Origin of the sequence: Mycobacterium sp. E802 (assembly GCF_001666875.1) — a bacterium.
In the GTDB taxonomy this organism is placed as follows: Bacteria; Actinomycetota; Actinomycetes; order Mycobacteriales; family Mycobacteriaceae; genus Mycobacterium.
This window is the reverse complement of the sequence record NZ_LZJD01000008.1, coordinates 1-56,830: the sequence shown is the minus strand read 5'-3', so window position 1 is coordinate 56,830 and position 56,830 is coordinate 1. Positions and strand designations below refer to the sequence as shown.

Sequence of the window (56,830 nt, the reverse complement as noted above, 5' to 3'; positions counted from 1 at the left end):
CTGCGCCGAGGCGAGCGGCGCCGAGTTGGCGAACACTACCCCCATCCCTGCGATCACGGCGGTACCGACCAGACCAATCAGCCGTTCAATCACGTTGGGTTCCTCTGCTAGTTCGGTGTCATCGGCTACTTGGGGAGCTTGTGTACCGACGCCAACGCCGCGGTGAGCGACTCGCTGGTCGGAAACGTTTGATCGTGGCCACAGACGGCCAACAATTGCGATACCGCGCGACCGGCCACCAGCGCCCACTGCACATTCCCCTCGGCGCAACGAGCGTTGATCGCGCGCAGAGCCGCCAGTCCGGCCGTGCCCATGAATTCCACCGTGGTCAGATCCAGAACCAGCCATTCACACCATGCCGCCTGGTGGAACTGATCGACGAGCTGATCGGCATTGGCGGCGTCGATGTCACCGATGACCCTGATCAGCGCCCCAGTCCGGCCCCACTGCTTCGTGAAATAGACGTGGCCGTGCTCGCGCCGCGCACCAGCGTTCTTGACGGCTTCCTCGGCCCGTCGCCGCTCAGCTGTGATCGGAAACGACATCGGCGACCCCCTCAGACGATGACTCGCGCTGCTGGGCTGCAGGGAACCGGCAGCCACGTCCCGACTTTCGTGGTGGCTGTGATCTCAACCTTGCAGACAAAAAGTACTCCGACCCGAAGGCCTGGGCAACCGCATCTCTGATGAGGAAAAGAAATGGTGAGCGCGCCGAGTGCGCAATATGAACAGCACGTGACACCAGCCGCCGGTGCCGGTGCAGACGCTTCAGCTCAACGGCCGGCGTAGCGAGGGCTCGCCTTCGGACCACCGTCCCATCATGTGATCGGCCAGCCGGTCCTCGACGAGGGCGTGGGCTCGAATCCCGAAAACCACATCTGCGTCGAGGTGAGGTTCGCGGGCCACCAGATCACCCACCACGTCGGTGCGCACCACCTGTTCGTGGACGGCGTCGGCTTCCACATGTTCGGCGTAGAACGCAACGCACTCCTGCGGAGCACCAAGGCGCTGCAGAGCCTCCACCAGCCGTCGCGAACCTGGCGAGGAGGTGATCTCGGTGGAGGCGAAGTGTCCGACCGCCGCGCCGCGCAGATTGCGATGTAAACCGAACAACGACATCAGGTTCACTGCGGCCAGCGATTCGGCCGGCACGTCGTCGATATAGCCGAGGTAGGTCGAGTCCAGCCCAGCGGCGTCCATCAGGTCGGCGAACAACTGCTGATGCAGCCGCGGCCCCCGGCCGCCGCCGAACTCATCGAATTCCACCGCGACGAAGGATGCTTTGGCCTGACCCGTCAGCCGCGGGATGGCCCAGGCGTGCGGATCGCCTTCCTTGAGGTGATACAGCGAGCGGTGCACGAAGTATTCGCACATCTGTTCCCAGGTTCCCTTGTCCCGCAGGTGATATGACAGACCTTCACCGTCGACCGGCTCGATCGAGATCTTCTCCATCTCGGCCACCGCCGTATCGTCGGGGTCGATCTCACCGACGGCGCCTCGCACTTCCGTCAGAAACTCCCGCTCCAACTTCCCCCGCAAGTGCAGCAGGCCGGCGTCCCACTCCCAACCGGCGTCTACCCCGACGAAACCGCGGTAGTGCAGCTCGTAGCAGACATAGAGGGCCAGGTGCAGGTCGAGACCGAACGGGTCGGAATCAGCCAGCGACGCCTCGACGCGGGACAGATGATTACAGGGCACCCGCTCGCTCAACAACCTGATGACGGCAGCTGACAACGGACCACGAGGATCAGGGAGGGTGGGTTCCACGAGAATCGGCGCAGATGTCACGACGGCACAGATACCCAGTTCAGCGGCGTATCAATCCCCGCCATGGCCGCTGCGCGACGGCACGCCGGCCAGAGGGGGTCTATCAGACGTCGGCGCCTGAGCCTTAACCGTTGAGGACGTGCTGCGGGACGAGGGCGAGCAATACGCCAACAAGCTCCGAGAGGCCGGGGTCGACGTCACCTCCGTGCGGGTGGCCGGGATGGTCCATGACTTCCTGCTTCTGGACAGCCTGCGTAATACCAAGGCCGCCAACGTCGCTCGTAGCCTGGCCATCGATGCGCTGCACAAGGCGCTGCACTAACAGAGGCCTCCAGCGGCCATGTCGACTCCGAGTTGACCACCGATGAATGGCACGGGCATGCGCCACCCTTGCGAATTGACGAGCACGGCGCCTCGAATCGGAAAATCCAACGACAACACGCAAGACAAGGCTGGAAATGACCAAGCGCATCCTGAACGTTGTCACCAACGTCCCCCACTATGACGACCCAAGCCACCCGACCGGACTCTGGCTGTCCGAACTCACCCACGCCTGGCACGTTTTCGACGAGCATGGCTTCGAACAAACTCTCGTCAGCCCCGCCGGCGGCAAAGTGCCGCTGGAGCCCAGAGCACTGAAGTTTCCCAATTACGACAAGACCGCCAAAGCCTGGCGCGCCGACCCGGCCAAGATGGCGCTGCTGGAAAACACGCTGAGCCCCAACGAGATCGACTCAACCGAGTACGACGCCATCTACTTCACCGGTGGCCACGCCGTCATGTACGACTTCCCCGACAGCGAGGGCTTGCAACGGATCACACGCGAGATCTACGAACGCGGCGGCATCGTTTCGTCGGTATGCCACGGCTACTGCGGACTCCTCAACACCAAGCTCTCCGACGGCTCGTATCTCATCGCCGGCAAGAAGATGACCGGGTTCGCTTGGCAAGAAGAAGTACTCGCCCGCGTCGACAAGCTCGTCCCCTACAACGCCGAGAAAAGGGCCAAAGAGCGCGGCGCGCTCTACGAAAAAGGTCTGATTCCTTTCACTTTCTACGCTGTAGTCGACGGAAATCTCGTCACGGGACAAAATCCGGGATCAGCCAAGGAGACAGCGAAGAAGGTCGCTTCGCTTCTGGGCTAGTCTGCCGATCACAGTCCGACCATCGCCATGCCGGCGTCGTTGTAACGGTTGCCCCGCACGCCGACGCGCGCGGCAAGTGCGTTGAGGTCGGCGATGTCGTCTGCGGACAGTGCAATCTGGGTGGAGCCCGAGTTCTCGTCGATGCGATTGCGGTGGCGGGTTCCAGGGATCGGCACGATCCACGGCTGCTGAGCGAGCAACCAGGCCAACGCGATCTGTCCCGGGGTGGCACCTCTGGTTTCGGCCAGGCGTCGCACGTGCGCCACCAAAGCTTCATTGGCCGTGATGTTCTCGGTGTTGAACCGCGGGATCGTGGCGCGGATGTCGCCGGCGGCGAACTCAGTCGAAGCCGCAACGGTGCCGGTCAGAAAGCCCTTGCCGAGCGGGCTGAACGGCACGAACCCGATGCCCAGTTCAGCGCAGGTCGGCAGCACCTCCGGTTCCGGGTCGCGGGTCCACAACGAGTACTCGCTCTGTACCGCCGTGACGGGGTGCACGGCGTGGGCGCGGCGGATCGTCGACGCACCCGCCTCTGACAGCCCGAAGTGACGTACCTTGCCGGCGGCCACCAGCTCGGCCACGGTGCCCGCGACGTCTTCGATCGGTACCCCGGGATCCACACGGTGTTGGTAGAAGAGGTCGATGACGTCGGTCCGCAGCCGGCGCAGCGAGGCGTCGGCGACCCTCTTGATCTGGTCGGGTCGCGAATCGGTGCCGGCCATTTTGCCGTCCACGATGTTCCAACCGAACTTGGTGGCGATGGTCACCTGGTCACGAAGCGGCGCCAGGGCCTCGCCGACGAGTTCCTCGTTGACGTAGGGCCCGTAGACCTCGGCGGTGTCGATGAACGTGACGCCCGCTTGCTCGACGGCGTAGCGGAGCACACCGATCATGTCGTCGCGGTCGCCAGGGTTGGGGCCATAGCCCTGCGACATTCCCATGGCGCCGAGACCAATGGCCGAGACTTCCAGTCCCTGCCCGAGTGTGCGTGTGTGCATGAATCCTCCTCAGTTCGCCGGGATTTCGATTCCGTATTTCTCGCTGGTGATGCCTCAGGTGCCGGTTCGCCACGAACCCCGGTGTCCAGCTATGTGGCTCGGATGGGGTCCAGTCAACGCCGGTATTCGCGTGTAAGGGAGTCCCAGCTGTTCGGGGGACTGCCAGTACCTCCCACCTCGGTGCGGAGCGCCCTACCGTGGAGACATGACCACGATGGACTTGCGCAGCGAGATCCGCGAGTTCTTGAGCTCACGGCGGGCACGGATCAGCCCGGATCAGGCCGGGTTACCCGCCTACGGCGGGAACCGACGAGTCAAGGGACTGCGCCGCGAAGAGGTGGCACTGCTGGCCGGGGTGTCGGTGGACTACTACGTGCGCATGGAGCGAGGCAGCCTCGCCGGTGCCTCCGAAACCGTGCTCGATGCGCTGGCCTCGGCTCTACACCTCGACGAAGCCGAGCGTGACCACCTCTTCGCCTTGGCCCGCGAATCCGGAACCCACAGCACCCGTCGGCGGCGCAAAACTCCGGCAACGGTGCGCCCGGTGCTTCAGCAGGTGCTCGACGCCATCACCGACGCACCCGCCTGGATCCGCAACGGCCGCCACGACATCCTTGCCATGAACCAACTCGCCCGCGCGCTGTATTCCCCCGTCCTCGCCGACCCACGACGACCAGCCAACACCACACGCTTCGTCTACCTCAACGCCGAAGCCGCCCGGGAGTTCTTCGTCGACTACGACAAGGTGGTCCGTGACGCCGCCGCGATGCTACGGCTAGAAGCCGGACGCAACCCCCACGATGAAGAACTCGTGGCATTGATCGGCGAACTGTCAACCCGCAGCGAGCTTTTCCGGCAACGCTGGGCCTCCCAGGACGTGCGGTTCCACCGGTCCGGCCGTAAACGGTTGCGCCACCCCGTCGTAGGTCAACTCGACCTCGACTTCGAAGCCATGGAACTTCCATCGGAACCTGGTCTGGCCCTGAACATCTACACCGCGGCCGCAGGCACCCCGAGCGCCGACGGCCTCAAACTGCTCGCATCCTGGGCCGCCAGCCAGAACCTCATGACGGAAACCGCTCCCCCCCAACCGCTGAGGCGCTCGGCACCGTCGAGGCGACAACCAGAATGACGACCAGTGACACGGCGTGAACGAGAGTAGGGAATTCCATGGCAGACACGGATTTCGACCAGATCTTCCCACTCGGGGAGCCCAACGACGCCTACGCGCAGTACTTCACCGGGCAGAGCTACCTGGCCCCGCTCGCCTCCGGGAGCGTCCCGGTAAGCAATGTGTCCTTCGAGCCGGGCTGCCGCAACAACTGGCACATCCATCACGGCGCCGCCGGCGGTGGTGACCAGATTCTGTTGTGCACGGCGGGCAGCGGCTGGTACCAGGCTGAGGGTCAGGAGGCCGTCAGCATGATGCCGGGCACCGTGATCCGCGTCCCGGCCGGCACGAAGCACTGGCACGGCGCGAAGGCCGACTCGTGGTTCTCCCACATCGCCTTCATCACCCCCGGCGAAAACGTCAGCAATGAATGGCTCGAACCCGTCACCGACGAGGTGTACGGCCGGCTTCCGAAGGACGGAGAAAACGCATGAGCATCCTGACCGAGACCTACACCCTCTCTAACGGCGTCGAGATCCCCAAGTTGGGACTGGGGACTTGGCTGATCGACGACGCCTTGGTGGCCGACGCGGTGCGAGCGGCCGTAGAGATCGGTTACCGCAACATCGACACCGCCCAGGCCTACGGCAACGAGCGCGGCGTCGGTGAGGGCGTACGCACCTCCGGCGTGGATCGCGACGAGCTGTTCGTCTCGACCAAGCTGGCCGCCGAGATCAAGGACTACGACGACGCGGTGGCTGCGATCGAGGGATCACTGGACAAGCTCGGACTCGAGTACATCGACCTGATGCTCATCCACAGCCCGCAGCCCTGGAACGACTTCCGCGGCGGAGACTACGCCGAGGGCAATCGTGAGGCGTGGCGAGCGCTCGAGAATGCCTACAAGGCCGGCAAGCTGAGGTCGATCGGTGTATCGAACTTCGAGGAGACTGACCTCGACAACATTCTCGGCGCATGCACGGTCGCACCGCACGTGAACCAGATTCTCGTGCACGCGGGCAATACCCCGGGCGACCTCATCGCCTACTGCGGGAGCAAGGACATCCTCGTGGAGGCCTACTCGCCGATCGCGCACGGCGAGATCCTGAAGAACCAGGACGTCGCCGCGATCGCGGAGAAATACCGAGTGTCGGTACCGCAGCTGTGCATCCGCTACACGCTGCAGCTCGGAACCGTGTCACTGCCGAAAACCGCCAATCCAGAGCACATGCGCTCCAACGCGCAACTCGATTTCGTCATCTCCGACGACGATATGGACGTCTTACGCAACCTGGACGAACGGGACTACGGCGACGCCAGCGTCTTCCCTGTCTACAGCGGCAAATAACGCCCTGCACCAACGACATCAGGGGATCCGGCTTTCGGCGGCAGCTCGGTGAGGGCTGGTCACGCCGACGAATGAATGGCCGCTTCCCAGTACGAACGTTCCGGCCGACCCGGCATTAGCGCGTCTAATGCAGGCTAAAATTCATTAGCTGTACTTGACTAGCGCATACCCATAGCGTCGAGCACATGGCTTCACCTGTCCTCGTCGGATTCCTCACCACCATGGCGTTGATCGCCGCGATCGGCGCACAGAACGCGTTCGTGTTGCGTCAGGGCATTCGTGGCGAGCACATCGTCGCGGTGATCGCGTTGTGCACTGTCTCGGATCTGATCCTGATCGCGGCCGGCATCGCCGGTGTCGGTGCGGTGATCACCGCGCACCCCGATGCCGTCACGATGGTGAAGGTCGGTGGCGCGGCATTTCTCATCGGCTATGGCGTGCTGGCCGCGCGGCGCGCCTTCCGGCCGTCGACCCTCACCCCCTCGGAGCGCACCCCAGCCCGGCTGGCCGAGGTGCTGGTCACCTGCCTGGCGCTGACCTGGCTCAACCCGCACGTCTACCTCGACACCGTGGTGCTCCTCGGTTCCCTGGCCAACGAACACCACGAGCAGCGGTGGCTCTTCGGTGCCGGCGCGGTACTGGCCAGCGCGGTGTGGTTCACCGGCCTGGGCCTGGGGGCACGGCGGTTGGCGGGGCTTTTCGCCACGCCGATGACCTGGCGCCTCCTCGACGGCGCGATCGCGGTGACGATGATCGCGCTGGGGCTGGGCCTCGTGCTCTCCTGACGGGCGTGACGATTCACCAACCCAGGTCGTGGCGCCCGGGTGCCGATGCGACAGACTGACCAGGTGAATCGCATGTTCCGGCGTGGACAACCGACGGCCGCGCACCCGTTGGCGGACGCTCCCGCGTGGTTCACCACTGCGCTGGAGGAGACGCCGCAGCACTCGACGATCGACGTCGACGGCTGCCCGATCCACGTGCGCGCCTGGGGCGACCCGGACAAGCCGCCCCTGGTGTTCGTCCACGGCGGTGGCGCCCACTCCGGATGGTGGGATCACATCGCGCCGTTCTTCACCTCCACGCACCGCGTCGTCGCGCCGGACCTCAGCGGGCACGGGGACAGCGGCAAGCGCACCGAATACGCCCTGTCGATCTGGGCGAAAGAAGTGCTGGCCGCAGCGGAAGCATCCAGGGCCTCGGGCTCCTCGGCCCGGCCCACCATCGTCGGCCACAGCATGGGCGGCTGGGTGGGCGCCTCGGCCGCCACCCATTACGGTGCCCGGATCGACAGCATCCTGGTTATCGACTCACCGCTGCGCGATCGCGCCCCCGAGGAAGTCCGGTTGCGCAAGCGCCGCCGCGACGCCGCCGGTTATCCGACGGAGGACGAGATTCTTGCCCGGTTCCGGGCGGTACCGAAACAGGACGTGACACTGCCTTTTATCGGTCACCACATCGCCGTGGAATCCATCCGCAAGGTCGATGACGGATGGGTCTGGAAGTTCGATCCCGACATCTTCGGCGGCCTTCTGATGGACGAAACGCCGGACGACGAGGAACTTCTGGAAAACGCGTTCGCCCGAATCCCTTGCCGGATCGGCTATTTGCGTTGTGAAAACGGTGTCGTGCCGCCCCGGATGGCCGACCAGATCCGTTCGATCCTCCAACTCCGCGGCCCCTTCGTCGAACTCGCCGAAGCCGGGCACCATCCGATGCTGGACCAGCCGCTGCCGCTGGTGGCCACGATCCGCACGCTGCTGGAATTCTGGTCGATCACCTAACACGCCAAGGCCCGATCACGCCGAATGTTCGCGCGACGAGGATTTGACCCACCGTTTTGTTAGTTAGCCTACCTATGCGGTAAGGTTTCGACCCTCTTCGGCGCAGGCCGAGGTCGCGTGAGCACGCGTACTGGTATCGAAGGAGGTCGCTGCGGTGTCCCAGCAGTTGGTCGAACGTCCGGCCACCCCGAAAGGCGGAGGCGCCTTGGTCGCAGTGCTCGCGGCCGCTGGCGTCAGCGTCTCGCTGATGCAGACACTCGTGGTGCCACTGGTTCCGCAACTGCCCGAGATACTGAACACGAGCCCGGCCAATGCATCCTGGGCGGTCACCGCGACACTTCTCACCGGCGCCGTGGCGACGCCGATGTTCGGCCGGCTCGGAGATATGTTCGGCCCCAAGCGGATTCTCGTCGCCTGCGCAGTGCTCCTCACCGCCGGCTCAGTGATCGCCGCGCTCACCAGCTCCCTGGCGCCGCTGGTGGTCGGACGTGCACTGCAGGGCTTCGGCGCTCCGGTCATCCCGCTGGGCATCAGCGTGCTGCGCGCTGCCCTGCCCGCCGACCGCGTCGGCGGCGCGATGGGCATGGTCAGCGCCTCACTAGGGGTGGGTGGCGCATTGGGCCTGCCGCTGTCCGCAGTGATCGCCGAACATTCCAGCTGGCACGTATTGTTCTGGTTCGCAGCGGGTCTGGGCCTGCTCTCGGGAATCCTGTTCGCGACAATGGTCCCCGACATCGTGCCCTCGACGTCCACGGGCCGATTCGACGCGCTGGGGGCGGTCGGACTGGCCACCGCACTGCTGTTGTTACTGCTCCCCATCTCCAAAGGCGCGTCGTGGGGCTGGGGCAGCCCCCTCACGCTCGGCTTGCTGATCGGATCGATCGTGGCATTCGTGGTGTTCGGCTGGTGGCAGTACCGCGCGCCGACACCGCTCGTCGACATGCGCACCACGCTCAAACGCCCAGTCCTGCTGACCAACATCTCCTCGGTGGCGATCGGATTCGGGATGTTCGGCACCAGCCTGATCGGTCCCCAAATTCTGCAGATGCCGGCGGCAACCGGGTACGGCTTGGGTCAATCCATGGTGATGGCCGGCCTGTGGATGGCCCCGGGAGGCCTCGCGATGATGGCCGCGTCCCCGGTCGCGGCCAAGGTGATCGCCGGCCGCGGCCCGCGGTTCACCCTGGTCCTGGGCGCCATCGTCATCGCGGTGGGATACCTGGGCGGGACCCAGCTCCTCGGTTCGCCCGCGGGTGTTCTGACATTCGGTGTGGTGTGCAGCGTCGGCGTCGGTTTCGCGTTCGCCGCGCTGCCCACCCTGATCAACTCGGCCGTGCCGGTGTCAGAAACCGCTGCGGCCAACGGAATCAACTCACTTGCCCGCTCGCTGGGCACCTCGACGTCCAGCGCGGTCACCGGCGCGGTGCTGGCCCAGATGACCATCGTCTACGCCGGCCACACGTTTCCGACGCTGGCGGCCTTCCAGACCGCCATGCTGATTGCCGGAGGCGCAGCCGTGGTGGGAGCCCTGCTGGCGGTGACGATCCCGACCTCAGTCCCGACGCCGGCATTGGCGGACGTGGAACAGGTCGTTGTGCCCGTCCCGGTGCGACGCCGGGCCCAACGACTCGAGAACGTGCTGACCGCGCTCGGCCGCCAGGCCGCCGTGGCGTTGCAGATTCCCTCGACGCCATACCGACTCGACCGCGGCGACTACGTCATCGCCTCCTATCTCGGCGGCGGCGACCCCCTCACCCTGCAAGAACTCGCACGCGCGGTCGACAGCCCGGCCGAGACCGTCGACGAGCGGTTGTCCACCTTGATTCGCGACGGCATGGTCGGCCGCTCTCCCACCACCGATCAAGCCGCGCCGCCACGTTTCCTGCTTACGTCGCACGGCCGCAACACCTTTGAGCGCCAACGAGCGCTGAACATCTCCCGGCTGGAATCCATCCTGTCGCGTTGGGATGACGGCGACGTGGCCGCACTCATCGGCTACCTCGGCCGGCTGTCCGACGGCATCGACGACGAAGTGCAACGGCAGAACATGGCGGTAACCATCCCGGCGGCCGGACCGCCGGCGCCGACCCCACCGCCGTCGCCGAACGCCCCCACCGCACCGCTGCACACGCCACGATCATCTCGGGCACACCGGCGACCACAACCGGTCGCACCGCAAACGTCACGAGCGCGGTGGAGCACTCCGCCTCGATAAGTAGATCCGCACGTGGCGCTATAGCCAACGGGAGGACGAGGATTCGTGGTCCGCGCTAGTGGAGCGCGGCGGCGAGGTAGGGGGCGGACACGCTGTCAGGGTGGGTCGACGCCATGGCCGGCGTGCCGGTGGCCACGATGCGGCCGCCGTCTCCGCCGGCACCGGGACCGAGGTCGATGACGTGGTCGGATTGGGCGACGACGCGCATGTCAAGTTCGACGACGACGACCGTGTTACCCCCGTCGACCAGCTTCTGCAGATGCCGCAGCAGACGGTCGGTGTCGGCGGGGTGCAATCCCGCCGACGGTTCGTCGAGCAGATAGAGCGCGTCGCCGCGGTGCGCCCGCTGTAGCTCGGTGGCCAGCTTGACGCGCTGGGCCTCGCCGCCGGACAGTTCGGTCGCCGGCTGCCCCAACCGCAGGTAGCCCAGCCCGACGTCGCGCAACACCGTCAACGAGCGCAGTACGTCGGTATCGCCGTCGAAGAACTCCGACGCCTGCTCCACACTCATCTCCAGAATCTCGGCGATGTTGCGATCCCGCCACGTGATCTCCAATGTGCTTGCCTTGTAGCGGGTTCCGTGGCAGTCCGGGCACGGGGCATAGACGCTGGGCAAGAACAGCAGCTCCACCATCACCCACCCCTCCCCCTCGCAGGTCGGGCATCGGCCCGACGCGACGTTGAACGAGAACCGTCCGGCCTTGTAGCCCCGGCGTCGCGCTTCCGGTGTCGCGGCGAAACGGCGACGGATGTGATCGAACATGCCGGTGTAGGTGGCAACGTTCGAACGGGGCGTGCGGCCGATGGGTTTCTGGTCGATGCACACCACACGACGCAATCCCCCGATGCCGCCGACGATCCGGCCGTCCACCGGTGCCGCGCCCCCGACCAGCAGGAGGTCATCGTCCGACACCTCGTCAGTCGATCCGCTCACCGGTGCGCCCAGGTGCTCACCGACCAACGTCGGCAGCGCCTGACTGACCAGACTCGATTTCCCCGAGCCAGAGACTCCGGTGACCGCGGTCAGACATTTCAGCGGGAATGCCACCGACACGTCGTGAAGGTTGTTGCGGCTCACGTGTTCCAACCGCAGCCAGTCGGCGGGCTCGCGGGGCGTGCGGGCCACCGGCGGCACCAGGCCGAACAGATAACGGCGCGTGACTGATTCGGCCACCTCGGTGAGACCCTTCGGCGGACCGCTGTAGAGAATCTCCCCGCCGCTATCACCGGCTCCGGGGCCGATGTCGACCAACCAATCGGCCGCGCCGATGATGTCGAGCGAGTGCTCGACGACGAAGACACTGTTACCACGTCGCTTCAAACCATCCAGAACGCCCAGTAACGCGTCCCGATCGCGAGGGTGCAGGCCGGCCGACGGCTCATCGAGCACGTACACCACCCCGAACAGCTGCGACGACAGCTGCGTCGCCAGCCGCAGCCGCTGCAACTCTCCCGAAGACAACGTGGGGGTGCTGCGGTCCAAGGAAAGGTACCCCAGGCCCAGATCCATGATCGGCTTCAGCCGCTCGAGCAGTTCGTCCGCCAAACGCGCTGCGGCGGCCCGCTTCTCGACAGACATGTTGGGGGTGTGTCGGATGTCAGGAGCCGCCTTGTGCGCCGAGCCACCGGCAGATACCCGGTCTCGGACCGCCGCGCGGCGTGCTGACTCGTCGAGAACGTCGCTGGAACCCACCTCGGTCGGCGCCCAGCTGTCGCCGGCCACGGGCTCCAGAACCTGTGCGAGCGCAGTCAGCGAGAGTCCGGACAGGGCGGCGATGTCGAATCCCTCGAAGGTGACCGACAGCGCCTCGGGCTTGAGCAACTTGCCGTCACATGTGGGACAGACTGCGCTGCTGACGAACTGGGACACCCGCTTCTTCACCGAGGCGCTCTTGGTGTTGGCGAACGTGTCCAGGACGTATCGGCGCGCGCCGGTGAACGTGCCTTGGTAACTGGGCTCCAAACCCTGTTTCACAGCGCGACGGGTCTGCGCCGGAGTGAACCCGGCGTACACCGGCACCGTCGGATGTTCCTCGGTGTACAAGATCCAGTCGCGATCCTTCTTCGGAAGGTCTTTCCACGGCTTGTCGACGTCGTAACCCAACGACACCAGGATGTCGCGCAGGTTCTGCCCGTACCACGCCGGCGGCCACGACGCGATGGCCCGGTCCCGGATGGTCAGCGATCGATCCGGCACCATGAGCGCCTCGGGCACCTCATACACCCGGCCGATGCCGTGGCACGTCGGGCACGCCCCTTGCACGGTGTTGGGTGAGAAATCCTCCGCGAACAGCATGGGCTGCTCAGCCGGGTAGTTCCCGGCGCGCGAATACAGCATCCGCACCAGGCTCGACAGTGTCGTCACACTCCCGACCGATGACCGTGCGCTGCCCACGCCACGCGACTGCTGCAACGCCACCGCGGGCGGCATCCCCTCAATCGAGTCGACATCGGGAACACCCACCTGGTCGATCAGCCGGCGCGCGTACGGGGCCACCGACTCCAGGTACCGGCGCTGCGACTCGGCGAACAACGTTCCGAATGCCAGCGACGACTTGCCTGATCCCGACACACCGGTGAACACCACCAGCGCATCCCGCGGAACGTCGACGTCGATGTTCTTGAGGTTGTGTTCCCGGGCACCGCGCACCTGGACATCGGCCGGGATGTCCACCGGCCGCTCATCCCGCGGCGGTTCAGATGGCCTCATCACCACAATCCGACGGCATAGGTGATCAGTTCTTCGGCGAATAGCCCGGTTTGGCGAGCAGATCCCGAAGGCCCGCATCGATGAATGCGGTATCGACCGGGTTCGCGCCGCCGCCCGCGAAATGCCCCCAGATACCGGGAATCACCCGCACCTCACCCTGGACGATGTACTCACTTGCCCACTTTTCGTCCTCCGGCGGAAAGTAGAGGTCCTTTTCGGCCGGCATGGCCAGGAGCGGACACCGGATGGCACCGAGCGCCTTTTTGGTGTCGCCGTCGAATCCCGGTGTGTTGCCCACGTTTCCGCTGTGCCATGTCCGCAGCATCGTGATCAGGTTGTTGGGATCGCGTCCGTCGCGGAAGAAGTTCTCCCAAAACCCGTAGAGGAAGTCATCGAGCGAGGTGAAACCGAGCTCACGCCAGGTCTCTTCCCAATAGAACGCCTGCGAGTAGCCCCAGCCCGAATAGACCCGCGCAAATGCGCGCAATCCCTTGACCGGCAGGGCATTCGATGAGTAATCGCCATCCGCCCACGCGGCGTCGGCCGTGAGTGCCGCGATCAGCGACTCAAGGAAGACTTTGTTGTGCGGTGCGGTGATGCTCGACCCGCAGAACGGTGCGGCGCGCTGCACCATCTCCGGGTGACTCACCGCCCACTGATACGTCTGGCCGGCACCCATGGACCATCCGGTGACAAGCGCGATGGTCGAGATGCCGAACTTCTCGGTGACGAGTTTGTACTGCGCCTCGACCTGGTCATAGAACGTCACTGCGGGGAAGCGGGCCCTGTCGTAGGGCGCGGGGGTGTTCGATGGCGACGACGAGAGCCCGTTGCCGAGCATGTTCGGGACGATGATGAACCAGTGGTCGGGATTGAGCGCCTTGTCCGTTCCGATCAACCACTCGTTGTCCGTATGCCACCCCGAATACCAAGTGGGGTAGACGATGACGTTGCTCTTGTCGGCGTTGAGCGTGCCGTACGTCTTGTAGGCCAGGGTGGCGCCTCGGAGCGTGGAACCACCCTGGAGGGTGAAGTCGCCAAGGTCGAAGTACTCGGCATCGCTGGGTGCGGGCAAGGTGGGCTCCTCTTTTCTGTTGTTGATTACTCTAAGTGCGACGGACAGCTAAGTACCACGGACAACCAATTCCACTGGCAGACGGACGGATTCGACATGGCGCTGGGCGATGACGTCCAGCAGACATCGGAACGCGGTGGCACCGATCTGTCGGGCCGGTGAGCGCACGGTGGTCAACGGCACCGGCAGCTGCGCAGCCACCGGGATGTCGTTGTAGCCCACAAGGCCCAGCTGGTCGGGAATGCTCAACCCGACGTCGCGGGCCACGCCGACCACACCGATCGCGATCGAGTCGCTGACCGCGAAAATGGCCTGCGGCCGATCGGGGCCGGTCAGCAACTCGGTGCCGGCGCTACGGCCGCCGGCGACGTCGAACGTCGAGCGCTTGACCCGGAGCGGCGGCAGCTCGACCCCGGCGTCGGCCAGCGCGTCGCGGAACCCGGCCAGGCGGTCGTTGGCGGTGGTGGCATGTGCCGGGCCGGCGATGACGGCGAGATCGCTCAGGCCGCGCTCCAGCAGATGCCGCCCGGCCAGGTAACCGCCGCGACGGTCGTCGCCGCCGACGAACGGGACGCCGGCCTCGGCGTGCCGGGTCATCAGCAGCACCGGCACCCGGCCGAGGTTCAGCGACTCCAGGAAGCGGTCGCCGGGGATGTGCAGGCTCGATAGCAGCAGGCCGTCCACCTGCCGGCTGACCAGGAATTCGATGGCGCGCCGCTGCGCGTCGAGGTCGTCGGGCGGGCTGGAGAGCAGCACGGAGTACCCCGCGGCGGTCGCGGCTTCTTCGATGCCCTCGAAGTACGTCGCCACCACGCCGTCGGTCAACCGCGGCATCACCACCCCGACCGTGGTGGTACGGCGGGTCCGCAGGCTGGCGGCCTGCAGATTGCGTTGATACCCCAGTTCGGTGGCCACCGCCCGCACCCGCAACGCCGCCTCCGACCAGCCGTCGATCGGCTCGGGCTGCCGCAGCACGCGCGACGCCGTGGAGATGTGGACCCCGGCGCGCTCGGCGATCTCTTTGAGCGTCGGCGCCCGACCCGTCACAGCCGACCTCCTGATCCGGCGGATTGACCGCATCCGCGATGCGCCCCTACTGTAGGTGATGCAATCGTTCTCGCAAACGTTCTGCCAACCGATTGCACACGTCTGCGGCTCCAGGAGGAAAAATGTCCAAGGCCACCACGCTGTCCCAGCTGTTCGCGCTCGACGCCCTCCTCGATGAGGACGAAATCGCCATGCGGGATACGGTCCGCAAGTTCTGCGATCAGCGCATCCGACCGCACATCGCGGAGTGGTTCGAGGCCGGCGCCCTGCCCGCCCGCGAGCTGGCCAAGGAACTCGGCGGACTCGGCGTCCTCGGCATGCACCTCGACGGCTACGGCTGTGCGGGCACCAGCGCGACGGCCTACGGCCTGGCCTGTCTGGAACTGGAAGCCGTCGATTCCGGCCTTCGCAGCCTGGTCTCGGTGCAGGGCTCGCTCGCCATGTTCAGCGTTCACCACTGGGGCAGCGAGGAGCAGAAGCAGCAGTGGCTGCCGAGGATGGCCACCGGCGAGGCGATCGGCTGCTTCGGGCTGACCGAACCCGACTTCGGTTCCAACCCGTCGGGCATGCGTACCCGCGCCAAGCGCGATGGTGACGACTGGGTGCTCAACGGCACCAAGATGTGGATCACCAACGGCTCCATCGCCGATGTCGCGGTGGTGTGGGCGCAGACCGACGACGGCATCCGCGGTTTCGTCGTCCCCACCGACGCGCCCGGGTTCTCCGCCCCGGAGATCCACGCCAAACTCTCGCTGCGCGCATCGGTCACCTCCGAACTCGTGCTCGATGGCGTGCGCCTGCCCGCCGATGCGGTGCTTCCCAAGGCTCAGGGCCTGCGCGGCCCGCTGTCGGCGCTGAACGAGGCCCGGTTCGGCATCGTCTTCGGTGCCGCCGGCGCCGCGCGCGACTGCCTCGAGACCGCCATCGACTACGCGCAGACCCGCGAGGTGTTCGACAAGCCGCTGGCGGCGTACCAATTGACGCAGGCCAAGATCGCCGACATGGCGCTCGAGGTCGGCAAATGTCACCTGTTGGCCTACCACCTCGGTCGGATCAAGGATCGCGGGGAGATCGCCCCCGAGCAGGTCAGCCTCGGCAAGCTGAACAACGTGCGCGAGGCCATCGCGGTCGCCCGTGAATGCCGAACCATCTTGGGCGCCAACGGAATCACCCTGGAGTACCCGGTGCTGCGGCACGCCAACAACCTCGAATCGGTGCTGACCTACGAGGGCACCTCCGAGGTGCACCAGTTGACCATCGGCAGGGCGCTCACCGGCGCCTCGGCGTTCCGGTGAGCGCCGCGGATTCCGCCGGAGCTCTCGACGGCCTGCTCATCGCCGACTTCGGCCGGGTGCTGGCCGGCCCGTACGCCACCATGCTGCTGGCCGACCTGGGCGCCACCGTCGTCAAGATCGAGCGCCCGGGCACCGGCGACGACACCCGAAGCTGGGGGCCGCCCTGGGTCGACGGCGAGGCGTCGTACTTCCTGTCGGTCAACCGCAACAAACAGTCCGTCGCCGTGGATCTGCGCGATCCCGCCGGACTGGCGCAGGCGCGGGCGCTGGCCGCGCGGGCCGACGTGGTCGTGGAGAACTTCCTGCCCGGCACCATGGACCGGCTCGGGCTGGGTTACGACGACGTTCGCCGGACCAACCCCGGCGTGGTGTACTGCTCGATCACGGGATTCGGCCGGGAGCAACAACTTCCGGGCTACGACCTGCTGATCCAGGCGGTCGGCGGGCTGATGAGCATCACCGGACCCGATCCGGCCACCCCCACCAAAGTCGGTGTCGCCGTGGTCGACGTGATCACGGGACTGCATGCCGCCGTGGGCATCCTGGCGGCGCTACGCCATCGCGACCGCACCGGGGCCGGTCAGCGGGTCGAGGTGAACCTGCTCTCGTCGCTGCTGTCGGCACTGGTGAACCAGGCCTCGGGGTACGTCACCGCCGGGGTGGTGCCCCAGGCCATGGGCAACCGCCACCCCAGCATCGCTCCGTATGAGGTGCTGTCGACCGCGGACCGGCCACTGGTGCTCGCGGTCGGCAACGACCGCCAATTCCGGGCGCTGACAAAGGTTCTCGGGGCGGCTGAACTCGCCGAAGATCCCCGCTACGCCACCAACGCCGAGCGGGTACGCCATCGTGTACCACTCATCGAGGAGCTGACCCAAGCGTTGGCCGCCGATACGGCCGATGCGTGGTACCAGGCGCTGACCGAAGCGGGGGTACCGTGTGGCCCGCTCAACGACCTCGCCGACGCCTTCGCCCTCGCCCAGCGCCTCGGCCTCAGCCCGGTCACCACGATCGCCGATCCGCGCCGGGACAAGCCGGTGGCCACCGTGTCCAATCCGATCCGGCTGAGCGCCACCCCGCCGCGCTACCGCACGGCACCGCCACGGCTCGGCGGTTTGACGCTCGACCAAAATGGCTACCGTCAAACCATGTCTGAACCCAACGCTGACAGCCGCATCGACGACGTCGCCCCCGGTGACATCATCACCCTCGGCAGCGGTGAACCCGTCTGCAAGGTGGTTCACAAAGAGCCCACCGATTCGGGCTTCCTGGTCACCTTCGAAACCGACGACGGTGCGACGTCTCAGCGGGAACTGGCCGCCGGGACACCGGTTACGCGGTCCCTGGAATCCAAGTGGGAGTCCACCCAGAGCCCGACCGCGCATTCGGACTGAGACCCGTCACCGCACCAGGGTGGCTCCACCGTCCAACCGGATCTGCTGCCCGGTCATGAACCGGGACTCGTCGGCGAGCAGGAACAGGGCCGCATAGCCGGTCTCCCAGGCGCTGGCCCGACCCATCTTCAGCTTCACCACTTCCCGGTACGCCTCGTCGACCTCCTCGGGTTCGAAACCGAACAGCGACTGGGAATCGGTGTTGCCCAGCGTGGAGTCGATCGGGCCGAGCATCAACGTATTGGCACGGACGCCCGCGTCGGCGTATTGGGCGGCGGTGAGTTCGGTGATGTAGTTCAGCCCGCACTTACCGAGGGCGTAGGGCATGATCCCGATGTTGAGACCGACCTCGTTCTTGATGCTCGCGATGGACGAGAAGTTGATGATGCTGCCGGTCGAACCACCCTCGTTCTTCTCCATGCATTGGGCGGCAAAGAGATTGCAGTAGTAGCACCCCAGCATGTTCACGTTGATGCCGTGGTTGAAGTCCTCGACGGTCATCGTGTTGTTCACCCGGTCGAACGGCGGGTTGATCGCCACGCTGTAGACCATCCCGTCGACGCGACCGCTTTGCTGCATCGCGGTGTCGAAAATGCGTTGACAGTCATCCTTTTCGGCCACATCGGCCTGCACGGCGTAGGCCTTGCCGTTCTCCGCGGTGATCATGTCCACCGTCTCCTGCGCGGCGTCGAGGTTGCGATCGACGACCACCACCTCCGCACCGTGGCGGGCCGCGACGATGGCCGTGGCCCGGCCGTTGCCGATCTTGGGTCCGGGCATCTGCCCGCCGCCCACGACGACCACCACCTTGCCGGACAGGTCGAAGGCGGTACGCTCGCGATGCTCGAAATCCGTTGCCATTTTTGCTCTTTTCTGTGACTGATCCGCTAGATGCGGATGGCTTGTTCCGGGCAGCTGTCGACCGCTTCGGCGACCGCGCGCTCGAGTTCTGGCGGGATGTCGGCGGTGAGGGCCTCTGCGTAGCCGCCGTCGGTGAGCGTGAACACCTGCGGGCACAGCGCTGCGCATACTCCGTGTCCGCGGCAGAGATCATCGTCGACGACGGCCCTCATCGAGGCCCCTCCCCCACGTCGGCGGCAGGAGTCAGGGTCAGATGCAGATCGGTCAGACCGCGCAGGATGTACGTCGGCACATAGTCGTAGCGCCGGGCGTCGGCAGCTCCGTGCCTGGATTCGTCGATCTCGATGGCGCTGGTGGTCGCCAGCAGTCGCTGGATGACGACTTTCGCCTCGGCGCGGGCCAGCGGTGCACCGATGCAGCTGTGCACACCACGGCCGAAAGCGATGTGCCGCCGGGCATTGTGCCGATCCAGGTCGAAGACGTCGGGATTGTCGAACTGGCGCGGATCACGGTTGGCCGCACCGTAATGCACCATCACCACAGTGCCCGCGGGAATCTCGACGTCGCCGACGGTCGTGGTGTCACGGGCCAGCCGGAAATCTCCTCGAATCGGGCTTTCGAAACGCAGGGCCTCCTCGACGAAGTTGGGCACCCGATCGGGAGCGTCCCGGAGCTGCTGTTGAAGCTCCGGGTTTTCGGCCAAGATCTTCAAGGCCGAGGACAGGAGTCGGACCGTGGTCTCCTGGCCGGCCGAGAAGAGATTGGCCGCCACCCGCACCACGTCGATGACCTCCGGCGTCGATCCATCCGGGAAGGTGGCCTGCGCCATCTCGGTCATGACATCGCGGCGGGGATTGCGGCGCCGCTCGGCGATGTAGTCGCTGAACCGGGCGTAGAGGAACTCCAACGGAGCATGCGTCATCACGGCATCATCGGTACTGCCCAGCGAGTTGTCGCCGATCAGATGTTCGGTGAGTTCAGGGCGGTCCGATTCGGGGACGCCCAGCAGATCTGCAATGACCAGCAGCGCAAAAGGATTGGCGACCGTACCGAGAAACTCGCCGCCACCATCAGCCACGTAAGGCTGCAGCACCTGATCGGCCAGGCGCCACATGAACTCTTCGTTTTCTTTCAGGCGCTTGGGCGTGATCAGGCGGCTGAGTAATGAGCGGTGTCCCGTGTGTTTTGGCGGGTCAAACGATGGAAGTTGGTCGCTGAACGGCAACTCGTCGCGGTGCGCCTCGATCAATTTGCGCACTTCCGATGCGTCGAGACCGTCGAGCGGCACCGGGAATCCCGGAGTCGGCCCGGTGACCGTGTTGCACGACGAGAACGAGTCGTGGTCGCTGACCACCGCCAACGCCTCGTCGTAGCCCGTGACGATGACGACGTTCTTCGACGGCTCACGCAGGACCGGATTCGCGGTACGCATGCGCGCCAGCACCGGGTACGGATCCGCGACCAGTGCCGGATCGTGGAAAAAGTCGATGCCGTCGAGCGGGAACGGGTCGGCGGAAAAGTCCTGATGAGACGCGGTATCCAATGTCATCGGCTCTCCTGAGCTGAGCGGTGCCAGCTGACCAAACGTATAGCTGCTTACTGACCAAACGTACAGGAATACACTGTACGAATGGTCAGTCTAGGCGAAAATGTTAGGCACGCTACATTTCGGTCGCCATCGTGAAGGGTGCGGCTTCGGGCGCCGGTGGCACGACCCGGCAGAAGTTGATCGACGTCGCCATCGAGTTGTTCCGGCGCCACAGCGTCGCCGGCACCTCGCTGCAGATGATCTCCGACGAGCTGGGGCTGACGAAATCGGCTATCTACCACCACTTCCGCACCCGCGATGAGCTGCTGAACGCCATCATGGAACCCGTGATCGACGAGCTGGCCGAGCGCGTCGAGAACGCCGAAGCCCAGCGGGGTAACCGCGCCCAGGCCGAATCCATGCTCACCGGCTACGTGTCCCTGGCCGTGGCGCATCGGGACCTGTTCCCCATATTCACCGGCGACCCCGGCGTCGCGGAACTTCTACGCCAACAACCCCGATCAGCCGCCCTGGTCAAACGGCAAGCCGATCTGCTCGCCAGTGCCGAGCCCGGGGTCGGCGGCCAGGTCCGCGCCGCCGTCGTCATGGCCGGCATCTCGGCGGCCGTCGGCGTGGACTTCGCCGGCATCGACGATCGAGAGCTCTACGACCACCTGATCACGGCGGCCCGGCGCACGCTCGGCCTGCGCGCACCGCGCGAGGCAAATCTGAGTTCGCCCTCCTGAGTGCGGCGCGACCGCTTCGGCGGTGGCCACCGACGTGCGGTGCGGAATTCGATCGCCACGAAGTAGCACAAGCGCTATGTTCGCCGTATGGACAGCCTGGGGCTACGCGAGCTCAAACAACACGCCTCCGACCTCGTCCGCCGAGTCGAGGAAGGTGAGGAGTTCACCATCACCGTCGCTGGCCGACCCAGCGCCCGACTCGTGCCCGCTGCGCCCAGGACGTGGAGGAAGTGGACTGACATCACCGAACTGTTCCGCGGCCCGAACGACCCGGCCTGGAAACCGGACCGCGACACGATCTCCCATGAACCGCGCGACCGAGGGGAACTGCGTGAGGGCGTTCCTCGACACCAGCGTGGTCGTCGCCACTGACATCGGGCCCCTCGACGGAGAATTGGGTATCAGCGCAATCACCGTCGCCGAAATGCATTTCGGAGTTCTCGTGGCGAAAGATCAGGGAGTGCGCGCCGAACGGCTACGACGCCTACTAGCGCTACAACGCACCTTTGATGCGCTGCCCATCGACGAGGCGGTGGCAGTCAGTTACGGCCAGATAGCGGCCGCCGTCGTCAACGCCGGTCGCCAGCCGCGGGCACGGTCCATGGACCTACTCATAGCGGCCACCGCCCACGCACACCATGCCAGGCTCTATACCCGCAACCCGGACGACTTCACCGGCCTCGACCACCTCATCAAGATCGTTAACGTCTAAACGTCGCCGAAGGTGAGGGGCGCGTACCGCCCCACCCACGGCATGGCTTGCTCAAGCTGAGCCGCCAGCTTGAGCAGAAGCGATTCACCGGCAAGCGGTGCGACGAACTGGACACCGAGCGGCAATCCTTCTGTCGTCCAGTGCAGCGGCAGCGAGATCGCCGGGCGGCCAGTGATATTCGCCAGTTGCGTGTAGGGCACCCAGCCGAGATTCTTGTCCACCATGTCGTCGACGATCTTGGTGTAGCGCAACAGGCTTGCGGTGCGCGTCTTGATCAGCACGTCCGCGCCACGCTGCAGCGGGACCGGTAGATCGAACTCGCCGATTCGCGGTGGCAGGGTGGCCAGAGTGGGCGTCAGAAGCAGGTCGTACGACTCGAAGTACGTGCTCAGCCGCCGTGTGTGTTCGTGGCGCCGCTGCACCGCATCGAGATAGTCGACGCTGCTCGTGCCGCGCCCGATCGCCGCCATGATGAGCGTGTCCCGCTCGAAGGCGTCGTCACCCGCGCCGGTCAGCCGCTTGGCCTCGGCGAGTTCCCATGCGCTATAGACGAACCAGGTCAACAGGAAGTCCCGGGCCAGCGCGGCGTCGTCAAAGGGTGCTTGCGGCAGTTCCTCGACATGGTGGCCCAACTCGGTCAGCGCGGCAGCCGTCGCCTCGACAGCCGCGAACGCTTCGCGGTGGGGTGTCGGGTTGATCGCCGTCGGCACCCGCAGCCCGATCCGCAACTTCCCGGGATCCGCCCCCACGCACGACGCAAAAGACTCATCGGGCACGCGCGGCACGTAGGGTCCGAAGGGCTCGCCGCCGCTGAGCACATCGAGCATCCCGGCCGTGTCGCGCACTGTCCGGGAGACGACGCCTTGAACCGCCGCGCCGTGCATGGATTCTCCGACGACCGGGCCTGAGGGGGTGAGCCCGCGGCCCGGTTTCAGCCCGACAAGGCCACAGCTGCCCGCCGGGATACGGATCGATCCGCCACCGTCGTTGGCGCCGGCGCAGGGCACGATGCCGGCGGCGACGGCGGCCGCCGACCCGCCCGAGCTTCCGCCCGGTGACCTCGCCAGATCCCAGGGATTGCGGGTCGGTCCCCAGGCGTCGGGCTCGGTGATGCCCTTCGCTCCGAACTCGGGAGTGTTGGTCTTCCCGAAGATGACCAGGCCCGCGTCGAGCCAGCGCTGTACGACGGTGGCGTGCTCGGCGGCGTTCAGCGACATCAGCGCGAGGGAGCCGGCCGAGGTGGGCAAGCCCGCATAGTCCTGCGCGAGATCTTTGATCAGGAACGGGACGCCGGCGAACGGGCCGGTCAGATCATCCGACGGGGACGCTGGGACGTCCCGCACGATGGCGTTGATCTTCGGATTCACCGCCGCGGCCCGCTCCCGGGCGGTGGCGAGCAGCTCAGCCGCCGAAACCTGCTTGTCAGCAACCAGTTTCGCCAAGGAGGTGGCGTCGTGGGTCCGGTACTCGTCGAAGTCCATCCCACGACGGTAGACCGAGGTGACGCTGCGCGGTGGGCCACACCTGGGCCCACCTGCCTACAGTGAGGAATGCTGCTGATCACCGGACCGTCGGGCAACGTCGGATACGAGCTGGTGGAACAGCTCAACCGTCGGCCGGACCTGTCCTGGCGCGTGGCCAGCAGGCACCCCGATGAGCTGAAGGCGAGATTGAGCGGTGGGTCGGCAGAGGTCGTCGCCCTGGACTTCTTCGACCGCTCCACCTGGGACCGCGCACTGGCCGGTGTCGACTGTCTGTTCCTGTTGTTCCCGCTTCCCGGCAACCGAGCCGCACGGGACGCGATCATCCCGTTCATCGCCGCGGCCGAGAAGGCCGGATGCCGGCACGTCGTGTACGTGTCGGTGTTCGGCGCTGACCGCGCCCGGTTCATCCCGCACTACAAAGTCGAGAAGGCCTTGCGGGAAAGCACACTCACGTGGACGGTGCTGCGGTGCAGTTTCTTCATGCAGAACCTGCACCGGCAGATCTCCACCCACGGCGAGGACATCGTCGCGCACGGCGAACTGTTGATTCCCGCCGGCCGGGGGCGCACCACCTTCATCGATGCCCGGGACGCCGCCGAGGTCGCAGCGAAAGTCCTCGCCGACCCGCAGAAGCACGTCGATACCGTCTATCACCTCACCGGCCCCGCGGCGTTGACCATGGACGACGTGGCTGCGACGCTGACCGCCGAGTTGGGCTTCAAGGTCACCTACACCCGACCGGGGCTGATTCGTTTCGTCCACCGCCTGCGCAGGCGTGGAGTCGGTTGGGACACAATGGGTTTCATGTGTGCGGTGTACACCCTGACGCGGTTGGGTGCGAACCAGCCGTTGACTGACGACGTCCGTCGGTTGCTGGGCAGGGCGCCACGCACCTTGACCGAGTTCGTCCGCGACAACGCCTGGCGCTGGCGGGAGCGAGCCTGGACTTAGCGCTAAGTGTCGCTCTTACAACCGGATAGCGACACTTAGGTGATTAAGTGTCGCCATTATGGACCCATGGCGACACTTGCGCCGCTCAGCTACGAGACGCTGCACTGGGCTCCGAGCCTGGAAAGCAGCTACTCCAGGTCCTCTCACCGGGGCGGGCATTGTCGTCGAGTTCACCGACCGCGCACGTGATCGTGCCTGGCGCGCACCTGAAATCCTGGATGCGCTCGACGCTTTCGCCGAACGCGCCGGACGACGCGGGTGAACACAGGGCACGGACACGCGGCCGCCTCGACCTACTGCCGGTCAGCTCTGCTCCGACCACTTCCGGTTGAGGAACTCCACTTGGTCGATGTGGTCCTCAGCCCAAGCCCGGATCTGCGCCAACGGCACCGCCGCGCTTCGGCCGAGTTCGGACAGGGTGTACTCGACGCGCGGAGGCACCTCGGCATAGACGGTGCGCTCCACCAGCGAGGCCGCCTCCAGTCGGCGCAGCGTCTGGGTCAGCATTTTCGCGCCCACCCCGGGCAGCACGGCCTGCAACTCCGAGAATCGCACGAGGCCTCGCTCATCGAGCATCCCGATGACCAGAGCCGACCATTTGTTGGAGATCAGGTCCAACAGCGCCCGGCACGGACAGTTCTCGGCATAAACGTTGTGCTCGTCGTGACGCCCGGTCGGGCACGGTCTGGCCACATCGGCTCCTTCTGCTCAGATGGATGAAACCACCTCCGACCGGCAATGCTTCCCGCAAGGACAGTAGGCGGCCTTGCGGGAAACCGGCACCGCACTCCTACCATCACCGCGAACACACCGACAGGGAGAGCCGATGCAGATCGACAACCGAGACACCGCCGTGCTGTTCATCGACCCGCAGATCGATGTGCTGAGCCCACTTGGACGCAACTGGGCGGTGCTGGGTGACAGCGTCACCGAGAACGGGACGGTGGCGCACATGATCGAGATCTTCGAGGCCGCCCGGAAGCGCGACGTCACCGTGGTGATCTCGCCGCACTACTTCTATCCCGCCGATCACAGCTGGAAGTTCAACGGCCCGTTGGAATCCGCGGAGTTTGCGTCGGGTACCTTCGCCCGCACCGGCCCTCTGACACTCGACGGCTTTGCCGGTTCCGGCGCCGACTGGCTGCCCGAATTCCGGGACTTCATCGAGGATGGGAGGACGGTGGTCTGCAGTCCGCACAAGGTGTTCGGATCGCAGACCAATGACGTGGCCCTACAGATGCGCAAGCGCGGCATCAGCAGGGTGATCCTGGGCGGAATGCTGGCCAACATGTGCGTCGAATCGCATCTGCGCGACCTGCTCGAGCAGGGCTTCGAGGTCGCCGTCGTCGCCGACGCTACGGCGGGGCCGCGTCATCCCGAATGGGGCGATGGATACGCCGCGGCGATGATCAACTACCGCTACCTCGCCCATGCGGTGCTCAGCACCGCCGACGTCGTGGCAGCGATGGCATGAGCCGGCCGCTCCGGGTGGGCCATATCGCGCTGTCGTTTCACGACGCCGCCGCGGAGCAGGTCGAGCTGCTACTGCGTTCGCACGGCCACGACATCGAGCGTCACAGTGCTCCGCACGAGGAGATGTTCACCGCGCTGGGTCGAGGTGAGGTCGACATTCTGGTAGCTGCGTGGCTGCCATTCAGCCACGGGCGGTATGCGGCTGCCCTGGGTCCTGACGTACGCCCGGTGACCGTGCTTTATGAGCCCTATCCGATCTGGGGCGTACCGGACTACGTGCCGGCCACGGTGGCTTCCATCGCCGACCTGCTGGCACCGCCAGCGCTGCAGCACATGGAGCGGTTGATCCAGGGCATGGCACCGGGCGCCGGAATCAGCGAGATGTCGCCGCGGGCCGTGCGTGAGTACGGATTAGACAGTGCTGGTTACCATTTCGAGCACGGTACCGAAGATGCCTGCATTCGCCGTTTCGTAGATGCGCTCGACCAACAGCGCTGGGTGGTAATGCCGTTCTGGCATCCGCAGGGACTGCATCTGCACCACCGGATCCGGCGGTTGCAGGACCCGTTGATGATTCTTGGTGCCACCGACAATGCCACCGTGCTGGTGCGCCGGGACGCCGAGGAGTTGATCGGTGCCGCGGCCCTGGCCGACCTCGCCCAGTTGTACCTGGGCAACGCCTTGGTCGCCAACCTCGACGACAAGGTGCGCCGCCGCACCTCGACCCCTTATACCGACTTCAGCCGCTGACCTGACTTGGAGAACCGATGCCCACTATGAGCGCTGTCGGCTCGTTCGCCGGACTACCGATCGATGACCCGGACGCCTTGTGCGACATCGAGATCGCGAGACCCGAATTGCGACCACACGATGTGCTGGTGCGGGTGCACGCAGTATCGGTCAACCCGGTAGACATCAAACGCCGCCAAAGCCTGCAACCCTCGGCCGCACCGACCATCCTCGGTTTCGATGCCGCCGGCACGGTCGCGGCGGTCGGCGCCGAGGTGGACGTCCTCAGCGTCGGTGACGAGGTCTGGTACGCCGGCGACGTCACGCGGCCGGGTACCAACGCCGAATACCACGCGGTCGACGAGCGCCTGGTGGGGCGCAAGCCCACGACGCTCTCTTTCACCGAGGCTGCGGCGATGCCGCTGACCACCATCACGGCATGGGAGACGTTGTTCGAGCGCTTCGGGCTCGGCGCCGACTCCACCGGGGATCTGCTGATCCTGGGTGCGGCCGGTGGCGTCGGCTCGGCCATGATCCAACTCGCCAAGGCACGCACCAAGGCTCGGGTGATCGCCACCGCCAGCCGAGACGAGTCGCGGGAGTGGTGCCGGGCACTCGGCGCCGATGTGGTGGTCGATCATCACCAGTTGCGCGATCAGGTGCTGAAGGTGGCACCCGACGGTATCGACTACCTGTTCTCCCCGCACTCGCAGGGCAATGTGCAGACCTACGCCGACATTGTGCGTCCATTCGGCCACATCACCGCCATCGATGAACCCGAGGGCCTCGATCTGTTGCCACTGAAGGCGAAAAGCATTGCTTGGCACTGGGAATTGATGTTCACCCGATCGATGTTCGACCACGACATGATCGCCCAGCAACGGCTGCTCACCGACGCCGCGGCCATGGCGGACGCCGGGTTGCTGCGTAGCACCCTGACGACTGCGATCGACCACTTCGACGCCGCCGGATTCCGGCAGGCCCACCGGCTCGTAGAGTCCGGTTCCATGGTGGGCAAGATCGTCGTCCACCGTTCCTGATCCAGATGCGGAGAGCACGTGAGCACTGAGCTGGATGTCGACCTCGCGGTCATCGGTTTCGGCAAAGGCGGTAAGACGTTGGCCGCGACGCTGGCGAAGCTGGGCCGTCGGGTCGTACTGATCGAACAGTCTGCGGCGATGTACGGCGGCACCTGCATCAACATCGGTTGCGTACCAACTAAGTCCATGGTGTACCGCGCAGAGATGTTGTCCGGCGTTGACCCACACCCGAGCGAGTACGCCGCGGCCGTGGCCGCCACCGCCGATATCACCGCCGAACTGCGGGCCATCAACTACGCCATGCTAGAGAATCTCGATACCGCCACGGTGCTCACCGGGCACGCCCGGTTTCTCGATCCGCATCGACTGGCCGTGAAACTAACCGACGGCAGCACGGTCACCGTGACCGCACGCTGGATCGTCATCGGTACCGGCTCACAGCCGGTACTGCCCGACATCCCGGGGCTGGTGGACTCGCCGATCGTGTACACCAGCACTGATCTACTTGCTCGCCGGCAGCTTCCGGAACACCTGGTGGTGCTCGGCGGCGGGTATGTGGGCCTGGAGTTCGCCGGCATGTACGCCGCCTACGGATCGGCGGTGACGGTACTGGAACGCAGCACGCGATTGTTGACCCGAGAAGACGCCGATGTCGCTGACTGCACCGCCGAAATCCTCTCCTCCGGTGGCGTTTCCGTTATCACCGACGCCCAGGTCAGCTCGGTGACCGATGACGGCGTCGAATACCGGGGCGCCGGTGCAACTCATCGCGTGGCGGCCGACGCGGTGCTAGTGGCATTAGGCCGTGAGGCGGTGACCAATGGCCTCGACCTAGATGCGGCCGGGGTGGTGACCACCGACCGCGGCGCGGTGGCCGTAGACGAGCACCTCCGTACCAGCCAGCCGCATATTTTCGCCGTCGGCGATGTCAATGGCGGACCGCAGTTCACCTACATCTCGCTCGACGACTGCCGCGTGGTGCTATCCCAATTGACCGGCAGCGGATCCCGTAGCACCGCAACACGATCCGCGGTGCCCTACGCGTTGTTCACCACGCCACCGCTGGCCCGGGTGGGGATGACGGCTACCGCGGCAGAGGCCGCCGGACACCAGATCAAGGTGGCATCGCTGCGGGTGCAGGACATGGCTACTATGCCGCGGGCCCGCATCGTGTCGCAGACCGCCGGGATGATGAAGGTAGTGGTCGACGCCAACACTGACCGTATTCTGGGTGCGGCGTTGCTCTGCCACGACGCGCACGAGGTGATCAACACTGTCGCTCTGGCTATCCGATACGGCATCACCGCGACCGAACTCCGTGACTCGATCTTTACCCATCCGTCCATGACCGAGGGCTTCAACCAGTTGCTCGGCGCCCTGTAGACCGCAGCCAGATAGTCGGCCGCCGTCGCGCCGCCGCTGTAGGTTGCATAACTCCGTGTCATATCGCGATGCCCTGACCTGCATCTTCCTCCGACTGCATCGGGTTTGGCGAACGGGTTTTTGCAATCTGGATGGCGAATCCGAGAACGCGTCGTCGGTGCACGCATCCGACTCCGCAGCAGGCCTTCCGGGTACTTGCCGTAACTGCCGGAGCACCGCGATCCCAGGGGCTCGCCCACGCGCCATCACACCGGCCACACTCGGTGCGACCCAGCTGTCGTCCGCATGACAGTCCAAAGTCAAGCTCGATGACATATCCCCAACCCACGCACGCGGATTGGGAAGGCCTTTGACGTCTGATTCGCGGTGCCCTGCAATCAGACACCGAAACAGAACCCCATTGGGTCCTGCAATATTCTCCAGGAGTGCCTGACAACACCGCCCCGAACGAGTCTGAATCTGCGGCCGAGGGCAAGGACCACGAATGGACGAAGGCCGCCACGGTGCTCATCTCCACAATTGCCTTGTGTGCCACAATCTCGTCCGCCGTGGCGGCATGGCAATCGTGGAGGACCGCGCGAGCGTCAGAGTCGGTCGCGCGCGACAGCGTCCGGATCGCAGACCAGGCCTTATCCGTTTCGGGCGCACTACCTAGAGTCGAGAACAGCCTATCGCTGACTGGCGGCTGCGAACCAACCTCTGCTCTCACCGCAAAGGTGACGGTGCATAATTCGGGCCACCTCGCAACCGAAATAGATCGGATTGAACTCAGCGTGGACTACACATCGCACATCATCGTCGGGCAGGGCCTAGGCGGCGGAGGTGGTCCTTGGGAGCCGGCAACAATTGCCCACTTGACCGACGTCAATATGACACTGCCGCCGCTGAATTCAGTCACCGTCCCATTACCTATCAACTGCGACGAGCTTAGCCACGTCGTGCGCAGGTTGGATGCGGCTACTGACCTGGTGGACCTCATCAGCGGCAAGAACGTCACCATCGGCGATCCCAACCGCTTTCTGCAGAGCGTGCGGGGCACGGTCTATCTCAACGTCGATTTTGGCACCGGCGCCGGATCACGGCAACAGATCACCAGCGCGGCAATCGGATAAATTCACAGGGCACCGCGCCCGTACATACACCCCGCCGCTTGTTGATCGGGTGCTACAAAAGCGGCCAGGAAAGGTCTGAGTTCAGGAGCGCTCCTTGTTCTACACGCCGCCACAAATATTTACGCAAACATCAGAGATGTCGGACCCCGACGGTAGAATTTGCATTCGAAGGTGATAGCGGATGGGCGCACGCTGCAGCCCGGCATAAACCCAATTCCGCATACAGCCCACGCGGTGTCGGCTCGCACATCGACGGGGTGTTCCCGACCTGGCGCATCTCATGGTCGCTCACGTCGCTAAGAGCCTTCGGTGTTCCGAATTCAACAACCTTGCAGGAGCATGATGGAGACACTCGATACCGAGTTCGCCCAAGCGGTACGCAATGTCAGCATCCATGGGGACAAGCGCGACCGCGCTATCGCCGCCCACACCGAGGTGCGTGAACTACTCGAGGCCGACGCCGAGCTGAAAGGGTGGGGCATCGACACCCGGCTCATCGGCTCCTACGCTCGCTTGACCGCACGGTATCCGGGCAAGGACGTCGATGTCTTCCTGCGCTTCACCGGACTATCAGTGCGCCACAGCCCCGAGAAGATCTACAACGCCGTCGAGCGCGTTCTCGTCGACGAATACGGCGTGAAGGGCGAAGATCTGGGCGGGCGTATCACGCGTCAGGCACGGTCGCTCAAGATCGACTTCCCTGAGCCCGAAGGCCATTTCAGCGACGACGCGTTCGCCATCGACGCGGTGCCAGCCGTGCCCTGGGGTGAGCACTGGGCCATCCCCAACCGCGATCGCGACCAGTGGAACAACGACGAGGGCCGCTGGATCAAGACCAATCCCGTGCAGTTCGCTACGGATACAGATGCACTGGCCACGGCCTCGTCGAGTCCGACGATCGGGGGGGAAAACGCCTACCGGCACATCGTGCGGTTGCTGCGCCAGGTCCGTCACTTCCATCTCGGTGGCCAGCGCCCCGGAGGCCTGTTTGTCGAGATTGCCGCGTACTACGTCTGGAAGGAGCAGCTTGTCAGCGGAACCACTCACGCCGAGCTTCTGACCTCCACGATGCAACATGTCGGTGCCAGGTTGATCGACTGTGCCGACGACGGTCTGCCCGACCCTGTGCTCGGCACACCACTCAAGCCAGACCTGGATCCGTGGCAGTGGAGGTCGGCCGGGCAGACGTTCGAGCGTCTGGCCGGCGAGGCCCGCACAGCGCTCGATTCGGAACGGTGCCGCGCGGCCAAGCTGTGGCGCGACATCTTGGGCACCAACGACCGCGGGCAAGTCCTTCCGCTGCCCGACGGGTGTGACGCGGCAGGATTTCCGATCGGGGCCGTCACTGCGGTGGGGGCACTGGGTAGCAATCAGCCGCGTGGCTTCGCCACACCCGACTCGTGGCTCGAGGCTCGCCGCTGAGCTGACTGGTGCACACCTACGACGACGCCGCATTTGATCGATTCTGCTCGGACCTGGTCAACGCGGGGTTCTCGGCCAACGGCGACCAGGATCAGCCGTGCTGGGCGGGACCAATTCGACCGAGTCTGCGCGGCCACACCGACGCCACCCGTATGCGGATCCAGTTCTATTCCGGGTGGCCGCTGCGCTACGCCCACGTGGTTGTTCCCGGCCTGCGCACCGGCCACGCCTCCCAAGGCACCATCTGCCTGTGGGCCGAAGACGACCCGGCCCAGATCGATGGCATTACACTACAAGGACTTTGGGACCGCCTTGACCAGTGGGCCGCTGCAGCCCGGGACGGCTTTAACCCCGAGGACCGCGCGCTCGACGCGCACTATCTCTACGACGAGCGCAGCGACTACCGAGCCGAACTGCCCCTGCAGGACCTGATCGCTGGTGGCACCCCCGGGTACACCGCCGAGGTATTCGGCACCCTGCAGGGGACATCGCTGCTCATCGGCGCCGGCAACCCACCCGACCCTCGCAACATCGGCAAACCGGTACTGACTGGCGCCTTTTATCTGCGCGACCATCTAGCCGATCCTCCGCGCACACTCGACGACGTGCGGGCAGCACTGAGTCGACGCCAGCGCAGGAACCTCGACCGTGGACTGACCGCGCGATCCGACACGGCGTTCCCGGAGCCAAGCGGTGGCCACGATTTCATCGTTTTGGCTTGGCCCCGCCATGATGCTGACCACGACGCCATCGTGGTCAGCCTGTCCGGCCTCGGCGACACCCTGTGCACGAGGGCACTGGCGGCTACCCCCAACGACGTACCGGCGCTGCGCCGGCGCGCAGGCGCCGATGCCGATCTGCTCGCCAACAAGACGGTCCTGATCGCCGGCGCGGGATCGGTCGGCGGGCATGTCGCGGTCGCCGTTGCCGCTAGCGGCGTCGGCACCCTCTACGTGTACGACAGTGACTTTCTCACCAGCACCAACGTTGTTCGCCACGTGGGCACACGCCACTTCGTGGGTTACCCCAAAACCGTCGCTGTCAGGGCCGTCGTCGAGCAGCATGCCCCGTGGACCTCGGTGACCGGCCATGATGACTTGCCCTACGACCCCGTCCGGTTGCGCGCCACCATCAGTGGAGTCGATGTGGTCATCGATTGCACCGGGGTCTTGCCGCTGACCGCTGCGCTCGCTGACGTATGTGGGCGCCGCGGCGTCCCGCTCATCGTGGGAGCCCTTTTCCACCACGGCGCGCTGGCGCGGGTGCAGCGGCAATCCGAGGGCGACACCCCGATCGCGGCCCGGGTCGACGACCCACGCTACGTCGCACTTCCACCCGATACCGAGGCTGTCTGTCCGGCTCACCCGGGTTTCCTGGAACTTGGATGCACTGCGCCAGTGAACAATGCCCCGCCCATCGCGGTGCTCACCGCTGCGGCCGATACCGCTGCCGCCGCCATTGATCAGCTCACCGCTCGGCGGCAACGACCGGACGAACGCATCACGGTGCTCAGCCCGATGAACCCACCATTTGACCGCGCCGGCATCGTCGATCCCGACGACACACCAGCGCCGGAGTACAAGTGAACACCAGCACGCGACTGTGGATCACGGAGTCTGCCCGCGCCGCCATGGCAACCGCTGCCGCACAGGCACACCCGGACGAAACGGGCGGCATCCTGATCGGTGTCTACCTTGACGGGCACCCGTGGGTGATCACTGCCATCGAAATCCCCACCACCGACCGCGGCCGATCCCACTACCGCATCCCCGGCGGCGCCGACCACCCCGCCGTGCTCAGGGCACGCATGGCTGATCACCGGCTCGGATACCTCGGCGACTGGCACAGCCACCCCGACGACGTCGGCCCCAGTCGCACCGACCTCGCGTCGCTGGCCCGGATCTCGATGACCAAGCCCCGGCACCCCAACCCCACCCAAATCGTGCTCCGCAGAACCCAACACGGATACACCCTCGATGCCCGACGCATCGTCTCCCTGATCCCCCGCGCCTGCACCGTCACACTGACGGGCGGACTTCCCGGGCCGACACCTCACACCACCCACCGCGATCCAGGAACAAACGCCCCCACCACGGACCCCCCAGGAGACCCTGCATGACCGGCAACGAAATGCCCAGCGCCACCGGCGTCCGCATCACCGGCGACGAATACCAGTGGCTGCACGTCTGGCGGGCGTGCATGGAAGCGCTGCACCACCACCTGACCAAGAACACCACCAATCCCACGATCGCCATTGGTGTCGAAGAACCAGGCGTCGGCAACGGCGACGACGTCGTGCGCTACCGGGTACGGCCTCCGCACGTGTACACACAGGTCAAATACGCCACCGACAACCGCACATCAGTTGGGCTGACCTACCTGGACGACAAAGGCATCATCAAAAAGCTGGCAGCCACACACAAAATTCTTACCGCCAACGGTGATCCGGTCGAATTGCGGTTGGCCACCAACCGCCCGCACGACCCCAACGATGTGCTGCTCAAGGATCGCGACGGACGTGACAGCCGATTGGTACCCCGCGCCGCCCAAGATGGGCCGAAGTCAGCGCGCGGAAAAGCGCGGACAGCGTGGGCAACAGCCGCGGGCACCAACGAAGCCGCGCTGATGGCCCTGCTCGACGACCTTCACTTCGATATCGCCTATGAACTCAAGCGCCTGCACGACGACGTCGCCCTGCTGATGGCCGCCAACGGCCTGCGGTCGGACGACAATGCTGTCGACCAGAGCACGAAGTGGGTCTCCCAGCAGGTCGTCGCCGGGCACCGCCGACTCACCCTGGCAGACATCAACGACGCCGTTGCCACGCTAGATCTGCACGCCGGCTCGCCATGGACCACCGTGTCAATCGCGACCATCAAACACGACGACCTCGCCGACCAAGCTACCGTCAGCATCGATTGGGTCAACCGCATCGCCGGAGAAAAACCCTCGCACCGCGTGACCCCCGCCGCACCGCATACATGGACTGAACTCGCAGCTGAGATCGCCACCGTGCCAGCACAACTCGGAAGTTCTGGCCGCATTCTGGTGACCGGGCACATGCGCCAAGCAACCGGTTTCCTGCTCGGCGTTGAACTACCGCGCGTCCTGCGCTACGAGGTCGGAATCCGCCAAGGCGACCAGCTGTGGACCAGTGATGTTGCCACCGAGCCTTTCGATCTCGATGTGACCGAACAGCCCGTCGGGCGCGGCAATGACACCGCACTCATCGTCAACGTGTCCACCAACGGGGCCAGCCAGGCGACCGAGTGGATACTCCAAAACGCGTTGCCCGTCAACACGATCCTGACCGCCACCCCAGCGACTGGAACCTGTCCCAGTGCCGTGACCACACCCGCGGCAGCCAACAGCCTCGCCGTCGCCATCCGAGATCTCGCGCGCAACCACGCCAGCTCCGAGAGACTGCATCTGTTCCTTATCGGCCCGCTCGGTCTGGCCGTACTGATGGGACACCATTGGAATCGTGTCCCGACGACACTCGTGTACGAACACCTCGGCCCGCAAGGGTACGAGCATGCCTTCACTGTGGACACGTAGCACGGTCCCTGAGGCATGCCACCGAAACAGTGTCAGGCGGTACTCGAGCAGGAAGCTAAGGTGATGCGCCGCGCGGTTGGCTATCTGTCGCGGTATGCCAACCCATAATGATGTACCCGCTGGTCCTCGACCTTGCCGATGACGGTGTGGCCGTCACGGTGACCTGCCGGGTCCTGGGATTCTTCACCCAGGCGTTCTACAAGTGGCGCAAAGCGCCCCTGTCGCAGCGTGAATGGGACGACGCGCACCTGATCAATGCAGCCCGCGACATCCACGCCGATAACCCCGCATTCGGGTACCGATTCATCGCCGACGAACTTCCTGGGCGCGGGATCATCGCTGGCGAAAATCGGGTTGCACGGGCTGTGTTCCCAGGAACGGATCTGATCGATCTTCGCCAAGCAAGCGCGGACTGAACCGCCGATCCGGGCCGCCCATCCATGACGACCTCGTGCAACGTCAGTTCAGCGCCCAAGCTCCCAATCAGGTCTGGCTGGCCGACATCACCGAGCACCGCACCGACGAAGGCAAGCTCTACCTCTGCGCCATCGACGACGTCTACTCCAACCGGATTGTCGGCTACTCGATCGACTGCCGAATGAAGTCTTCGTTGGCTGTGGCGGCGCTGGACCACCCTGTGGCGCTGCGCTCACCGGTCGAGACGATCGTCCACTCCGACAGAGGTAGTCAGTTTCGAACGCGAAAGTTCGTCCACGCACTGTCGCACAACGGATTACACGGGTCTATGGGACGCGTCGGCGCCTGCGGAGACAAAGCGGCCATGGAGTCGTTCTTAGCGCTTCTGCAGCGCAGCGTCCTGGACCGACGGCGCTGGACAACCCGAGCCGAACTCCGGCTGGCGATCGTGTTCTGGATCGAGCGGACCTACCACCGACGCCGGCGCCAACGCGCACTCGGCAGACTCACCCCGATAGAGTTCGAACTGCTCCACACACCGGTCGCAACCGCGGCCTGAAATCCATAACCCGCGAGTCAACTGAACCCGGGGCAGTCCCTTTCGGTGCGGCGGACCACTCGCGACCGGGATGATACGCACACTGTAGGCATCAGTGGCCCCGCCGAAGACTCACTGGACCAGCTGGAAGCGTGATGCGCCGGCTGCATCAACGATCGCTGGAGCGGTTAGTTCTCCGATGCGGTCTGTCGAATCGAGGTGATATGGGCCGGGCACAGAATGCCGATGGCATAGGACACAACATAATTGGCTGCCTGCTCATCATTCGGGAGGACCTCGGATTTCACCGCAGCCATAACGCCTCTGTACGTCAACCCGCGCGCCACTTGGTCGCAGAGACGGTATCCACACCCGATCGCGTCATTGCCGGGAAAAGTGAAGTGTCGCCTGACAATAACGTTGTAGGTGTATTCGACTTCTGGCGCTGGGACCGCGTCAGCCAGTGGGGCCGCAACCATGCTGACTCAACCCAATGCCAGAAGAGTAGTCATGGCGGCGGTCACTCCTGACCGGCCGCGCCTTATTGAGGCGTCGGCGCTGCACCTGCGTACTTTAGAAATCCTCATCGCGACGGAACCGGTCCAGCCGCCTTGATCGGCGCGGTTTGCGCCTCAGATCGGCTATGGGATGGCACGGCGTCCAGATCGTCGAGGATCGCGGCCTGCGCAGCGGGCGGCAGGGTGTGCAGGATCTCGCGCACACGAGCCTGACGACGGGCCACGGCCTTGCGCTCGGGCATACCGGGAGTGGCCATCAGCTGCGGCGGCACACCCTCGATCTCCTCGACACCGCCGTCGTGCTGGCCGGCCTCGATCATGGCCTGCTCAGCGGCCGCGGTCGCCTCGTCCTTCTCCTCCGACATACCGATCGGCCCGATACGGCGACCGTTGAGGAACTGCTTGACCACCGGCTCCTCGCTGGTCAGCAGCACCTCGCGAGGGCCGAACATGACCAACTGCTTGCGGAACAGCATGCCGATGTTGTCGGGCACGGTCCGGGCGATGTTGATGTTGTGCGTCACGATCAGCACCGTGGCGTCGATCTGGGCGTTGATGTCGATCAGCAGCTGGGACAGGTAAGCGGTACGGACCGGGTCCAGACCCGAGTCCGGCTCGTCGCACAAGATGATCTTCGGGTCGAGCACGAGGGCGCGGGCCAGGCCGGCGCGCTTGCGCATACCGCCGGAGATCTCACCGGGGAACTTGTGTCCGTCATTGGGCATACCGACCAGGTCGAGCTTCTCCATGACGATGCTGCGGATTTCGCTCTCGCTCTTCTTGGTGTGCTCGCGCAGCGGGAAGGCGGTGTTGTCATAGATGTTCATCGAGCCGAACAGCGCGCCGTCCTGGAACAGCACACCGAACAGGGTGCGGATCTCGTAGAGCTCTTTGGCCGAGCATTCAAGGATGTTGGTGCCGTCGATGACGATCGAGCCGCGCTCGGGGCGCAGCAGGCCGATCAGGGACTTCAGGAACACCGATTTACCGGTACCCGACGGGCCCAGCAACACGCTGACCTCGCCCTCGGGAACCGTCAATGTGACGTCTTCCCAAATCTTCGACGATCCAAAAGATTTCGTCAGGTTAGTAACGTCGATTTGGACGCCCATGATTTGAAACCTTATCTGTGAGTGTCGCGGTGGCGATGGTGATTTATACGCAGCCGGCAGCGCATGGATCGGGCGGTGGCATGTTCTCGGGCGGGGGTGCGGCCCGGTCAGCGGGGGGTTGGTTCTGCGTGAGGTCCACGTTGTGTTCCAGCTCTGGCAGCATCGGCACGAAACGGCAGAACAGGCTGAACGCGAGTTGGCACGGGTCTGTAATTGGGTCGGCGGCCGCTGGCACGGCCCCGACGTACGGAGCAGCGGCCAGCATTGTCGCCCCGGCGAGCAGGGAGAATGGGCGTCGTACGTACCGCCGCTTCGCGTTCATTGCGGTGATCCAAGGGCTGCTGCGAGGTCCCCGGACAGGGCACCCAGCTGCTGTGCCCAGTTGCTCCAGTCGTGTTGGCCGCCGGCTGGAAAGTCGAAATGTCCGTTGTGACCGCCGAGGGAGCGGTAGTGCGAATAGAAGGTGCGGTTGCTGCCCTGGGCCTGGGCACAGTCGTTGATCATCGCCACCGGATCACTGCACGTGGTGGTCTGCGGACTGAAGATCCACAGCCGGGTGTTGTTGTCCACCAATAGCTGGGCGTGCACATCGGGGTCGTGCCACTTCCACCGGCCGAACTGCGCCGGACCCCACATATTGGGCGTGTCCACTCCGCCATACTGCGCCATCCCGGCGGTGATCGCGCCGTTCTCGAAGGTGCGCGACGGGGTCAGAAACCCGGACAGTGAACCCGCATAACGGAACCGGTCGGGGTGAAAGGTGGCCAGCGTCAGCGCGCCCGTGCCACCCTGGGCAGCGCCCACGACACCATGCCCGCTGGGCTGCAGGCCCTTGTTCGCGGCCAGCCAGTTCGGCAGCTCAGTGGCCAGGAAAGATTCCCACTGCTTACTGCCGTCCTGCTCCCAGTTGGTGTACAGGCTCCAGGCACCGCCTGCCGGTGCGGCCACCGAAATGCCCTTTCCTGCCAGCGTTTTCATCGCGTCTCCTGCGGTCACCCAATTACTGACGTCGGGGGCGGCGTTGAATGCATCGAGCAGGAACACCGCGTGCGGGCCGTTGCCCTGGAATGCGACCGGGATGTCACGGCCCATGGCTGCCGACGGGACCATCAGGTACTCGACGTTATCGGCCCTGGCTTTCACCGCGTGCCAGAGGCTAAGGGCCACGATGAGGATCAGCGGAATGCGCATCATTCTGAGTGCCATGCGAACCGGTGAGTTCATGCCGTGTTCGTCACTGTCCTTCATGGGACCCCCTTGCGGCGGTCGACGGGGGTTGCTGGGTTGGTTCGGAGTCATGGTGTGTCAGGTTGGCGGGTATGCCGGGGGTGGGTAGACGCCGCGCAGGGCCCACGGCAGCCAATTGAAGAAATACTCGACTTCGTCGCTGGCGTCGTAGTCCGGATTGGGGTCCATGTTTTATTCTCCTAACGTGTATTTCGCGGTCCGTTGGTTTCATGTCGGCCTGCCATAGATGGCCACGACCACGGTTCGGTCGAGACTGTTGGCCGACCACACCCCCATCTCGGTGTACGCACAGTTCGACATGACGCCGAACGAGGTTGGGTCGTGGTACCAGCGGTTGATGATCTCGACGCCGTTGATGGCCAGTGCTGGATTGATGGCAACCGTCTGAGCCACCTCGCCGTTGTAGCCGGCGGCCTGTGCTCTTGATTGCGGGGTCGAGTAATCCGAGCCCAGGTCACCGCTGAGCGTGCGGTTGCTCAGAACGTCATGGGTGTGCCATTGGGCGGCCAGTTGCAGCTGTGGATTGATCGTTATGTCGTTGGTACAGCCGGACTGATGCTGCACGGTGTAGACATTGGCGATCACCGAGTCGTTGAGCCGCTTATTGTTCGGCACCAAGGTGTTGTTGTCGTTGTCGGCAGCCGCGGCCGGGGCCAGACCGAACACTGCGGAGACGAAGAGAGTCAGGGATGACAGTAGGTGTCGGTGCGACATGTGTTGTGGGTTCTCCTTTCCGCGGGAGTGTGGGTGCAGTTGGTGGCGCAGAGCGTGTGGGGCGGATGCGGCTAAATGGGGTCGAACGCCGAAACCAGCCAGCGGTCGTCGATCCTGTCCAGGGATACCTGCACGGTGGACGCGCTGTTGGTGGGTGCGTCTGCACCGACGGTGACAGTTTGGTTGACGAAGAGCAGGACCACGGCGTGATCGCTGGAAGCCGATACAGGTGCGGCGGCCGGGACTGTGGCGGTGGCGGTGATCTTCTTTTGTTGCGCTCCCGGGATGACGACATCTCGGGTCAAAGAGGTGTAAGAGTCCAGGAATTGGCCTGTGAGCCGACTCCGGGCGTCCTCGAGCTCCTTGTCGACGGTGTCGGGTTTGTAGCTCAGCAGCGCGACCGTGGCATCCGTCGCGGCTTGCACTGATTCCGTTGTTGCCATGTCGGTTTGCTGGTTCTGGCTCCTCTGCCACGTGAGGTATCCAGCCCCGGCTGACATGCACAAGATCAGTACGGGCAGGGCAACGCGGCTAGCCAGTGTGCGCCACCGCGGTCGATGCGCCGCTCGCTCTGCGGCCTCTTTGGTCTGCTCGGTCTTCGCGGATTCGGTGGCATCTGCGCTCGGGTCTGCTGCGTCCGTGTCGGTAGGCGCGACATCGGCGGGGGAGTCGCCGGTGGCAAGGGCGCATTTGTCGTCATCGGCGAGGGCGCTGCTGGTGCGAGTTGACCGGCTGGTCATCGGACGAAGTCTCATGGCACGAACTCCACGCGAGAAACCTTTATCTGGTTGTCGATTTGTTGGACGGCGATGCGCATGCGCCACGCCCGCGGAACCGGTTCCTCACCGGTGGTGTTGGTCGTTTTTACCGAGACCGCCACCAACGCTTGAGCTTCGGTCGCCGACTGCGATTCCAACGCTGCTTGGGTCACTGTGCCTACAGATACCGACTGCGCCTGTTTGACCACGTCGACGAAAGGCTGCGCACGTTGGGCGAAGTCGTCGTAGAACTCTCCGGCGGCACCGTCCATGATGCGTTGTACATCGGTCTCGGCATGCTGCCAGTCGATCGTGGTCAAGTTGACTGCGCCTTGTCGTGCGGCCTGCAGGAACAATGCGCCCTGGTGCTGGGTCTGCTGATAACGGTAGGTCTGGTAACCCAGCCAGCCGATCAGGACGCTGAGCAACGCGACTGCAACCAACCCGAAAGCCACGGGATGCCAGAGCCGGTGCCAGCGGGCAGCCGAGTTCAATTCGATTGGTGTACTGGCGGTCTCATAGTCGACGATTTCGTCTGGGCGTTCGGCGCCGGGAGCATCATCGTCGTCGGAAGGTGCGCTCAGCGTCCGGGTGGAAGCAGCATCGTTTCCCATGTCTTCTCCTTCGGCGCGGTTTGGGCGAGGTCGGCCTGGGTGTAGTGGCGGCCATCGGGCCCGACGTAGGCACCGGTGGCTTGGTCGTAGTAGGCGATGGCGATCGGTGGTGGTGGTGCTCCTTGGTCGGTAGTCGGACGCAATTGCGGTACTGCCTGTCCTGTGCCAGTCGCGTTTGGATCGCCTTTCCAGTTGAAACCATCATTGAGCGGTACGTACTCTTGGCGGCTTTCGCATTCTTTGACTGTGGCGGCGCGTTTTCCCGGAACTGTCGCGCAGGGCGTATTGCGCGCACCGCGCACGTTGAATGGAGAGTCCTGCGGCACACGGCAATACAGATCGCCGGCGGGGCGATCGGGGAAGTCCTGCTCTGCCGCGGTTCGCATCTGCTGAGTCGGCAGGTAACCGGTTGTGCATGGTGGCGGCAGATTCAGATTGAGGTTGAAGCTGAGGTAGGCGCCCTTGTAATCCTGCTTGGTGTTGACATTGGCGGCGAACGCGCCTTGGTTGATCGCCATCAACTGCGGCAAGAGCACCAGAATCTGCTCGATGTTGTCGTGGTAGGCCAGACCAATCTGGCCCACACTCACCAGGTTTGCCATGAGCACAGGCAATGTGGGTTGCAGGCGTTGCACAAGTGCCCTGGTCTCCCCCAGGGCCGGTCCGCCTTCTGTGATCACGCCGCGGAGGTCGCCGTCGTGGTCGGCGAGGTCGCGGGTGACGGTGGCCACGTGGTCTGCCCAGTTTTCGATGGCTGCCGATGACTCAGTTTGGGAGTCCAGCACGGGTTTGACGTTGTCGATCAGCGCGAGCATCGGATCGAGATTGTCTCGGGCATCCCTCGACAGATCCAGCGTGCCGTCGACGATCTTGGTCAGCTCTGGTCCGAGTCTGCCTACCGCGGTGAATGATTCATCCACGACGGTACGCAGGTTGTCTCGCGGCACTGCTTTCAGGCCCGTGACGACGGCGTCCAGGACGTTGTTGATGTCGCGGGGAACGGTGGTGTCGTCGGCAGCGATGACGTCGCCATCTTTCAGCGGTGGCGCGGCGCCGTCGCGAGGCAACAGTTCCACATACTGTTCACCGATCGCCGACTGGCTGTGCACCTCGGCTTTTAGGTCGCTGGGCACCGGCGTGTCTGAGCGCAATGACAGTTCGGCGACGACACCCGAATCGTCGAGGCGCACCGCAGTCACGCGCCCGATTTCTGTACCGCGATAGGTGACGTTGCTGGTTTCATAGAGCCCGCCGGTGGTCGGAAGCTGCATCGTCACGGTGTAGTGACCGATACCGAAAAGCTTGGCCGGCAGTTTCATATAGTTCACGCTCATCGCGGCCAGCGCGATCATGGCTAGCACAGAGAAGATGGCCAACTGAATGCGTGCTTGTCGGTTCAAGTGCATGTCAGCGTCCCTGGTCTGTGTGGTATGGCGCGGTCAACGGGTTGCTTACGCCACCCGGGCCTGCGGCCATGCAGGGGCTGGGGAACTGTCCGATGGTGCGGCCCCACTGCATTTCCAGCCACGTCAGATCGCATTCCCAGCGCGTGCCGGTGAACAGGCCGGCATCGATGCGGCTCAACGTCAGATCGATGACGGCGGTGAGGTTTGTGTAATCGCCGCGCTGATAGTTTTCGATGTTTGCGTTGGGGAACGGGTAGGTCGGGATCAGGCCGAGCGACTTCGTCAGGCTGGGTCCGGCGTCGGCGAGCGCGGTAAGCACCGGTCCGACCTGATGCAATTCCCTGATCAGGTTCTCTTTGCTTTGGTTGATCGTATCGGTGGTCAGGGCGCTGAACTTGCCGAGCTGGTCGGCGGCTTCGACCAGGTTGCCGCGCTTACTGTTGAGAACCTGCAGGGCGTTGGGGATGGTGTTCACCGCCCGGTCGAGCACTGGTTGTTGTGCGGCGAACTTTCCGACCAAGTCGTTGAGGTTCTCTGTCGCGGTGATGATGTCCGAGCTCTGATCGTTGAGTGTGGCGACGAATGTCTCTGACTGATCGATCAGGCTGCGGGCGTCATCCTCGCGCCCACGGAAACCGGTGCTGAGCGCCTCAGTGATGTCGCCGAGCTGGCCGACGCCGCCACCGTTGAGCACCAGCGACAGTGAGGCGAGCGTCTGTTCCGGTGTTGGAAACGCACCGGCACGAGACAGCGGGATCAGCGAGCCTTCGCGCAGCCGTCCCCGGGCCGGCTCGTCATCGGGTGGCGCCAATTCGATGTGCTGGGATCCGAATATGGTCGTGGTACCGATCTTGACAGTCGCATTTTCGGGCAGGTTGACATCACGGTTGAGACTCATCGACACCAACGCGTGCTGGCCCTGCAATTCGATCTTGGAGACATGACCGACCGTGACGTCGGCGACGCGGACGCGCGAGTTGGGCTGGATGTTGTTTACGTCGGGCATCTGGGCGGCAATTGTGTAGGCGCCGTCGTCTCGCCCCTCGGTGCCGGGTAGGGGTAGCGAGTTGACCCCGCGCCAGCTGCACCCGGCCTGTGACGCACCCACGATAAGCGCTGCGATGATCGCTGTGGTGCGGCGGGCCCATCGAGGTGTCATGAGCCACCTCCGGGCGGAGTCATCATGCCGGACAGCCCGGCTGCGGGATCGGTGGACACGACTGGCGGCGCGGCTTCCGCGGGCAGCGGTGCATCGGCTGCGGGCGGCGGGGTGTCGCTGGGTGCTGGTTCGGGCGCCGGCGGGACGAAGTCGGGTCTCATCCAATCCTCGCTGTAGGTCACTTCGTTGGGGCGGGCTTGGGTCCCGACGAGCAGGTTCTCCCCGAGCGGCGGGAAGTTGTATTGCCGGTTTTTCACGATGGGCGCCAGATACTGCACGCACAGCTTGGACGCCTGCTCGGCGCCCAGCCGTGAGGCCGCTTGGATGGCCCCACACAGAAACGAGATCGGGTTGGCGAAATTGTTGACTGACAAAGCGCCGGTCAACGATCCGTTGGCGGGCTCATAGATGTTGTTGAAGTTGACCACAGCGGTGGGAAGGATGTGCAAAACCTGCTCAAGGTCGTCACGGCTGGCGGCGACCGCGGTGGAGATCGACGAAAGCTTGTCCGCCGCAATGCCTATTGGTTCACGGTTTTCTGACACGAAGCTCTCGACATCGGCGACGACGGCGTTGAGGTCTTGCACGGCCTGACCCACTTCGTGGGGATCGTCAGCCAGCAACCCCGACACTTCCGAGAGATTGACGTTGAGTTGCCCGAGCAGGTCGCCGCTGTCTTTGAGAGCACTCACCAAAGTCGACAGGTTTCGGATGCTTCCGAAGATGTCTTTGCTGTGGTCGCCGAGAGCTGACACCGTCTGCGACAGTTTGATGACAGTGTCACGGATGTCAGATCCCTGTCCCCGCAAGTTGTCGGCGGCGGTGTTGATCAGAGCTCCAAGTGTGCTGACTTGTCCCGGTGTTTCAGGTTGGAGCATGTCGGTCAGCCGCTCCAGCTGTGCGCGCACGTCATCCCACTCGACCGGGACTGCGGTGCGGTCCTGTGGGATCGTGGCCCCGGCCCCGAGCGTGGGTCCGTCCACATAGGCTGGAGTCAGCTGGATGGCACGCCCGGTCACCAGCTGCGGTGACAGGATCACGGCGTTGACGTTCTCAGGAACCTTGTAGTCACTGCCGAACCAGAAGGTGATCTTGGTGCGTTGCGCCTCAGGTTCGATCTTGTCGACCTTGCCGACGTTGACTCCCCGGATTCGGACGTCGTCGCCTTCGAAAAGGCCTGTGCTGTTGTCGAAGTAACCGACCACGATGGTCCGGCCAATGCGTTCGGTGACAGCCACGGCAAGAAATCCTGCAGCCACCAACGCTGCGATGAGGGCGATGGCCAGCACAACTCGTGGTCGGCGGATCCACGTTGTCATCGTTGGCCTCCTGGCGTGGGTGGTTCACCGGGTGCGGGCACCAAAACCGGTGAGGGCGTGGGTTCGCTGACGGAAGGAGTTGCAGGATCGATCGCCGGTGGGCCCGGCGGTGGTCCGCCCGGCGGCGGTGCCGGCTCTGGTTCGCGATAGGGGTAGCAGCCCGTGGGGCCGGGCAGCGGCACCCCTGGCGGTCCGCATCCTGGATCGCCAGGATTTCCGGTGATGGCGTCGGGCAGATTGAGCCGCGGTTGGCCGCCCTGGCCGGTGCGAGGATAAGGCACCGGCAGCGCCGGCGTGCCGGGCTGGCCCACTTGAGGATCGTGGCGTTCAGAAGGCAGGAGGACATTGGGATCCAGCCCCAGGTCGGAAAACGCCGCATCGACGAAGGGCTGCACGAACTGTCCCGGAAGCAAGTTCACGACGTAGGCCTTGAAGAACGGACCGGAAGCCACAGTTTCACCCAACGACATCGCGTAGGTACCCAAGCCTTTGACGGCTTCTTGGATGCGCTCCTTGCGGCTGTCGACGATGGTCAGTACGCCGTTGAGCTTGTCCAGTGAGGGTTTGAGCTGAGCGCGGTTTTCGGCGATGAATGCCTTCAATTGTTGTGCGACCGCCGATATGTTGGCCGACAACTGGTCCAGAGCGGCGCTTTGAGTGCGCAACTGGGCCAGCACGGCGTTGGTGTCCTTGATCAGACTGACGATCCGGTCGGTGCGCTTGGCCAGGACGTCGGTTGCCTTGGCTGCGTTGGCCAATAGTGTGCGCAGCTGATCGTCTCGGCTGTTGAGGGTCTCGGCGAACCGCGCCACGCCTTGAACCGCTTCGCGCAGGTGTGGCGGAGTGTCGGCGAAGGTCTGGGCCAGGGTCGACAAGGAATCCGACAGTTGGTTGGTATCCAGCCCGCTGATGGTCGTCGCCAACTCCCCGAGCGCGTCAGGAAGCTGATAGGGAGACTTGGTGCGATTCATCGGGATGGGGCCGTCGAGTGCGTCATCGCCATGGGGAATGACATCCAGTTCTTTGGTGCCCAGCAGCCCCTTGGTCGTGATAGCCGCCTCAGACCGATCTCCGATGTGCAGATTTTTGGGCACATCGAAGGTAACCCGGACTCCGGGGCCTTCAAGTTCGATGTCGGTGACCTTGCCGACTGGATAGCCGGATACCTGGACGATCGCGCCGGTGAACAAACCACCGGCATCGGCGAAGTACGCCGAGTAGTTCTTGTTTTGATTGATGAACGGCAGCATCTGGTTGCCCAGTGCCGCAGTCGCGACAAGCACCACGGCCAGTAGACCCACAGCGCCAAGAATCAGCGGGTTTCGCTCAGAGAAAGTCCGTCTCCTGGTCATCGCGGCGCACACCTCCCGGTACTTTGGCCGGCCACCTTGACGAAGACCGGCTGGCCTCCTTTGCCGTTGAGCTTGAGCACCACGTCGCAGAAGTAGAAACTGAAGTAGTCGCCATACATGCCTTGGCGGTTGAGGATCCGGTACTTGTCGGGTAGTTCGTTGAGGATCCGGTCGAAGTACTCGTGGTCAAGCAGCACGTTGCCCGCGACCCGATCGGTTTCGCGAATTACCTTCTGCGCGGGCTGGCGGGTCTGCCCCAGCAGGTCGGCAATGGTCGCGGATGCTGCGTTGGTGTGAGCTACCGCGTTGCTGATATCGGATTTTCGTTCCGCCAAACCGGCAACAAGCTCGGACAAATTGGTGACTGCCTTGTCCAGTTGATCAGTCTGCCCGCCAAGGGAACCCAAGACTACGTTCAAATTGTCGACCACTTGGCCAATCAGCACGTCGCGGTCAGCCAATGTGTTCGTCAGTGCGGCAGCGTGGTTGAGGAATGATCCAATGGTCACACCCTCGCCTTGCAGAGCCTGTAATAGCTGTCCGCTGAGTTCGTTGACCTTTTCTGGATCCAACGCCCGAAACAGCGGGCGGAAGCCGCCGGTGACCGAATCTAGATCCAGCGCCGGTTGGGTCCGGTCCAGCGGGATGGTCGCGCCTGCCGCCAGCACGGCAGTGCTGGCGGCTCCGTCGGTCAAGGTCATGTAGCGGCCACCGATGAGGTCGTCGTAACGGATCTCTGCGCGTGTGCCTTCAGTCAGGACGGCCTCGCGGCCTGCGGTGAAATCGACCTGGACAGTGGCGTCGGGGTTGACAGTGATGTGGCTGATTTTGCCGACCTCCACGCCCGCGACGCGGACCATGTCACCTTCGCGCAGACCCGAGACGTTGCTGAATTGTGCGGAGTAGTCGTGGGCATCACCGCCGAACCGGAACTGTGCAAACACGATGACGGTCGCGGCCAGCGCCAGTATGCAGGCGGTCATGAAAATCGCCAGGCGCCAGACGATGCCTGCGAGGTTCTTGGTCATCGTGGCTGTCCTTTCTCATCGATGGTGGCCGGCCTCACGGCTGACCGTCCTGATGCGGTTGACCGGCCGTTGGTGCCGCTGCCGGAGGTGGCGGCGGTGCGGAATCACTTGTTGCGGCGGGGATTCCTGGCCATAGCGGCACACCGCCGGGACCGTAGAACGGCGCACCATACGGTGGTGCTCCTGGGTAGGGCTGTGGTCCCGGGGCCGGTCCGGGCAGGCACTTGCGGATGCTGGGTGGCTCAGGTACGGCACGCGTGACTGGGAAGTAGTTCGCATAGCACGGACTTCCGATTCCGGGATTAGGCCGGATATCTACCCCTGTGCCCCACCCGGTGTTGGTGATCAGTTGACGCACCGGGAAGTTCTTGGTGACATCGGGCAGAGAACCACATCCGGGCTTTCCGCCTGGGCCGCCCTTGGCACCCACGACCGGAAGGTTGTCCGGATAACGGTAGGGATCATTGCCGGGCAGCAGGGCGACATCGACAACGAAGGTGCGCCCGTCGCCGCCCCAGATGCCCTTGCCATTGTCGATCAACCAGTCAGCGCCTTGCAGCGTGCATTTGTAGGTGGGGCTATACATCTCCAGTAGCGCCGTGGTGGGTTCAAGACCATTGATCGCTCCGATCAGGTTGTCCTTGCTGGAAGCGAGCAAGCTCGTCCCGTCCTGGGACAATCCGATTGCGTTGAGCAACAAACCATCTAAGGCATTGTCGTGCTCGACAACAGTGGCGCTGGTGGTGGAGACGGCATCGAGGACTGCGACGATGTCCTCTGCGGCCGCCCCGTAGGTGGCGCTGAAATCGCCGAGCGCATGGATGTCCTCACGGAAAACTTCGCTGCGCGCATTCAGGGCCGTCAAGACCTCGTTGAGATCGGTTGTGGCCTCGCCGATGCGCTCACCGCGGCCGCGCACCGCGTCAGCGACCGCGGTCAGCACCGAGTTGAGCTTGACCGGATCGATCATGTCCAACAGATCCACCACGTTCTCAAAGACCGTGTTGACCTCGGCGGTGACATTGGTCGACTGCAGTTGGGCCCCCGAGGCCAACCGCTTCGGGCTGGGATTGTCTGGCAGACTCAACTGCACAAACTTTGCGCCGAACACCGTGGTGACGGCGATCTTGGCCTCGACGTTGGCGGGGATGAAACGGATCTGATCGCGATCGATGTCCAGTTTCATTTGTGCGCCGTCCTGGGCGCCGCTACTGATGCTGCGCACCTTGCCCACGTCGACACCGCGCAGCTTCACTTTGGCCCCGGTCTCCAGGACCAGTCCCGACCGGTCGGCGTTGAGAGTGACTGGGACGACCGACTGGAACGTCCCGAGGAACGAGGTCACTGCGGCAAACACCAACGCGGCCACCACGCTGATCAGGATCAGCGGCCACCACCGTTTGGAGAACAGCCGCTTCTCGTGTGGGTTTGTCACTGCATCACCCCGCCAGATGGAAGTTGCCGGACTGGCCGTAAACCGCGAGAGTGACGGCCATGAGCACAATGGCCCCCACCACCATCGATGCCCGGACTGCTCGGCCGACTGCTTCGCCCACTCCTGCCGGACCACCGCCGGCGGTATAGCCGTAGTAGGTACAGATCAGCATGACCACCACGATCATGACGATCGTCTGAGCGAATGAAACAACCAGATCCCGGGTGTTGAGGAAGGTGTTGAAGTAATGGTCATACACACCGCCTGCTTGGCCGTAGACCACCGTGGTGCCAAAGCGCGCGGCCAAGAACCCGGTCATCAAGGCGGTGGCGTACAGCGGTATCACGACAATGGTGCCCGCCAAAACCCGGGTAGCGGCAAGGTAAGTCACGCTGCGGATGCCGATTACTTCCAGCGCGTCGACCTCTTCGTTGATCTTCATCGCGCCGATCTGGGCGGTCGCCCCGGCGCCGATGGTCGCGGTCAAAGTGACTTGGGCAGTGCCAGGGATGATCAGTCGCGGGATGAAAAATGCTGACGCGAAGCCGGTGAAAGCCTCGACACCAACGGACTGAAACTGGGTGTAGCCCTGGGCGGCCACGATGGCACCCGTGGTCATCGTCATGAAGCCGACGATCACGATCGTTCCACCGATAGAGGCCAACGCCCCTGAGCCCAAGCCCATTTGAGCAATCAGACGCAAGACCTCAGGACGATAGTTCATGGCCGCGTCGGGAATGCGGGCCAACGTCAGGAAGTAGAACTCGGTCTGTTCAGCGATCCGGTCCCACCCGGCCACTATCCGGTCACGGGTTCGTGCCAGGCGTGGAAATCGCGTGGCCGGTGCTGAGCGTGTCAGCGATTGAGGCATTGTCTGATCCATTTCATTGCAGCGTGAACTGGACACCGATGGCGGTGACGATGATGTTGATGGTGAACAGCACCATGAAGGAGAAAACGACCGTTTCATTGACGGCGTTGCCGACACCGGCCGGCCCGCCTCCTACAGAAATTCCCTTGTAGCAGGCGATGAGTCCCGCGCCCAACCCGAACAGGAACGATTTGATGATCGAAACAATGACGTCGCCCAGTCCGGTCACCACCGTCATACCGGCGACGAACACGCCCGCGGACACATTGAGGGCAAACACACAGAAGAAGAACGACGCCAACATGCCCACCAGCACCACCAATCCCATAAGCGCCACCGAGACGGTGGTGGCCGCCAGGACCCGTGGGATGACCATCGCTTGAATGGGATCGATTCCCATCACTCGCTGGGCATCGAGCTCTTCTCGGATGGTGCGAGCACCCAGATCTGCGCACATCGCGGTGGCGCTGGCGCCGGCGGTCACCAACACAGTGACGATCGGTCCGATCTGATTGACGTTGAAAAATGCCGCACCGGCACCGGAGAAGTCTGCCGCGCCGAACTCGCCGAGCAGGATGTTGAAGATGAAGGTGTTGATAACGGCGTACGGAATGATCATCAGCACAGCCGGCAGCATCGACACCCGCGCCACGAACCACGACTGGGTGAGGTATTCACGCCACGCCAGCGGCGTGGTGAAGATCCCCACGATCACGTCGAGGGTCATGCCGAAAAACCCTCCGATAGCGCGAAGAGGCTTGCCCAGCGGCGCAAGACTGGACGTCATGCTCGACTTCCTGGGTGTCGATCCGCACAGCGGCACACACCGGGCATGCTGTTCTCGGCGGACCGTCTGACAGCGCTTGCTGCCGAGCCGCTTTCGTGGGTACGGCCCCACATTGCCTTTGGCGCAGTGCTCATCTCAATCAAAAACCTCCCCTTGGAATACCCCGGTCATCTCCCCGATGTACGGCGCTGCCGATACCGGTCAGATACTCAGCAATGCCGTTCCGGTGATCGCTCGTTTTCCCCCGACGACATCGGCCCACACGTCGCAGGCCACAAGCCGGCCCTCGTTGGTCTCGGTCACCGAGGTGACGGTGGCGCCCACCGTTACGTCGTCCCCGGCAAAAACATTGCCGCGGAAGGCACATGACAGTTCCTTGATGGCTGCCCGGCTGCCGGTGAGGGCAGTCAGGTAGCTGGCGATGTACGCCATGGTGGCGCCGCCCTGGTTCACGGCGCGGTCACCGAAGCCCAGCCGGGCGACCTCCTTGAGGTCGTAGTGGATGGGATTGGGATCGCGCAGCACCAGCGCGACGATGCGGACGTCTTCGTCGCGCACGTCAGTGACGGTGTGTGGCGGCAGTTCCGTTCCAGCCGTTACCAATTGCAGATCAACAGACATGTCCGCGCCTCCTCTTGAACAGGTAGCGGCTGGTGACGGTACCGACGGATGCGGCGCCTTCGTCCTGGATGTGCACTGTGACATCGACACTGTCCAGCCGCGATCCGTCTCGGGTGGTGGTGGACCCGACTGCGGAGATTGAGGCCGCCGCGTCGTAGGTCCTGCCGACGAGCATCGGCCGGTGTTGGACCACGTCGCACTGACCGAACAGCAGGACGTCGCCGTCCTCCTGCGCGGCGAGCGCGCAGAGTTCATCTACTGAAATGCCCATGCATCGCAGCGAAGTCACGATGAACCAGAACGGGTGGGCCAGGCCCTCGGCGCTGTCACCGGCGCGCAGCGCATCATCGACAATGGCCGATTCGTGCGGTTCGACGACGATCGACCCACCGGGCAACACCTTGCCGGTAAGTCGTTGTGTGAGTTCTTCGACGCTGACGCTCATCAGTAGGTCCTGGGCAATTTGAGTGCGTGCTGGGCGTAATGGTTGAGCACCATTTGGCTGGACACGGGCGCGATCTGTTGAAGGCGCACAATCGACCACAGGTCGGCCAGTCCGTAGTCCTCTGCCAGGCCGTTACCGCCGTGGGTCTGAATAGCGGTGTCGAGTGCCTTCATACCCGCTCTGGAGGCGAGGAACTTTGCGATGTTGGACTCTTCACCGGCCGGCAGAGCCGCATCGAACAATGCCGCGGCCCGCCACACCATGGTCCTTGCCGCCTCTAGTTCAATGGCGGCTTCGGCCAACGGATGTGCCACACCTTGGTGACTTCCGATAGGCACGCCACCCCACACCCGGCGGGTGCGCGCGTACTCGGCGGCCTTGGCCACGGCGTAGCGTCCGATCCCGGTGCAGATGACCGCACTCAGAACACGCTCGGGGTTGAGCCCGTCGAACAACGGTCGCAGTCCCGCTCCCACCTGGCCGACGACCGAATCGGCAGGCAGACGCATCCCGTCGAAGAAGAGCGTGTACTGACGCTCAGGTGCGCGCAATGCGGTGGGAATCAACTGCTTGTCGAATCCGGGTGGGTTGGGATCATCGACGATGAACAAGGTCAGCTCGCCGCGGCCGGACTTCTCATCGACGCCAGTCTTGGCCACCAGTAGGAAGTGATCGGCGTGATCGATGCCGGAGATGTAGTATTTGGTGCCGTTGACCACCCAATCCGATCCGTCTCGCACGGCGGTGGTGGACACGTTGTGCGAGTTGGATCCGGCGTCCGGTTCGGTCAACGCGAAAACGAATTTCTCTGCGCCACTGGCGATCCCTGGCAGGTAACGCTGCTTCTGCTCGTCGGTTCCGTGCAGCGGCAGAATCGATCCGACGATACCCTGGCTGAGCACCATGGCCAGCTCTGGGCATCCGCCGGCAGACATCTCTTCCAGCACGATGGCCAGTTCTGTCAGTCCCGCACCCTGACCGCCGTATTGCTCGGGGATGTTGAGACCGAGAAATCCTAGCTCGCCCAGCGTATCCCACAGCTGCTGCATGGGTTCTCCGGTGCGGGCGCACTCCTGGAAGTAGGAGTGGCCGAACCGGGCTACCACACCAGACACCGCTTCGCGCAGCGCGGTCTCCTCATCAGTGGGTTGCAACGCGATCGTTGCCGATCGGTCGGATACAGGTGTGGTGGTCAAAACATTCTCCTTAACGCGAATGAGCAACAGATAGTGGTGAAGTCGTCAGTTGGGCGAGGCGCCGCCGATGCCATTGCGGTCCCCCGAAGGCCATGGCGCTCCCGCGCGAGCGCTGCGCGAAAGCATCAACGGCGTGAGCCGCGGAGGTGCGGTCGGGGGTGAGCAGCCGCGCTGCACGGAATGACGCTGTCGAGCACAACATCCGCGCGGTGGCGACAGCCACGGAGGCATGCGGATCATCCTCGGCTGTGCACTGCACCGCGTAATTCGCGGACCAGATCGCCTTGTCCACCGTGGTTCCGAGTTGGTCAGCGTCGACGCCGGGCGTGGTTCCCAGCATCACCGCGCAGGTGGCGGCCAGGCTGGCCTGCTCTACCGCCAACATCGCGGATGTTGCTTCGGCTGCGGCCCTGACAGCGTATGCGGCTCGATCCCCTTCTGCCAGGATGGTTCCGTGCGCGCCTTGCACGTCGACGTCGACCAAGGTTCGGGTGCTGTCCAAGCACGGCGCGGCTGTGAGCTCGGACCATTGCGGTTCGAACCCAATGAGCTTGTCGTCACAGAGAATTAACATCGTCTGCGCACCCGCGACACCTGCGACGCCGCGCACCCGCGCCCACACCCGCCCATCGTGGAAGCTGCGGGCCGAGGTGGCCTGGAACGGCTGCTCGTAAGGGGTCAGGAACACCGCGGTGCTTCTCCCTTGCGTCAATGATGCGGCCAAGTCATACGCGGCGACGCGTTCGGCGATGGCGGCCGCGGTGATCGCGCTGGTCAGAAATGGGAGATCGACAACGACGCGGCCGAGTTCTTGGGCCACCACCGACAAGGTGGTCCACCTGCACTGGCTATGGTGACCGCCGCGGACGCTGCCGACACCGGCGCGCATGAGCAGCGCGCTGAGCGCACCCCAAAGCGCTTCGCGCGACTCCCGGTTGCTGGCAACGCTGCCGCCGAGCGACGATTCTGCACCGTGCGGGCCAAGTAGCGATCGCACTGCGGCACGGAGTTCTTGCTGAGCAGCGGTATCGAGGGCATCTTTGCCAATTAACGCCTGCGTCACATCGTGGCCGGTCGGCTGCGGCAGCCAGTGGTGGGGGCCTGGGTTTGCTGTGGCCGCCTCGTCGGGCATCGACATGTGTTGCAGGCTGCCATCGGCCCCGCTGTGAATTGTGTCGCACTTTGAGTCAGTTGGGGGCCATGTCTCTGTCGCGTGATGGGACACCTGCCATCGCGCCTGCGCTTTTAGAGTCTGCGCTACTCGACCTGGAGGATCTGACATGACTTTGAGAACCGGCCCGCGTAAGACGGACCCGGTCCACGTCGTCGGCCTGGCCGCGACAACATTTTTGCCCGAGCACGACGCCATGCTGGACGAGTTGGTCTTCGATGTGGTGTTTCGCGGGCTCAAAGAGGCCGGACTACGCAAGCAAGAGGTGGGTTTGTCGGTGCTTGCGTCATTGGACGTCGTGGACGGTCGGAGCATCTCGGCGGGCCTGACCACTGCTGCCACCGGCGGGTATCTGTCAGATGCCTTCCGCGTCGAAGGTGATTCAGGGGTAGCGATTTGCGCCGCCGCCGAAGCGGTCGCCGCCGGGGATGCCGAGGTTGCCGTTGCCGTAGTGGTCCACAACCCCGAAACCCGCTCCCACGACGCCGATCAGCGAAATCGGTTCGCCGCGCAAGTCTCTAATCTGGCTTTCGAACCGCACTTTGACCGACCGGTGGGCATGACCGCTGATGTGGCGTTGGCCCTACAGGCCGGCCACCAGGTGAACTCCGGCCATGTATCTGTTCACGAGCTGGCGGATCTGGCAGCCACCGAGATCACCCGCGGGGCTAGCCGCGCACGTTCGGTGCGCCGCGAACGGGTGGGAAGCGACGATGTGCTCAGTTCTGCCCCGGTGACGTGGCCGTTGCACGAGTTGATGCTTCCAGCTGCCTCCACTGGTGCGATCGCCGTCGTGCTCGCCTCCCCCGCGCGAGCCGGACGCTGCCTGGGCCGCAATGCACGTATCACCGGTTTCGGTCACGCCACCGGTTCCTACACCTGGTCGGGCAGCTGGCTTGCTGATCCTGCAGCCACCACGCGCCGCGCAGTCCAATCAGCCTTGGCCACCGCAGGATTGAGCGCAGACGACTGCGCACCTGTCGTTGTGGAGGCGACCGCGCTCACCCCGGCTCTACACAGGCCCATCGTGGCCGCTCTGGGCATCGACGAACAGTCGGCTGCCCAGATCAATCCCAGCGGCGGAGTGCGGGCTAATCATCCCGGCCTGGCCAACGGAGCACTTCGGCTCCTAGAGGTCATCGAGCATCTGCAAGACCATCCGAATGGTTCCCTCGGAGTTGCACATTCGGTGGACGCCATCACCGGCCCAGTCTCCGATGACGTCACCGCGTTTGTGGTGGAGGCAGCCTGATGTCCTATCGCGCCGCAGTCGTCGGTGTTGGCCTGACCGACGCGACATCACCACGCAAACAGAACTTTTCAGTACTGGAACTCTGCCAACAGTCGGTATGGACCGCTCTGGAGCACAGTGGTGTGCGACCGGAAAGCCTCGATGCGGTGGTCACCGGCAACATCGACGGTTTCGAGGGGACGGTGTTGGCGGGCAAGAGCCAAACGCGGTTGCTCGGCGTCGGTGAGCACCTACCCCTGACAATCATCAACACCGGGGGCACCACCGGCGGAAACCTGATGCAGGTTGCCGCGCGGATGGTGCGCGCCGGCACGCACCGGCGTGTCCTTGTCCTGGGCGGGCCGACCTTCTTCGGAGCCTCGGACCTGCAGGCAGCGATCAACACCAACTCGCCGATGATCATCGAACAACCCCTGGGCATGGGCGCTTATCACATGGGCGCCTTTGCCGCCAGCGCCTATCAGGCACGGTTTGGGATGTCTGCCGACGACTTGGCAACCGTGGTGGTGGCCGACCACACGAAAGCGCAACGCAATCCGCACGCACACCTGCGCTACCCGGTATCCAAAGAGGACGTGGCCAACGGCCGCCCGCTGTCCTCACCGTTGACCCAGCCGATGGTCTGCCCGGTGTCGACGTCGGCGGTGGCCATGGTGGTGGCCGACGCCGACAGCGACGAGGATTTCGCGGCCACGCCGGCGCTGATCAAAGCCATGGGAATATCCAGCGATCCGTATCTCGGTGGCGGCAAAGGCGACTTTTCCCAGATGCAGAATCTGGCCATCCTCGCCAGAAAGGTCTATGCGCTGGCCGACATCCGCAATCCTCGGAGCGATTTCGACGTTGTGGAAATCTTCGCGCCGTATGCGCATATGCAGCCCTTGGCCTTGGAAGCGCTCGGGTTCGCCGACCCCGGCGACGCCATCGAATTGATCCGGTCGGGAGCGACCGACCTGGGCGGAGACCTACCGGTCAACATGTCCGGCGGCCCCAAGTGCACCAACGCCGGCGTCGCAGGCGAATTGGCTCCCTACGCCTACGCCGCACTGCAGGTGATGGGCGACGCACCCGAACCGATCCAGGTCCACGGCGCCCGCCGGTCCCTGGCCCACGGCACCGGCGGAACCTTCTTCCAATTCGAGAACCTGGCCGTGTTCGAAACCTACCGAAGGAGCACCACCTCATGACCGCACGCACTCAGGCCGTCCATTGGGACCTGCACTACGACATTCATCTCGGGGCGACCTGGAGCAGGTTTATGGAAGGCCTGCAGAACCAGACGATCCTCGGCAACGCGTGCCCGGACTGTGCGCGGGTGTTCGTCCCGCCCCAGGCCTACTGCGAATCGTGCTTCGTGCCTACCGACGGCTGGGTCGAATTGCCTGACGAGGGCACCCTGGAGGTCTTCACCGTCGCCTGGCACGGCTTCCGAGGTAGCCCCGAACCTCCCTATGCCGTCGGCGCTATCCGCCTCGACGGCGCCAGCACGCTGTTGATGCACTGGGTGGTCGGCGTGCAGTTCGATTCGAGCAAAGATGTGCGCGAGGCGCTGCCGTTCGGCACGCGTGTGCAAGCCAAATGGTCATCCGAGCGGACCGGCCAGATCCTCGACATCGCCCATTTCGTTCCCATCTCCGGAGAAAGCAATGGTCAAGCCTCTTGACAGGGTGTCAGTAGTCGGCGCATAATCGCGATGTGCTTCACGTCACAGACTCACAGACGAGTGTTCCGCGTCCCATCCGCGAGCGCGTCGAGCAGCTCATCCGCGATCGCCAGCGAGCGCTGGGAGAGGACCGGCGAATCTCGCCGAGCGTGCTGCAGTCGTGGCTGCGAAGCGTGCGATACGGATTGAGTCCGGCACAGGTCGGACCCTGCGGAGAGTCGACCCCCGAGCAGGACATGCGACTGCTCGACGCTGCGGTCACTGTCATGCGCACCCGCATCGACGGGCTGACGGCCGCGGAATCGTGTTTGTTCCTGAC

55 protein-coding genes and 5 pseudogenes (1 of these 60 cut by a window edge) are annotated in these 56,830 nt (G+C 64.4%); 29 read left to right on the top strand and 31 right to left on the bottom strand.

The genetic code is table 11. From position 1 onward, the window contains the following. From A5699_RS01355 to A5699_RS01345, 3 genes are all read right to left on the bottom strand, one after another. Window positions 1–45, bottom strand: the 5' end (the start) of a protein-coding gene (locus A5699_RS01355) for a cutinase family protein (protein ID WP_067764369.1). Its footprint begins 639 nt before the window's first position; 45 of the gene's 684 nt are visible here — the first part of the coding sequence; its start codon is at window positions 43–45; its stop codon lies off the left edge, out of view. An 80-nt stretch (window positions 46–125) separates the two neighbouring features. Further along, entirely contained in the window at window positions 126–545 is a 420-nt protein-coding gene (locus A5699_RS01350) for an STAS domain-containing protein (protein WP_082957518.1), read from the bottom strand. 222 nt (window positions 546–767) lie between these two features. Then, window positions 768–1,787 (bottom strand): iron-containing redox enzyme family protein, encoded by a 1,020-nt coding sequence (locus A5699_RS01345; RefSeq protein WP_067764241.1) that lies wholly within the window; start codon window positions 1,785–1,787, stop codon window positions 768–770. 115 nt (window positions 1,788–1,902) lie between these two features. Between A5699_RS01345 and A5699_RS01340 the strand changes: the two are divergent. Together A5699_RS01340 and A5699_RS01335 are read left to right on the top strand one after the other, a co-directional pair. After that, window positions 1,903–2,088: pseudogene (locus A5699_RS01340) on the top strand (alpha/beta hydrolase); the annotation flags it as partial. Window positions 2,089–2,224: 136 nt separating this feature from the next. After that, a complete protein-coding gene (locus A5699_RS01335) occupies window positions 2,225–2,911 on the top strand; it encodes a type 1 glutamine amidotransferase domain-containing protein (protein WP_067764237.1) in 687 nt (228 codons plus the stop codon). 8 nt (window positions 2,912–2,919) lie between these two features. On the opposite strand, the gene A5699_RS01330 is transcribed toward A5699_RS01335, so the two are convergent. Next, the gene (locus A5699_RS01330; RefSeq protein ID WP_067764234.1) at window positions 2,920–3,909 is read right to left on the bottom strand and encodes an aldo/keto reductase; all 990 of its coding nucleotides are present in this window, start codon (window positions 3,907–3,909) and stop codon (window positions 2,920–2,922) included. A gap of 205 nt (window positions 3,910–4,114) precedes the next feature. On the opposite strand from A5699_RS01330, the gene A5699_RS01325 reads away from it, so the two are divergent. From A5699_RS01325 to A5699_RS01300, 6 genes are all read left to right on the top strand, one after another. Further along, complete coding sequence (locus A5699_RS01325; protein WP_067764231.1) at window positions 4,115–5,041, top strand: helix-turn-helix transcriptional regulator; 927 nt, start codon at window positions 4,115–4,117, stop codon at window positions 5,039–5,041. Window positions 5,042–5,079: 38 nt separating this feature from the next. Further along, on the top strand, window positions 5,080–5,514 hold the full coding sequence (locus tag A5699_RS01320; protein ID WP_067764228.1) for a cupin domain-containing protein: 435 nt from the start codon (window positions 5,080–5,082) through the stop codon (window positions 5,512–5,514). Next, complete coding sequence (locus A5699_RS01315; RefSeq protein ID WP_067764225.1) at window positions 5,511–6,368, top strand: aldo/keto reductase; 858 nt, start codon at window positions 5,511–5,513, stop codon at window positions 6,366–6,368. Before A5699_RS01320 ends, A5699_RS01315 begins: the two co-directional genes overlap by 4 nt. A 185-nt stretch (window positions 6,369–6,553) precedes the next feature. Further along, entirely contained in the window at window positions 6,554–7,153 is a 600-nt protein-coding gene (locus A5699_RS01310; RefSeq protein ID WP_067764222.1) for a LysE/ArgO family amino acid transporter, read from the top strand. Window positions 7,154–7,225: 72 nt separating this feature from the next. Then, window positions 7,226–8,152 carry an alpha/beta fold hydrolase gene (locus A5699_RS01305; protein WP_067764363.1) on the top strand — a complete coding sequence of 309 codons (927 nt, stop codon included), beginning with the start codon at window positions 7,226–7,228 and terminating at the stop codon, window positions 8,150–8,152. Window positions 8,153–8,306: 154 nt separating this feature from the next. After that, on the top strand, window positions 8,307–10,367 hold the full coding sequence (locus A5699_RS01300) for an MFS transporter (RefSeq protein ID WP_231965522.1): 2,061 nt from the start codon (window positions 8,307–8,309) through the stop codon (window positions 10,365–10,367). Window positions 10,368–10,422: 55 nt separating this feature from the next. On the opposite strand, the gene A5699_RS01295 is transcribed toward A5699_RS01300, so the two are convergent. From A5699_RS01295 to A5699_RS01285, 3 genes are read right to left on the bottom strand one after another with little or no spacing between them, the layout of a single operon-like run. Beyond that, complete coding sequence (locus A5699_RS01295) at window positions 10,423–13,077, bottom strand: excinuclease ABC subunit UvrA (RefSeq protein ID WP_197508160.1); 2,655 nt, start codon at window positions 13,075–13,077, stop codon at window positions 10,423–10,425. Between the two features lie 25 nt (window positions 13,078–13,102). Then, entirely contained in the window at window positions 13,103–14,152 is a 1,050-nt protein-coding gene (locus A5699_RS01290) for an alpha/beta fold hydrolase (protein WP_067764217.1), read from the bottom strand. A 48-nt stretch (window positions 14,153–14,200) separates the two neighbouring features. Further along, entirely contained in the window at window positions 14,201–15,199 is a 999-nt protein-coding gene (locus A5699_RS01285; protein WP_369806638.1) for a LacI family DNA-binding transcriptional regulator, read from the bottom strand. A 122-nt stretch (window positions 15,200–15,321) separates the two neighbouring features. Between A5699_RS01285 and A5699_RS01280 the strand changes: the two genes are divergently transcribed. Together A5699_RS01280 and A5699_RS01275 are read left to right on the top strand one after the other, a co-directional pair. Next, a complete protein-coding gene (locus A5699_RS01280) occupies window positions 15,322–16,494 on the top strand; it encodes an acyl-CoA dehydrogenase family protein (RefSeq protein ID WP_067764213.1) in 1,173 nt (390 codons plus the stop codon). Beyond that, window positions 16,491–17,606: pseudogene (locus A5699_RS01275) on the top strand (CaiB/BaiF CoA transferase family protein); the annotation flags it as partial. The gene A5699_RS01280 and the pseudogene A5699_RS01275, both read left to right, overlap by 4 nt. Window positions 17,607–17,894: 288 nt before the next feature. Here the strand turns inward: A5699_RS01275 and A5699_RS01270 are convergent. The 3 genes from A5699_RS01270 to A5699_RS01260 are packed head-to-tail and all read right to left on the bottom strand — an operon-like array spanning window position 17,895 to window position 20,298. Continuing rightward, entirely contained in the window at window positions 17,895–18,749 is an 855-nt protein-coding gene (locus A5699_RS01270) for an SDR family NAD(P)-dependent oxidoreductase (RefSeq protein ID WP_067764211.1), read from the bottom strand. Between the two features lie 26 nt (window positions 18,750–18,775). Further along, window positions 18,776–18,961 carry a ferredoxin gene (locus A5699_RS01265; RefSeq protein WP_067764209.1) on the bottom strand — a complete coding sequence of 62 codons (186 nt, stop codon included), beginning with the start codon at window positions 18,959–18,961 and terminating at the stop codon, window positions 18,776–18,778. Next, complete coding sequence (locus A5699_RS01260; RefSeq protein WP_067764206.1) at window positions 18,958–20,298, bottom strand: cytochrome P450; 1,341 nt, start codon at window positions 20,296–20,298, stop codon at window positions 18,958–18,960. The genes A5699_RS01265 and A5699_RS01260 overlap by 4 nt, the downstream gene beginning before the upstream one ends. Before the next feature lie 131 nt (window positions 20,299–20,429). Between A5699_RS01260 and A5699_RS01255 the strand changes: the two genes are divergently transcribed. From A5699_RS01255 to A5699_RS01250, 3 genes are all read left to right on the top strand, one after another. Beyond that, complete coding sequence (locus A5699_RS01255; RefSeq protein WP_067764203.1) at window positions 20,430–21,023, top strand: TetR/AcrR family transcriptional regulator; 594 nt, start codon at window positions 20,430–20,432, stop codon at window positions 21,021–21,023. Between the two features lie 87 nt (window positions 21,024–21,110). Continuing rightward, window positions 21,111–21,395: a type II toxin-antitoxin system Phd/YefM family antitoxin gene (locus tag A5699_RS28290; RefSeq protein ID WP_082957516.1), complete on the top strand. Its 285-nt coding sequence runs from the start codon at window positions 21,111–21,113 to the stop codon at window positions 21,393–21,395. Beyond that, entirely contained in the window at window positions 21,355–21,735 is a 381-nt protein-coding gene (locus A5699_RS01250; protein WP_082957515.1) for a type II toxin-antitoxin system VapC family toxin, read from the top strand. The genes A5699_RS28290 and A5699_RS01250 overlap by 41 nt, the downstream gene beginning before the upstream one ends. Here the strand turns inward: A5699_RS01250 and A5699_RS01245 are convergent. After that, window positions 21,732–23,216 carry an amidase gene (locus A5699_RS01245; protein ID WP_067764197.1) on the bottom strand — a complete coding sequence of 495 codons (1,485 nt, stop codon included), beginning with the start codon at window positions 23,214–23,216 and terminating at the stop codon, window positions 21,732–21,734. The two genes, A5699_RS01250 and A5699_RS01245, sit on opposite strands and share 4 nt — an antisense overlap. Before the next feature lie 69 nt (window positions 23,217–23,285). Between A5699_RS01245 and A5699_RS01240 the strand changes: the two genes are divergently transcribed. Next, window positions 23,286–24,170: an NmrA family NAD(P)-binding protein gene (locus A5699_RS01240; RefSeq protein WP_067764194.1), complete on the top strand. Its 885-nt coding sequence runs from the start codon at window positions 23,286–23,288 to the stop codon at window positions 24,168–24,170. Between the two features lie 139 nt (window positions 24,171–24,309). Next, a pseudogene (locus A5699_RS29750) lies at window positions 24,310–24,432 on the top strand (Fic family protein); the annotation flags it as partial. A gap of 41 nt (window positions 24,433–24,473) precedes the next feature. On the opposite strand, the gene A5699_RS01235 reads toward A5699_RS29750, so the two are convergent. Then, window positions 24,474–24,863 (bottom strand): helix-turn-helix domain-containing protein, encoded by a 390-nt coding sequence (locus tag A5699_RS01235; protein ID WP_067764191.1) that lies wholly within the window; start codon window positions 24,861–24,863, stop codon window positions 24,474–24,476. 133 nt (window positions 24,864–24,996) lie between these two features. Here A5699_RS01235 and A5699_RS01230 point away from each other — a divergent pair, with 133 nt between their 5' ends. From A5699_RS01230 to A5699_RS01190, 10 genes and pseudogenes are all read left to right on the top strand, one after another. Beyond that, window positions 24,997–25,644 carry an isochorismatase family protein gene (locus A5699_RS01230; RefSeq protein WP_067764187.1) on the top strand — a complete coding sequence of 216 codons (648 nt, stop codon included), beginning with the start codon at window positions 24,997–24,999 and terminating at the stop codon, window positions 25,642–25,644. After that, complete coding sequence (locus A5699_RS01225; RefSeq protein ID WP_067764184.1) at window positions 25,641–26,393, top strand: glycine betaine ABC transporter substrate-binding protein; 753 nt, start codon at window positions 25,641–25,643, stop codon at window positions 26,391–26,393. Before A5699_RS01230 ends, A5699_RS01225 begins: the two co-directional genes overlap by 4 nt. 17 nt (window positions 26,394–26,410) lie before the next feature. Further along, on the top strand, window positions 26,411–27,412 hold the full coding sequence (locus A5699_RS01220) for a zinc-binding alcohol dehydrogenase family protein (RefSeq protein ID WP_067764181.1): 1,002 nt from the start codon (window positions 26,411–26,413) through the stop codon (window positions 27,410–27,412). A gap of 18 nt (window positions 27,413–27,430) precedes the next feature. Continuing rightward, entirely contained in the window at window positions 27,431–28,795 is a 1,365-nt protein-coding gene (locus tag A5699_RS01215; RefSeq protein WP_067764179.1) for an FAD-dependent oxidoreductase, read from the top strand. Window positions 28,796–29,220: 425 nt separating this feature from the next. Then, the gene (locus A5699_RS28885) at window positions 29,221–29,907 is read left to right on the top strand and encodes a hypothetical protein (RefSeq protein WP_131722210.1); all 687 of its coding nucleotides are present in this window, start codon (window positions 29,221–29,223) and stop codon (window positions 29,905–29,907) included. Between the two features lie 342 nt (window positions 29,908–30,249). After that, window positions 30,250–31,329 carry a nucleotidyltransferase gene (locus A5699_RS01210; protein ID WP_102133895.1) on the top strand — a complete coding sequence of 360 codons (1,080 nt, stop codon included), beginning with the start codon at window positions 30,250–30,252 and terminating at the stop codon, window positions 31,327–31,329. An 8-nt stretch (window positions 31,330–31,337) separates the two neighbouring features. Then, complete coding sequence (locus A5699_RS01205) at window positions 31,338–32,915, top strand: ThiF family adenylyltransferase (RefSeq protein ID WP_003881545.1); 1,578 nt, start codon at window positions 31,338–31,340, stop codon at window positions 32,913–32,915. After that, window positions 32,912–33,448 (top strand): Mov34/MPN/PAD-1 family protein, encoded by a 537-nt coding sequence (locus A5699_RS01200; protein ID WP_003881546.1) that lies wholly within the window; start codon window positions 32,912–32,914, stop codon window positions 33,446–33,448. The genes A5699_RS01205 and A5699_RS01200 overlap by 4 nt, the downstream gene beginning before the upstream one ends. After that, on the top strand, window positions 33,445–34,887 hold the full coding sequence (locus tag A5699_RS01195) for an SAVED domain-containing protein (protein ID WP_067764176.1): 1,443 nt from the start codon (window positions 33,445–33,447) through the stop codon (window positions 34,885–34,887). Before A5699_RS01200 ends, A5699_RS01195 begins: the two co-directional genes overlap by 4 nt. Before the next feature lie 39 nt (window positions 34,888–34,926). Beyond that, a pseudogene (locus tag A5699_RS01190) lies at window positions 34,927–35,863 on the top strand (IS3 family transposase); the annotation flags it as partial. Between the two features lie 167 nt (window positions 35,864–36,030). On the opposite strand, the gene A5699_RS01185 reads toward A5699_RS01190, so the two are convergent. The 19 genes from A5699_RS01185 to A5699_RS01100 all read right to left on the bottom strand — a co-directional run bounded on the left by A5699_RS01185 (window position 36,031) and on the right by A5699_RS01100 (window position 53,563). Then, on the bottom strand, window positions 36,031–36,321 hold the full coding sequence (locus A5699_RS01185) for a DUF732 domain-containing protein (RefSeq protein WP_080596733.1): 291 nt from the start codon (window positions 36,319–36,321) through the stop codon (window positions 36,031–36,033). Window positions 36,322–36,425: 104 nt separating this feature from the next. Further along, window positions 36,426–37,472 carry an ABC transporter ATP-binding protein gene (locus tag A5699_RS01180; RefSeq protein WP_067764173.1) on the bottom strand — a complete coding sequence of 349 codons (1,047 nt, stop codon included), beginning with the start codon at window positions 37,470–37,472 and terminating at the stop codon, window positions 36,426–36,428. A 318-nt stretch (window positions 37,473–37,790) separates the two neighbouring features. After that, the gene (locus A5699_RS01175) at window positions 37,791–38,663 is read right to left on the bottom strand and encodes an alpha/beta hydrolase-fold protein (RefSeq protein WP_369806641.1); all 873 of its coding nucleotides are present in this window, start codon (window positions 38,661–38,663) and stop codon (window positions 37,791–37,793) included. A 114-nt stretch (window positions 38,664–38,777) separates the two neighbouring features. Continuing rightward, window positions 38,778–38,888, bottom strand: coding sequence for a hypothetical protein (locus A5699_RS28880; protein ID WP_003881551.1), 111 nt, complete (start codon window positions 38,886–38,888; stop codon window positions 38,778–38,780). Between the two features lie 39 nt (window positions 38,889–38,927). Then, window positions 38,928–39,434, bottom strand: coding sequence for a CAP domain-containing protein (locus A5699_RS01170; RefSeq protein ID WP_003881552.1), 507 nt, complete (start codon window positions 39,432–39,434; stop codon window positions 38,928–38,930). A 71-nt stretch (window positions 39,435–39,505) separates the two neighbouring features. Continuing rightward, entirely contained in the window at window positions 39,506–39,877 is a 372-nt protein-coding gene (locus A5699_RS29745) for a hypothetical protein (RefSeq protein WP_231965521.1), read from the bottom strand. Window positions 39,878–40,185: 308 nt separating this feature from the next. Next, window positions 40,186–40,806, bottom strand: a complete 621-nt coding sequence (locus tag A5699_RS01160; protein ID WP_003881554.1) for a hypothetical protein — start codon at window positions 40,804–40,806, stop codon at window positions 40,186–40,188. Next, the gene (locus A5699_RS01155; protein WP_003881555.1) at window positions 40,773–42,212 is read right to left on the bottom strand and encodes an MCE family protein; all 1,440 of its coding nucleotides are present in this window, start codon (window positions 42,210–42,212) and stop codon (window positions 40,773–40,775) included. Before A5699_RS01155 ends, A5699_RS01160 begins: the two co-directional genes overlap by 34 nt. A 1-nt stretch (window position 42,213) precedes the next feature. After that, window positions 42,214–43,371 carry a virulence factor Mce family protein gene (locus tag A5699_RS01150; RefSeq protein WP_003881556.1) on the bottom strand — a complete coding sequence of 386 codons (1,158 nt, stop codon included), beginning with the start codon at window positions 43,369–43,371 and terminating at the stop codon, window positions 42,214–42,216. Continuing rightward, window positions 43,368–44,690: an MCE family protein gene (locus A5699_RS01145; protein ID WP_003881557.1), complete on the bottom strand. Its 1,323-nt coding sequence runs from the start codon at window positions 44,688–44,690 to the stop codon at window positions 43,368–43,370. The genes A5699_RS01150 and A5699_RS01145 overlap by 4 nt, the downstream gene beginning before the upstream one ends. Beyond that, window positions 44,687–46,042: an MCE family protein gene (locus A5699_RS01140; protein ID WP_038565881.1), complete on the bottom strand. Its 1,356-nt coding sequence runs from the start codon at window positions 46,040–46,042 to the stop codon at window positions 44,687–44,689. The genes A5699_RS01145 and A5699_RS01140 overlap by 4 nt, the downstream gene beginning before the upstream one ends. After that, entirely contained in the window at window positions 46,039–47,070 is a 1,032-nt protein-coding gene (locus tag A5699_RS01135; protein WP_064913185.1) for an MCE family protein, read from the bottom strand. The genes A5699_RS01140 and A5699_RS01135 overlap by 4 nt, the downstream gene beginning before the upstream one ends. A gap of 34 nt (window positions 47,071–47,104) precedes the next feature. Further along, window positions 47,105–48,505, bottom strand: a complete 1,401-nt coding sequence (locus tag A5699_RS01130; RefSeq protein ID WP_003881561.1) for an MCE family protein — start codon at window positions 48,503–48,505, stop codon at window positions 47,105–47,107. A 4-nt stretch (window positions 48,506–48,509) separates the two neighbouring features. After that, a complete protein-coding gene (locus A5699_RS01125) occupies window positions 48,510–49,388 on the bottom strand; it encodes an ABC transporter permease (protein WP_231965520.1) in 879 nt (292 codons plus the stop codon). A 1-nt stretch (window position 49,389) separates the two neighbouring features. Further along, window positions 49,390–50,163, bottom strand: coding sequence for an ABC transporter permease (locus A5699_RS01120; protein WP_038562871.1), 774 nt, complete (start codon window positions 50,161–50,163; stop codon window positions 49,390–49,392). A gap of 201 nt (window positions 50,164–50,364) precedes the next feature. Then, complete coding sequence (locus A5699_RS01115; RefSeq protein ID WP_003881564.1) at window positions 50,365–50,784, bottom strand: MaoC family dehydratase; 420 nt, start codon at window positions 50,782–50,784, stop codon at window positions 50,365–50,367. After that, a complete protein-coding gene (locus A5699_RS01110) occupies window positions 50,774–51,229 on the bottom strand; it encodes a hypothetical protein (protein ID WP_003881565.1) in 456 nt (151 codons plus the stop codon). Before A5699_RS01110 ends, A5699_RS01115 begins: the two co-directional genes overlap by 11 nt. After that, window positions 51,229–52,389 carry an acyl-CoA dehydrogenase family protein gene (locus A5699_RS01105; RefSeq protein WP_038565877.1) on the bottom strand — a complete coding sequence of 387 codons (1,161 nt, stop codon included), beginning with the start codon at window positions 52,387–52,389 and terminating at the stop codon, window positions 51,229–51,231. The genes A5699_RS01110 and A5699_RS01105 overlap by 1 nt, the downstream gene beginning before the upstream one ends. A 46-nt stretch (window positions 52,390–52,435) precedes the next feature. Next, a complete protein-coding gene (locus A5699_RS01100) occupies window positions 52,436–53,563 on the bottom strand; it encodes a hypothetical protein (RefSeq protein WP_067764168.1) in 1,128 nt (375 codons plus the stop codon). Window positions 53,564–53,705: 142 nt separating this feature from the next. On the opposite strand from A5699_RS01100, the gene A5699_RS01095 reads away from it, so the two are divergent. From A5699_RS01095 to A5699_RS29740, 4 genes and pseudogenes are all read left to right on the top strand, one after another. Further along, window positions 53,706–54,848: a hypothetical protein gene (locus tag A5699_RS01095; RefSeq protein ID WP_067764165.1), complete on the top strand. Its 1,143-nt coding sequence runs from the start codon at window positions 53,706–53,708 to the stop codon at window positions 54,846–54,848. Then, entirely contained in the window at window positions 54,848–56,035 is a 1,188-nt protein-coding gene (locus tag A5699_RS01090; RefSeq protein ID WP_003881569.1) for a hypothetical protein, read from the top strand. Before A5699_RS01095 ends, A5699_RS01090 begins: the two co-directional genes overlap by 1 nt. Then, window positions 56,032–56,511 (top strand): Zn-ribbon domain-containing OB-fold protein, encoded by a 480-nt coding sequence (locus A5699_RS01085; RefSeq protein WP_003881570.1) that lies wholly within the window; start codon window positions 56,032–56,034, stop codon window positions 56,509–56,511. Before A5699_RS01090 ends, A5699_RS01085 begins: the two co-directional genes overlap by 4 nt. Window positions 56,512–56,543: 32 nt before the next feature. Continuing rightward, window positions 56,544–56,830, top strand: a pseudogene (locus A5699_RS29740) (Fis family transcriptional regulator); the annotation flags it as partial.

Excerpts from the sequence above, each read along its gene's own strand:
- A5699_RS01330 (WP_067764234.1), bottom strand. The coding sequence starts at position 3,909 with ATGCACACACGCACACTCGGGCAGGGACTGGAAGTCTCGGCCATTGGT.
- A5699_RS01170 (WP_003881552.1), bottom strand. The coding sequence starts at position 39,434 with ATGTCGCACCGACACCTACTGTCATCCCTGACTCTCTTCGTCTCCGCA.
- A5699_RS01315 (WP_067764225.1), top strand. The coding sequence starts at position 5,511 with ATGAGCATCCTGACCGAGACCTACACCCTCTCTAACGGCGTCGAGATC.
- A5699_RS01150 (WP_003881556.1), bottom strand. The coding sequence starts at position 43,371 with ATGACACCTCGATGGGCCCGCCGCACCACAGCGATCATCGCAGCGCTT.
- A5699_RS01280 (WP_067764213.1), top strand. The coding sequence starts at position 15,322 with ATGTCCAAGGCCACCACGCTGTCCCAGCTGTTCGCGCTCGACGCCCTC.
- A5699_RS01310 (WP_067764222.1), top strand. The coding sequence starts at position 6,554 with ATGGCTTCACCTGTCCTCGTCGGATTCCTCACCACCATGGCGTTGATC.
- A5699_RS01225 (WP_067764184.1), top strand. The coding sequence starts at position 25,641 with ATGAGCCGGCCGCTCCGGGTGGGCCATATCGCGCTGTCGTTTCACGAC.
- A5699_RS01270 (WP_067764211.1), bottom strand. The coding sequence starts at position 18,749 with ATGGCAACGGATTTCGAGCATCGCGAGCGTACCGCCTTCGACCTGTCC.
- A5699_RS01140 (WP_038565881.1), bottom strand. The coding sequence starts at position 46,042 with ATGACCAGGAGACGGACTTTCTCTGAGCGAAACCCGCTGATTCTTGGC.
- A5699_RS01090 (WP_003881569.1), top strand. The coding sequence starts at position 54,848 with ATGTCCTATCGCGCCGCAGTCGTCGGTGTTGGCCTGACCGACGCGACA.
- A5699_RS01195 (WP_067764176.1), top strand. The coding sequence starts at position 33,445 with ATGACCGGCAACGAAATGCCCAGCGCCACCGGCGTCCGCATCACCGGC.
- A5699_RS28880 (WP_003881551.1), bottom strand. The coding sequence starts at position 38,888 with ATGGACCCCAATCCGGACTACGACGCCAGCGACGAAGTCGAGTATTTC.
- A5699_RS01260 (WP_067764206.1), bottom strand. The coding sequence starts at position 20,298 with ATGACATTGGATACCGCGTCTCATCAGGACTTTTCCGCCGACCCGTTC.
- A5699_RS01265 (WP_067764209.1), bottom strand. The coding sequence starts at position 18,961 with ATGAGGGCCGTCGTCGACGATGATCTCTGCCGCGGACACGGAGTATGC.
- A5699_RS01160 (WP_003881554.1), bottom strand. The coding sequence starts at position 40,806 with ATGGGAAACGATGCTGCTTCCACCCGGACGCTGAGCGCACCTTCCGAC.
- A5699_RS01350 (WP_082957518.1), bottom strand. The coding sequence starts at position 545 with ATGTCGTTTCCGATCACAGCTGAGCGGCGACGGGCCGAGGAAGCCGTC.
- A5699_RS01240 (WP_067764194.1), top strand. The coding sequence starts at position 23,286 with ATGCTGCTGATCACCGGACCGTCGGGCAACGTCGGATACGAGCTGGTG.
- A5699_RS01120 (WP_038562871.1), bottom strand. The coding sequence starts at position 50,163 with ATGACGTCCAGTCTTGCGCCGCTGGGCAAGCCTCTTCGCGCTATCGGA.
- A5699_RS01115 (WP_003881564.1), bottom strand. The coding sequence starts at position 50,784 with ATGTCTGTTGATCTGCAATTGGTAACGGCTGGAACGGAACTGCCGCCA.
- A5699_RS01335 (WP_067764237.1), top strand. The coding sequence starts at position 2,225 with ATGACCAAGCGCATCCTGAACGTTGTCACCAACGTCCCCCACTATGAC.
- A5699_RS01175 (WP_369806641.1), bottom strand. The coding sequence starts at position 38,663 with ATGCGCATTCCGCTGATCCTCATCGTGGCCCTTAGCCTCTGGCACGCG.
- A5699_RS01135 (WP_064913185.1), bottom strand. The coding sequence starts at position 47,070 with ATGACCAAGAACCTCGCAGGCATCGTCTGGCGCCTGGCGATTTTCATG.
- A5699_RS01295 (WP_197508160.1), bottom strand. The coding sequence starts at position 13,077 with ATGAGGCCATCTGAACCGCCGCGGGATGAGCGGCCGGTGGACATCCCG.
- A5699_RS01245 (WP_067764197.1), bottom strand. The coding sequence starts at position 23,216 with ATGGACTTCGACGAGTACCGGACCCACGACGCCACCTCCTTGGCGAAA.
- A5699_RS01110 (WP_003881565.1), bottom strand. The coding sequence starts at position 51,229 with ATGAGCGTCAGCGTCGAAGAACTCACACAACGACTTACCGGCAAGGTG.
- A5699_RS01085 (WP_003881570.1), top strand. The coding sequence starts at position 56,032 with ATGACCGCACGCACTCAGGCCGTCCATTGGGACCTGCACTACGACATT.
- A5699_RS29745 (WP_231965521.1), bottom strand. The coding sequence starts at position 39,877 with ATGGCAACAACGGAATCAGTGCAAGCCGCGACGGATGCCACGGTCGCG.
- A5699_RS01220 (WP_067764181.1), top strand. The coding sequence starts at position 26,411 with ATGCCCACTATGAGCGCTGTCGGCTCGTTCGCCGGACTACCGATCGAT.
- A5699_RS01185 (WP_080596733.1), bottom strand. The coding sequence starts at position 36,321 with ATGGTTGCGGCCCCACTGGCTGACGCGGTCCCAGCGCCAGAAGTCGAA.
- A5699_RS01320 (WP_067764228.1), top strand. The coding sequence starts at position 5,080 with ATGGCAGACACGGATTTCGACCAGATCTTCCCACTCGGGGAGCCCAAC.
- A5699_RS01230 (WP_067764187.1), top strand. The coding sequence starts at position 24,997 with ATGCAGATCGACAACCGAGACACCGCCGTGCTGTTCATCGACCCGCAG.
- A5699_RS01305 (WP_067764363.1), top strand. The coding sequence starts at position 7,226 with ATGTTCCGGCGTGGACAACCGACGGCCGCGCACCCGTTGGCGGACGCT.
- A5699_RS01180 (WP_067764173.1), bottom strand. The coding sequence starts at position 37,472 with ATGGGCGTCCAAATCGACGTTACTAACCTGACGAAATCTTTTGGATCG.
- A5699_RS01095 (WP_067764165.1), top strand. The coding sequence starts at position 53,706 with ATGACTTTGAGAACCGGCCCGCGTAAGACGGACCCGGTCCACGTCGTC.
- A5699_RS01325 (WP_067764231.1), top strand. The coding sequence starts at position 4,115 with ATGACCACGATGGACTTGCGCAGCGAGATCCGCGAGTTCTTGAGCTCA.
- A5699_RS01210 (WP_102133895.1), top strand. The coding sequence starts at position 30,250 with ATGGAGACACTCGATACCGAGTTCGCCCAAGCGGTACGCAATGTCAGC.
- A5699_RS28290 (WP_082957516.1), top strand. The coding sequence starts at position 21,111 with ATGGACAGCCTGGGGCTACGCGAGCTCAAACAACACGCCTCCGACCTC.
- A5699_RS01125 (WP_231965520.1), bottom strand. The coding sequence starts at position 49,388 with ATGGATCAGACAATGCCTCAATCGCTGACACGCTCAGCACCGGCCACG.
- A5699_RS01100 (WP_067764168.1), bottom strand. The coding sequence starts at position 53,563 with ATGTCGATGCCCGACGAGGCGGCCACAGCAAACCCAGGCCCCCACCAC.
- A5699_RS01145 (WP_003881557.1), bottom strand. The coding sequence starts at position 44,690 with ATGACAACGTGGATCCGCCGACCACGAGTTGTGCTGGCCATCGCCCTC.
- A5699_RS01155 (WP_003881555.1), bottom strand. The coding sequence starts at position 42,212 with ATGCACTTGAACCGACAAGCACGCATTCAGTTGGCCATCTTCTCTGTG.